This is a genomic window from Alistipes dispar, from assembly GCF_006542685.1.
In the GTDB taxonomy this organism is placed as follows: Bacteria; Bacteroidota; Bacteroidia; order Bacteroidales; family Rikenellaceae; genus Alistipes; species Alistipes dispar.
Map to the genome: position 1 here is coordinate 1,335,457 of NZ_AP019736.1, position 57,671 is coordinate 1,393,127.

A 57,671-nucleotide genomic window follows, 5' to 3' on the forward strand; every position below is an offset into this window, starting at 1 on the left:
TGGACAACGAACACCTGATGCGGACGATTTTCGACGGCATCCTGCACATCCAGGGCCTCGCCTCGACCGAAACCATGATCTCGCTGCAGGAGGTTTTCCAGCGCGAAATCAACATCGACTTCATCGAGGAGTGACGCCCCCGGGACCGCCGAACCCGGTCCGAAGCGTTTCCGAATACCACCCCGAACACTCCGGGGTGGTATTTTTTCGGCGGACGGAACCCTCAGCCCGCCGGACATTTCCCTAATATAAATAGGTATCCGCCCGAACCGCCCGCCCGTTTCTTCTCCGCCCGTTCAGCACGTTCCGCAGTCCTTTCACCCGTGCCGATACACCCTTTCAGCCGATCATTGCGCCCGTTCGGCCGATTCCTTCCGGCCGTTCCGACACCCTTCCGGCGGAATTTCCGCACCCGAACGAGCGGTCCCGCCGGACCGGACGGGTCTTTTCCGCCTTCCCGTTCTTCCCGGCGGTCCGGCGGTTTCCGGCCCCGGGGCCCGAAGAAATCCCCGCTACATTCCGCCCGGTCTTCCCTCCGGTCCCCCGGCCTACGTATCATAGAACACACGGAATCAGGCCGAATCCGGTCCTTCGGCGCCGGTCTCGGCAAAAAAACGAGAAAAATGCATTTTCCGTCCCGAAGTCGGCGCACCCCTCCGCACCGAAGAGTGTCCCTCGTGCGGACGCTCCCGGCGGCATACCCGGATAAACGACTAACACACAGCCCGGAACGACGGCCGGAAAACGGTCCGTAACGACCGGAAAACGGTTCGGAAAAGGACGGTATTTCCCAGTTTAGAAATTACATATTTAAGGGTAAATATTGATTTTCACAAACTTTTTGTCGAATTTTGCCCTGCAACAGCTCCGAAATGAAAGGCGGTCACTTGCATAATTCAAATCTGTTCCCTATATTTGGACGACATATTTGATGCGGAAGCGCAAGTTTATTCTCACAGTGGAATCTGGAAAATTCAATTGGAGAGAGAATGAGCTGACTCCTTTCTACGTTGTACCCGTCTCTTCGGATACAGGCGTGGGGCTGTTGCTTATTTTATCTCCAAGGTATTCCAGAACCTCACTGTTAAAATAAGTCTTCGGCACCACGCTTCCTTTTTTTTAAAACCCTTATTTCTGCTTTCGCGGTGCAGTGAGCATTTTCGCCCTGCGGCGGTTCCGGCCGCCGCGGGGCCGGACAAGGACAAACCCGGTCGGGATTCCCGGCCTTCATAAATCATCAGCTCTATGAAGAAATTCTATCCGTGGTGCCTGCTGTTCTCCGTATTGGGAATGTGCAGCTTTTTGTGGTCGTCGTGCTCGGACGACGGCGACGACGACACTCCGCCTCCGGGAGGAGGGGAAAACTCGTTCGTTTACGAAGGAACCGAGAGCAAAATCGGCTCTGTTGTCTATCAGGTCGATGAAACGGGCAAAACCTACACGTTCTACTTCTCGCCCACAGAGGGCCTGCTCGACCTCGACGCCATGCTGCTGGCCGACGACTACATCAAGATCGAAACCGACACCCCGACGGGCGACATCGACCTGCTCGCCGAAGGCAATTCGCTGCTTTACAAGAAGGTGGACATCTCCGCCGCCTCGGCCGACAACACGGCCAAAAGCACGCTGTCGTTGCAACTGACCTCGCTGACGACGGTCAAGATGACCCTCGACGCCGCCATGAAGTCCGGCGAGACGCTCACGGCCTCCTACAACGGCACATGCTCCCGCCACAGCGAGCAGAGCGGGCAGGGCGAAGGCATCGTCCTCGATACGCCGGTGTTCAGTTGGTGGCTGGGCAGCGAGAAACCCGCCTCGGGCGCCAACGACTACTACATCGCCGTAACCGACGCGCCCTACACGATCCAGAGCGGCGTTCAGGCCGCGCTCACCGAGCCGGGCTACATGCTGGTCATCGACTGCTACCTCGACAGCGGCGAGAAGTGGAAGACCTTCCCCACGGGCGTCTTCAACGAAAGCCCCGGGCTGGAGGACCACACCTATTCGTTCGACAACAGCTTCGTGCTCTACTTCGACGGAACGAACTACAACCAGATGCACCTCTCGGGCCCGATCACGATCTCGCGCGACGCGCAGAACATCGCCAAGATCTCCACGACGTTCCTCGACGAGGACGGCATCGTCGGCGAAGCGGGCACGGAGTATCCGATCTCGTTCGAGGGCGACCTGCGCGTGGGCAACGGCACGACGCTGCCCACCATGCCGCACCTGATGCACGACATCGAGTTCAAGGGCGTATATGCCCAGGGCGTGTACAGCGGCGACGTCTATGACACCGGCGGCGGCATGATCGAAATGACCTTCTACGACGAGAAGGGCGACGCCGGCGAGCCCTTCGGCTATGCGGTGAAGCTCACTGTCATCGGTCCGAAGTTCCTGGACCCGAAGAAGGAACGCAAGCTCACCCCCGGCACGTACACGGCCGCCACGACCTACAAGAAGGATACGTGGATGCCGGCCGCCGAAATGACCATCCTCGGCATGGTGATCCCCATGGGAACCTACGCCGCCTATGACGACCAGACGCAGAACGGCCAGTACTCGTACGGCTCGGAGGGCACGATCGAAATCGAGGAGCTGGCCAACAACCGTCACCGCGTCACGTTCGAAATCGAGGCGCAGACGGGCTACGTGTTCAAGGGCAGCTTCGAGGGCGACATTCCGCTCGAGGACCAGTCGGACGACAGCGAAGACGACGGCTCCTCGACGCTCACCGAGGATCTCGACATGGACCTGAGCTACCTGGAGAAAGCGCACTGCTTCCCGCAGACGCAGATCTTCGTCCCCGGACTGGGCACGATCGACGTGGCCGATCTCACCACCGTCACTCCGCCCGCTCCGGAAGCCTGCGGCTACCAGTTCATCGACCTCGGTCTCGCCACGGGAACCTACAAGCATGATCCGACCGGCGAATACAACGATCCGGGCAAACTCGTCGAGGGCGACATCGTCCGTCTCGACCTGCTCGTGGAGCCGGGCGACGAGGGCAAGATCACTCCGGGAACCTACACCCTCTCGCCGAACCGCTATCCGGCCCAGATGCGGCCCGGTGTCGCACTCCGCGGCTACCAGGGCGGCGAAGGCCATATCGGCACACGCTGGCTGGGCATCGGCAGCGCGATCGGCAACGGCTATCCCAAATACCACAGCGATCCGGATCACATCGTCATCGACGGCTGGCTCAACATCGCCTCAATGAAGGGATACGCCAGCATCTACGAAGGAACCGTGACGATCACGAAGGCCGAGGGCGGCGAAAACTGGTTCACCTTCGAGGTGGACGGCGAGGACGTGCTGCACCACAGCATCACGGGCACGTGGACCGGTCCGGTCGTGCTGGGCGACGGCGTCACCCCGGTAGTCTCCTCGGGCAAGGAGTTCAAACCCGCGGCCGCGGCCGCACCGGAGGCGAAACCCGCGTCCGAAAAGCAGCGCTTCCCGACGATGCGCGACGCCGCGGACTCGAAACCCGCACAGGCCCTCCCCGCACGCCGGCTCTCGCTCCGGTAGAGGAACCCCGAAACGGCGCGGGTGCGGCCCACCCGCGCCGTTACACCCAAAAACCTTTAAACCCTCTTGCTTATGAAAAAGAGCTATCTTTCGGGACTACGCGTCCTGACCTGGGCGATGCTGCTCGCCGCCGGAAGCTTCGTGTCGTGCTCCGACGATAACGAAGGCAAGGACGGCCCGACGCCCCCGCCCGATCCGGTCGAGCTGAACGACCAGTTCGAATACGACGGAGGCGATCCCGTGGACATCAAGTCGGCGATCTACGAGGTGGAGGACACCGACCTCTACACGTTCTACCTCTCGCCCTCGAACGGCGTGACCGGCATGGACGACATGACCGCGGTGAACGACTTCCTGCGCATTGCGGTCCGCAACCCCAAGGGAACCGTCAATACGGAGACCGACGAGTTCGAGATCGCCTACAAGGACATCGCGGTGAACAGGAACACGCTGAAGACCGACGTCGAGAAGGTGTCGCTGCAGGCCGACCTGGTCGCCGAGACCTCGACGCTCAACCTCCATGTCGAGGTGACGATGAAGTCGGGCAAGACGCTGCTGGCGCGGTACAACAACACCTGCACCGAGGCCGTTCCCGCCGAGCTGACGAACCAGTACGAGCTGGACAAGACGGTGACCGGCATCGGAAGCGCCGTCGAATGGCACGACGCCGCGGCCGCCGCGACGACCTACTGCTTCTATGCCGATCCCGACGTGACGGCCCCCTCCGAGGAGACGGCCGGCTTGCAGATCACGGTCGCCGACGGCGTGGAGACCGCCGAAGTCGATCTGGCGACGGCCGACGCCGAAAAGATCCGGATCGCATGCGGCGAGTTCGAGAGCGGCGAAGGCATGACCGGCACGCTCTCCCTGGCCAAGTCGGGCTCGAAGCTCACCCTGACGCTCGACGCCGAGAAGGGCGCGAGCCGTCTGCGTGCCGCCTATGCGGGCGATCCCGTCGTGGGCTACGCGAGCACGAACAGCCTGACGGTGACCGAGGGCGAAACGCACGAGACGAACGATCTGAAGAAGGTGTTCCTCTACCAGAGCGCCGCCACCAACGTCCTCACATTCGGACAGGTCGCCGATGCCGAGGCTCCCGCCGGACTGACGAAGGGCCATTACGCCGTCTCGTTCAACCTCTCGACCTCCCAATTACAGGGTGCGACGGTCGATTTCGGAAAGCAGGAGGCACAGGTGCGGATCTTCGACTACCGGGCCTACCGGACATGGGACAACGCCAAAGTCAAGGGCGCGACGGGTACGGTGACGACGATCCAGGCCGGCGAGCGGACCTACCTGCGCTTCTCGGTGGAATTCCCCGAGGGTCCGAAACTCGAAGGCGAATGGTTCGGAACGTTCACGACCGTCAAGGAGGAGACCGACATGACGCCCGTCGAGCCGTTCCGCCCCCGTGTCTCGATCAAGTCGGAGACGGGCGAAACGCTCCTGGACTGGGAAGTCACGGCGCTGGAACTGCGTCACGACACGAACTTCCGCGACTCGAATACGGGCGACATGATCGACGCGGCCTACATCTTCTATTTCCGGACCGACAAGACCGAAGACAACTTCGGCATCGACGGTCTCATCGGAACACCCATGTTCCGCCTGCCCGACGCGTACGTCGGAAGGGACAACTTCGATCTGACCGAAGACGCCGAATGCAAGTGGGCGTTCAATTTCAACAACTCGAACCTCAGCCGGTACAGCACGGGATACGGATGCAACAACTCCTGGATGAAACAATGTCCCAACGAGGCCACCCTGACGGTCAAGAAGAACGACAAGGAGTGGGAATTCACCTTCACCATGCTGGACTACGGAATGTTCGGTTACACGGAACAGGGAACCAAAAACGTTCTGACGATCGAATGGAAGGGTCCGGCCACCAAATACACCGGATCCCAAAAGAACGACATGACCGACGCGGACTATTGAAGCATTAAAGTAAACTGCCGCTGAAAACAGCCCCTCTCTCCGGATTCCGGCCCGGCGGCCGGACCGGGGGGGGGATTTTCAGGGCCTTTCCCGAAGGCGGCGGGTCCCGCGGCCGGCACTTTCGGGCGCAAACGCAATTTCCAAACTTTTCAATATGACAAGAAAACTCCTCATCACACTGACGGTCACTCTGGGCGTCTGCTTCGCGACTTTCGCGCAGCAGCTCCGGATAACCGGCACGGTCAAGGACCACACGGGCCTGCCCGTGGCGGGCGCGACCATTCTGGTCGGCGGCTCGGCATCCGGAACCACCTCCAACGCGGACGGCAGTTTCGTCATCGAAGCCCCCGAAGACGGGACGCTGCTCGTCTCGTTCATCGGCTACCAGTCGCAGCAGATCGCCGTGGCCGGGAAGACGCACATCGACATCGTCCTGAAAGAGGACGCGCAGGCCATCGACGACGTGATCGTGATGGCGTTCGGTACGGCCAAGAAAGAGGCCTTCACCGGTTCGGCCGCCGTCATCAAGTCGGACGACATCGCCAAGTCGCAGCAGTCCAACGTGGCGCAGGCTCTGGCCGGAAAGGTCGCCGGCGTGCAGATCGCCAACACCTCGGGACAGCCCGGCTCGAGCCCCTCGATCCGCATCCGCGGCTTCAGTTCGCTCAACGCCGGCAACGACCCGCTGTGGATCGTGGACGGCATGCCCTATTCGGGCGATCTGAACAACCTCAACCCGAACGACATCGAGTCGATGACCGTGCTGAAGGACGCCGCCTCGAACGCCCTGTACGGCGCCCGCGGCGCCAACGGCGTGGTGATGGTCACCACCAAGAAGGCCAGGTCGCGCGAAGCCGTGGTCACGGTGGACGCCAAATGGGGCGTCAATTCGCGCGCCGTCAAGGATTACGAGTACATCACCAACCCGGCGCAGTTCTACGAAACGCATTACGGCGCCCTGAAGAACTATTACCTCAGCTCGGACATGAGCGCCATGGAGGCCCACAACAAGGCCAACCAGAACCTCACGGGTGCGGCCGGCGACGGCGGTCTGGGCTACATGATCTACACGCTTCCCGAAGGGCAGCAGTTCATCGGCATCAACGGCAAGGTCAATCCGCTGGCCACGCTGGGCCGCCGCCTCGTTTACAAGGGCGAGGAGTACTACGTCCGTCCCGACGACTGGACCGACGCCGCTTACCGGACCTCGCTCCGCCAGGAGTACAACGTCAGCATCAGCGGATCGGGCGAGAAGACCTCGGCCTATGCCTCGTTCGGCTACCTCGACAACGAGGGCATCGTTTACAACTCGGACATGGAGCGCTTCACCAGCCGCCTGAAGATGGACTACCAGGCCAAGAAGTGGCTCAAGTTCGGCGCCAACGCCACCTATTCGCGCTACCGCTACAACCAGATCGACGACAGCGGCGCCAGCAACTCGTCGGGCAACGTCTTCGCCTACACGACGACCGTCGGCCCGATCTACCCGCTCTACATCCGCGACGGCGAGGGCCGCATCAGGTACAACGAGGACGGCATCAAGCTCTACGACTACGGCAACGGCGACAACGCCGGCATGGAACGTTCGCTCTTCACCAACAGCAACGCCCTCTCCGAGTCGCGCCTCAACAAGCAGGAGAGCGAAGGCAACGCCTTCAACGGCACGGCCTACTTCGACGTCACGTTCCTCAAGGACTTCAAGTTCACGTTCAACGCCGGCGTGACGCTCGACGAGGCGCGCTCGACGATCTACTACAACCCCTACTTCGGGCAGTTCGTCAGCGAGGAGGGCCTGCTCCAGAAGGGCCACCAGCGCCAACTGGAGTACAACACGCAGCAGATTCTGAACTACACCAAGCAGATCGGCCCGCACAACATCAACGTCATGGCCGGCCACGAATACTACAACTCCGTCGTCTCCGTCCTCTCGGCCGGCAAGAGCCACATGCTCACCGACGACAACGACGAGCTGGCCGGAGCGATCATCGACAAGCAGTCGGCCGCGTCCTACCGCACCGAGTACAACAACGAGGGTTACTTCGCCCGCGTCATGTACGACTACGAGAACAAGTACTTCTTCTCGGCCTCCTACCGCCGCGACGCCTCGTCGCGCTTCCACACCGACCACCGCTGGGGCAACTTCTGGTCGCTGGGCGGCGCGTGGATCATCAGCCGCGAAGGCTTCATGGCCGGAACCGAGAAGTGGCTCGACAACCTCAAGCTGAAGGCCTCGATCGGTTCGCAGGGCAACGACAACATCGGCGACTTCCGCTATACGGACACCTACTCGATCAACAACGCCAACGGCGAGGTATCGACCGTCTTCAAAGACAAGGGTTCCGAGAACATCACCTGGGAGACCAACTCCAACTTCAACGCCGGCGTGGAGTTCAGCTTCCGCCAGGGCCTCGTATCCGGCGGCATCGAGTACTTCCTCCGCAAGACGACCGACATGCTGCTGGCATTCCCCGTGCCGCCTTCGAAGGGCTACTCCTCCTACTATGCCAACGTGGGCGACATGCGCAACAGCGGTATCGAGATCGAGCTGAACTTTACGCCGATCCGCCGCGAAAACCTCGTCTGGGACATCAACCTTAACATGACGCACCTGCGCAACAAGATCACCATGCTGCCGCCCGAACGCCGCAACAAGCAGGTCGAGGGGTACTACGGCTACGTCAGCGGCACGAGCTTCTACGGCGAAGGACTTCCCATGTACACCTTCTACATGAAGAAGTATGCCGGCGTCTCGGAGGACGGCAAATCCATGTGGTACATGGACGAGACCGACGGCAAGGGCAACCCCACGGGCAAGCGCGTCACGACCACCGAGTTCGCCAAGGCGTCGGACTACCTCTGCGGCGACCCCATTCCCGACCTCTACGGCGGCTTCGGCACGAGCTTCAGCTACCGCGGCTTCGACCTGAGCGTGGCCTTCACCTACCAGATCGGCGGCCTGGCCTACGACTCGGGCTATGCGGCGGCCATGTACTCGCCGGCCAACAAATCGACGGGTATGAACTGGCACAAGGACATCCTCAAGGCATGGAGCCCGGAGAACCCCTCGTCGGACATCCCGCGCCTGCAATACGAGGATCAGGACCAGAACGCCACCTCCGACCGTTTCCTCATGGACGCCAGCTACCTGAACCTGCAGAACATCAACGTGGGCTATACGCTGCCGGCGAAGTTCACGCAGAAGTTCGGCGTGGACCGCCTGCGCATCTACCTCGCCTGCGAGAACGTCTGCTACTGGTCCAAGCGTCAGGGATTCGATCCCCGCTACTCCTACACGGGATCCACTTCCCAGGCCGCCTACTCGCCGGTACGCACGATTTCGGGCGGTATCAATATCCAATTCTAACGCTTTTCCGCATATGAAAAACATTCTCAAAATATCGGCCGCGGCGGCAGCCATGACCCTCGCGCTGAGCGGCTGTATCAAGGATGCCACGCCCACGCAGATCGCCACCGAGGACCAGGTGACGCTCGAGACGCTCGTCCGCGGCATCCCGGCGGCCCTCGTCATGTATAACTCGACCGGCTATGCGCAGGACGGCGCCGCATGGGACTTCTCGCTGCCGGCCATCCACCTGGCCACGGAGTCCATGACGGGCGATCTGGTCGTTACGGGCAACATCGGCTACGACTGGTTCACGCAGTGGGGAACCAACGTATCGCTCGGTTCGGATTACGCCGTGGGCGCGCTCACGTGGGACAACTACTACACGTGGATCATGATGGCCAACAACGTCATCAAGCAGATCGACGCCTCGGACTTCTCCTCGCTCGACGCCACGCAGCGCTCCTACCTGGGCTTCGCCTACACCTACCGGGCCATGTTCTACCTCGATCTGGTGCGTCTGTACGAATTCAAGGAGAACACGGTGACCGAAGCGCCCGAACTGCTGGGGCTGGGCGTGCCCGTCGTACTGCCCGAGACCACCGAGGCCGAGGCCAAGAACAACCCCCGCGCCAAGGTCGATGACATCTACGACAAGGTGATCTTCCCCGATCTGGACAACGCCGAGGAGCTGCTCGAGAACTACACCGCGCCCGACAAGTACACGATCAGCCTGGCGCTGGTTTACGGACTGAAGGCCCGGGCCTGGCTCGAGCGGGGCACGGCCAAGAACGACGCCGAGTCGTACCGCCAGGCCGCCGAGTACGCCCGGCAGGCCATCACCGCCAGCGGCTGCACGCCCCTGACGCAGGAGCAGTGGGAAGACCCCACGAACGGCTTCAACAGCGCCACGTCGAACGATGCCTGGATCTGGGGCCTCGCCCTGCCGAGCGAGAGCGTCGCCAACCTCTTCTGCTTCACCGTGCACATGAGCTGCGAAAACGACTGGGCTCCCTACCACGCCGGCCGCGGCATCAACCGGAACCTCTATTACAGCATCGACTCGCGCGACTTCCGCCGCCACTCGTGGCTCGACCCCGACCGCAGCTCCTACGCCTACAAGAGCTGCCGTCCCGACGCCGACACCTACTTCAAGGAGTCGCTGGCCGACTTCGCCAACATCAAGTTCCGCCCGGCGCAGGGCGCCTATGCCGACTACAAGGTGGGCGGCGCGGCCGACCATTGCTGCATGCGCGTCGAGGAGATGTACTTCATCGAGGCCGAGGCCACGGCGCAGGCCGGCGACCTGGCCGGCGGCATCCGCCTGCTCAACGAGTTCATGACCTCCTACCGCATGATGAACGGCGCGACCTACGACTGCACGAGCAAGTCGGGAACGCTCGAAGGGTTCATCAACGAGCTGATGCTCCAGAAGCGCATCGAGTTCTGGGGCGAAGGCATCGTCATGTTCGACATGAAGCGGCTCGACATGTCCAGCAAGCGCGGTTACGTCGGGACCAACGCGCCCTCGTCGTACCGCCTCAACGTCGAGGGACGCGCTCCCTACTGGAATTTCGTAATCATCCGCTCCGAGACGCAGAACAACCCCGTCATCGCCACGCAGAACAACCCCGACCCGTCGGGACTGGTCGAGCCGTGGAAGGGCTGACCTGCTGCGCAAAAATGCTTACTAACATTTAAATCAGCGAATTGTGAAGACACTCAAATACATCTTATGGGCATTCCTGGCGGCATTCGCGGCCGTCGGCTGCTCGGACGACCCGACCTACACGGCCGGCTCCGAGGAGGACCCGGATAACTACGGCGTCTATTTCCCGACCCAGACTTCGCCGACGGAGGTGGAGCTGGATCCCGCGGAAGAGCCCGAGATCACCTACAAGGTCCGCCGCACCCGGTATCTCGACGCCATCACGGTTCCGGTCGAGATCACGACCAGCGCGGAGGAGATTTTCGAAATCGAACCGATCGTCTTCGGTCCGGGCGAGGAGGAGACCGAATTCACCGTCTCCTTCCCCAACGCCAAGGAGGGCGAGACCTACACGTGCGACATCCGCATCGTAGATCCGCACTACATTTCGATCTACGGTCCCAGGGCGACGAGCCTTTCGTTCTCGGTGCTCCGCGCGGGCTGGGAGCTGGTGACCGAAGGGGAAGCGACCAAAGGCAAATGGCGCGACGAGGTGATCGGCGACATCTACTCGATGGACGTCTCGACGTTCAACCCCTACCCCGAAGTCGAGGTCGAAATCTACCAGCGCACGGACCTTCCGGGCTACTACCGCGTGAAGGTCTATAACAGCGCCCTCGTCACGGCGCTGGTCGGCCAGCAGATGAACGTCCAGAGCCGCGACGTGTGGACGATCATCGACGCCCGCGACCCGAACAGGGTATTCCTGCCCTACCAATCGACCGGACTGACGCTCAACTCCGGCGACGGCGAGCTCAAATTCGCCTCCAACGTGGCCGAGAACTTCGTCATGGAGGAGTCGGCCGGACAGTACGGCACGCTCAAGGACGGCGTCATCACCTTCCCGGCGCAAAGCATCCTGCTCGAACTGGAGAAGGAAGCGGGATCGTTCTTCTACGGCAACCGGAACGGAATGCACCGCATCCTGATGCCGGGCGTCGTGATTCCCGACTACACCGTGACGCTCGCCAAGAGCGAACCGAAGGAGGGCGTCGTGGAGATCGCGGCGACCTTCGCGGCGGACGCCCGGGAGATGAAATACGCGGTGTTCGAAGGCGTGCTCGACGACGGACAGGCCAGCCTGACGGCTCAGGACATGGACAAGAACAAGGACAATCCGGACACGTTCCAGGGTTCGATCACCGAATCCGGCACGATCCGCGTCGAGAACAGGCAGACGGGCAAATACACGCTCGTGGGCTGCATCTACGACGAGGAGGGCACGATGCGCTCCTACGCCTTCGTATCGTTCGGCTACGTGGCCGCAGACGACGAAAAGCCGGTGATCCTCACGGTGGGTCTCGAGGCCACCAACGAATATGCGGGCCAGGGGCTGACATCGGACAACTCGGCGAAGTTCTACGCCTACGGCGAGGGAATCGAATCGGCCGTCTATGGACTGTTCCGCAGCAGTCGGCTCGAAGGCATCGACAAGAACGCGCTGCTGGACAGCCAGGGCACGCCCTTCACCGAGGAGCAGCTCGCCCAGCTCAACGACAAACACTTCAGCGTCATGCTGACCGGCCTGAACGGCGACAGCGAGTACACGCTGCTGATGCGCGCCAGCAACGGCTACATCAGCGAGATCAAGGAGGCCGCCTACAAGACCACGGGCACGTACAACCCGGCCATGGAGGATTTCGTTTACGAAGACTTCCTCTCCGCCGAGGAGCAGCCTTCGGTCGAGAAGCTCAGATCGACGGCGTGGAACTACTACGCCATGGACCTGATGGATTACTCCTCGGAACAGCCGATGCGCCGGAAGATCGGCACCGTGACGATGACCGACAACCCCGAGATCACCGCACAGGCGGGAGGCACGGTGCTGAACGTGGACGGCCTCTCGGGCATCGACTTCGAGAGCGGCGGTTCCGTATTCGGCTTCTACATCCCGGGCAACCAGACCTTCGACGGCTACAACGGCGTCCTGGCGCTCTACACCGACAAGGACCTCACGCCGGCCACCTACAAGGGAAAAAGCACGATCCTCGGTTTCACGCCGCTGGAATCGCCCACCTCCATCTATTACGGTTACGGTCTGTTCGTGGGCGCCGTCGCCGACGGATACCTCTACTGCGTACCGTCGCCCGCAGGCGTGCAGCAGGGGCTTACGTTCAATTACTTCTTCACCGGAACGACCAGCGAGGTGTTCAGCATGATGACCGAGATGATGCTCGTCGATCCCGAAAAGGACCTCGGCGGAGAGCTCCCGAGCGCCGCATTGCAGCGCATCGCCGAACTGCGGCGACAGGCCGTGAAGGCTTTCGCCCCGCGGAACTGCGTCGAGCTGCCCGAGTTCAGCGGCGGCGCGGGCTGCACGGGCCCCGCGAAACCGGTTCTTCCGGGAAATCTCGCGGTGAACCCGATGCCGGCATCGGCTCCCTCCGTGAAGCGGGCCGACGCGGCGACGACCGCCGCAGGTCCGGCCGCCGGAGGCGCTTCGGCGCCGGGCGACTTCCGGAAAACGGGCGTGCGGGCCGAAAAAAGACTGAAATAACCGTCCGGGAAGCGGCCGGAGGTTCGGCATGATGCCGGCCGCTTCCCTTTTTCAGACGATAACGACATGCCGACCATTCTCAACAAAACAAGTATATGCAGAACACCAAGAAATTTCTGATCTTCGCATCCCTGCTGTTCGCGGCCTGTACGTCCGATCCGCTCCAGGAGCCGGCAGGCACGGCCGGCGACGCCGGGGAAACGGCCGTCTCCAAGATCTGCAACACCTCCGCCCATGCGGCCCGGGGAACGCTGATCGCCAAATTCGACGACGAGGCCGTCCCCACCCTCGAGCAGGCCGCCGCGCAATACGCCGCGACGCGCAGCGGCGGCGCCATGACGCGCTCGGGCATCGCCCCGGTCGACGAGATTCTCGCCGACCTGCACGTCACCTCGCTCGAACGCGTCTTCCCCGACGCCGGGGAGCACGAGGCGCGCACCCGCGCGGCCGGACTGCACAGGTGGTACGTCCTCGCATTCGACGAGGAGCAGGACCTCGACGAAGCGGCCCGCCGGCTCGCCGCCGTGGCCGAAATATCGAAGATCCAGTTCAGCGTCAAACGCCGGAAGGCCTTCGACGGCAAGGCCTATCCGTTCCGCGAGGAGCCTCGCGGCGCGACCCGCGGTCTGGTCCGGTCGGACTTCAACGACCCGAACCTCTTCTGGCAGTGGCACTACATCAACAACGCCGACCAGGCGGTGGCCACCACCGCGCTCGCCGGAGCCGACATCAATGCGGCCGACGCCTGGAAACTCACCGGAGGCGACCGCCGGGTCATCGTGGCGATCGTGGACGAAGGGGTGAAATACACCCACCCCGACCTGGCGGCCAACATGTGGACCAACCCGAACCCCTCGAAAGAATACGACTATCAGGACATCCACGGCTGGAATTTCGCCGCCGACGCTCCGATCTCGTGGGACCGGGTCGAGACGCTGCCCAACGGCCAGAAGGACGGCGATTCGGGACACGGCACGCACGTCGCGGGCACGGTCGCCGCGGTCAATAACAACGGGCTCGGCGTAGCGGGCGTGGCCGGAGGCACGGGCAACGGCGACGGCGTGCAGATCATGTCGTGCCAGATCTTCTCCGGCTCCACGGACGCCACCGACCTCATCGTGAGCCGCGCGATCAAGTACGCCGCCGACCACGGAGCCTCGATCCTCCAGTGCTCCTACGGCTACGAAGGCGCGGGCATCCGGTCGGACCGCGAATACGAGAAATCGGCCCCGCTGGAGGTCGAGGCGATCCGGTACTTCCTCGCCCAGAGCAACTGCAAGGCGATGGACGGCGGCCTGGCCGTTTACTCGGCGGGCAACGAATCGAAGCCCTACTCCGACTACCCGGGCGGCTACCGCGACTGCATCTCCGTCACGTCGTTCTCGGCCGACGGACTGCCGGCCTACTACACCTGCTACGGTCCCGGCTGCAACATCGCGGCCCCGGGCGGCGAGACGGGCGGCCTGAGCGGCGGCGAGAAGGCCGGCGTGCTCTCGACGCTCTGTTCGGAGATCAGCGGAACGGACTACGGCTACATGCAGGGAACCTCGATGGCCTGCCCGCACGTCTCGGGCGTCGCCGCGCTGGGCCTCTCCTATGCGCTGGCCAAAGGCAAGCACTACACGCGCGAGGAGTTCGTCTCGATGCTCCTCACCTCGGTGAACGACATCGACGCGCGGCTCGAGGGAACCAAGACCACGGGTGCGACGCTCAACCTGGAGGACTACCGCGGCAAGATGGGCACGGGAACCGTGGACGCCTACCAGTTGCTCATGCAGATCGAGGGAACGCCCTGCCTGAAGGTCTCGACCGGCAGGCTGGAGCTCATCACCCTCACGCAGCACTTCGGCGGATCGGCCCAGAACCTGACCTACCGGGGCGTGGAGATCGCCAAGGAGGACATGGAGAAGCTCGGCATGACGGCGGAGCCTGAAATGTACAACGGCCAGTTGATGATAAAATGCACGAAACCGGGTGTCGCACGCATCACCGTCAAGGCGGTCGGCGGCGGCAACCGCCCCGGCTCGGAGACGATCATGGGCGGCATCGAAATCTCCAAGGAATTCGCCGTCATCGCCCGGGAAACGGGAGCCGAAAACGGAGGTTGGTTATAAACGACAGTAGCACACTAAAGAATCCAATGAAAAAGCATATCTATTCCCTGTTTGCAGCCGCGCTGCTCGTATTCTGCGCCGGATGCTCGAACGACGACGACGGACCTGCCATCTCCGACAAAGGCGTGGTGGGCGAGTGGCATCTCACGTCGTGGAACCACGAAACGCCGGCCGATTTCGACGTCTATGTCCAATTCGGGGCCGACGGGAAATTCGACATCTTCCAGAAGGTGGAGACTTCGGCCTACGTCCGGTATTCCGGCCGTTTCGCCGCGTCGGATTCGCGCCTTTCGGGCCGTTACAGCGACGGCGTGGCGTGGAGCACGGACTACACCTTCGAACTGAGCGACAACGGCGACACCCTGACGATGACCAGCGCCACGGAGGGCGCCGAAGTGAGCGTCTATACCAGAACCCCCATTCCCGAGGAGGTGCTCGACGCTCCCCAGGTGCGTTCCGGCACGCTCCCCGACGGATTCCGGCGGATTCTGTAATCCGGAGCGATCCTCACTCAACCGAAAGACGGACTCTTAAAGAGTCCGTCTTTTTTTCGAAAAATGCGGCCGGAAACCCACCGGAGAACAGGTCCGGAAGAAGCGAACCCCGGAAAGCGGGGAAAACACTCTCCGGAAAGCCCCCAAGAAACAGGAAAAACAACCCCTCCGGGAAGCGCACTCCGCCCGAAAAGCAAGGAAACGCCCCCGGGGACGGGAAGCGGGTCCGGCTACTCGTCCTCCCCGTCGTCGTAAAATACTTCGTCCATGAGCGTATCCAGCTCGCGCCGCTCCTTCTTGGTGGGGCGGCCCGTACCGCGGTCGCGGAAGACGAAGATCGTCTCGCGCGGCACGTCGAGCTTCGCCAGCTCCTCCTGCGGCGTGACGTCGAGGCAGTAATCCGGAACGTTTCTGGCCCCCTGGCGGCTCGACACCAGCCCGAGCACCTTGTACGAATAGGTCACCTGCCGTTTGCGCACGGCGATCAGGTCGCCGATCTTCACTTCGCGCGAGGGCTTGGCGAAGGAGCCGTTCACCGTCACCTTGTTGGTGCGGATGGCGTCCGCCGCATCGCTGCGGGTCTTGAAAACCCGCACGGCCCAAAGGTATTTGTCCAAACGAATGTCGTCCATAACCGAAAACTATGCGATCTCAATTTCCGTTGTCTGCCGGGTTGCCGCCGTCCGCGGACCCGTTACCGCTCGTAGAGCGTCTCGGCGCGGGGTCTGTCGTGCGACTGCTCGTCGTTTTGACGGCTGACGCTCAGGATCATCCCCAGCGCGATGGTCGTGAAGAGGGTCGAGGAGCCGCCGCGCGAGATGAGCGGCAGGGTCTGGCCCGTCTCGGGAATCAGATTCACCGTCACCATGACGTGCAGCAGCGCCTGGCAGGTGATGAGCAGCGCCAGCCCCAGCACCAGCAGCCCCGGAAAGGCCGTGCCGCAGCGCCGGAAGATCTCGATGGCGCGGAAGAAAATCCACAGGTAGAGCATCAGCAGCACCACGGCCAGCAGCAGCCCGTACTCCTCGACGAAGAAGGCATAGGCGTAGTCGCTCTCGGGGTGGATCATCTCCACGCGCATGGCGCTCTGTCCGGCCCCTTCGCCCAAGATTCCGCCGTTGTGAATGGCGATCATCGAACGTTCGGTGTCCGTGAGGTGCTCGATCGGCTTATCGACCTGCGACGAGGTCCAGAGGTGAATCCACGTCGAGACGCGCCCTTCGGCCGTCTCGCTGCGTCCGAGGTTGAGCGTCATGACCACCGCGATGGCCGCGACGCCCCATCCCACGAGCTTCATCAGCTCGCCGAAACGCACCCGTCCGATGAGCATCATCACCCAAGAGGCCATGGCCACCAGCACGGCCGACGAGGTGTGCGCCGGGAAGATCACCAGACACGACACCGCGACGGGCATGAGAATCGGCCATGTCCCCTCGCGCCAGATTTTCCGCTGCGCGGGCGACGAGCGCCAGGTCCAGAACCGCCACGTGGGGACGATGCGGATCTTGTCGATCTTCGACTGCCTCCCGGCCAGCTGCTGCGCGAGGAACAGCACCGTGGCGACCTTCAGCGCCTCCGACGGCTGGAACTGGAAGGGCCCGAGCGGAATCCAGCGCGCTGCGCCGTTGGTCGTCGAGCCGATGAAATAGACGGCGACGGTCAGCAGCACCGAGAGGAAATAGACGGGGCGGGCGAAGTAGTTGTAGATGCGGCAGTTGATCTTCTGCACGGCGAACATCACCACGAGGCTCGCCGCGAGGATCATCAGCTGCTGGCGCAGGAAGTGCGCCGTCGTGCGGGCCGTGTGCGCGTCGTAGGCCATCTTGGCCGTCGAGGAATAGACCACCAGCACGGAGATCACCGCCAGCGCGGCGACGATGATCCACAGCACGCGGTCGCCCGTGAAGAGGTCGAGCCGCGCCGCACCTCCGCCGGCCGCACCGGTATCGTCCGCAGCGGGTCCGGAGTCGCCCGCAGCACCGCGGCGCCCTCCCGGCGGCGTCTCCGCCGGGGCGCCCCGGCGGCGCGGCGCGGCATCGCGGGCCGTTTCCGCCGCCGTCCGTTCGTCGTATCCGTATTCCTCCCGCTCCATGTCGTCAGGCATTTTCGTTCACCCAGCGCTTGAAACGTTCGCCGCGGTCCTCGTAGTTGCGGAACAGGTCGAAGCTCGCGCAGGCGGGCGACAGCAGCACCGCGTCGCCCTCCCGGGCCGCGGCCTTCGCCGCCGTCATCGCCCCGTCGAGCGAAGAGGTCGGAATCACCTCGGGAACCACCCCCGCAAATTCGCTCAGGAGCTTGGCGTTGTCCAGCCCCATGCAGACGAGCGTGTGCACCTTCTCGCGGGCGAACGCCTTCAGCGGCCCGTAATCGTTGCCCTTGTCCGTGCCTCCGGCGATCCACACCACGGGCCGCTTCATGCTCTCCAGCGCGTAGTAGACCGAATCGACGTTCGTGGCCTTCGAGTCGTTGATCCACAACACGCCGCCCTTCTCGGCCACCGGTTCGAGCCGGTGTTCGACCGGGGCGAATTCGTAGAGCGAGCGGCGGATCCGCGCCGGGGCGACGCCCGCCGCGAGGGTCGCCAGCGCCGCGGCCATGGCGTTGTAGGCGTTGTGCAGCCCCTTGATCCGCAGCTTCGCGGTGTCGATCTCCACGGAGCTTTTCCCGGCCGCGGCCGTGAAGCGTCCGTCGCAGAGGAAGGCGTCGCCCGCGCCGCTCGCCACGGCGTTCTTCGCGGCGAAGGGCAGTTGTTTCATGCGCAGGTCGTAGCGCGGCAACTGCCGCCAGATCACCTCGTCGTCGCCCGAATAGACGAACCAGTCGCGCGAGGTCATGTTCCGCACGATGCGCATCTTCGAGTCCGCATAGTTCTGAAAGCAATGGTCATAGCGGTCCAGGTGGTCGGGCGTGATGTTCATCAGCACCCCGATATGGGCGCGGAAGCGGTACATGCCGTCGAGCTGGAAGGAACTGAGCTCCAGCACATACCAGTCGTAATCGCCCGTGGCGACCGAATAGGCGAAGCTCTCGCCGATGTTGCCCCCGAGCGCCACGTTCAACCCTGCGTCGCGCATGATCTTGTAGATGAGCGACGTGGTGGTGGTCTTGCCGTTCGACCCCGTGATGCAGATGCAGCGCGCCCGGCCGATGTAGCGGCCCGCGAACTCCATCTCGGAAATCACCGGAATACCCGCCTCGCGGATACGCCGCACGATGGGCGCCGTCTCGGGAATCCCGGGCGACTTGACGACCTCCGACGCCGCGAGGATGCGCTCTTCGGTGTGGCCGCCCTGCTCGTAGGGAACCCCCCACTCGTCGAGCCGCTCGCGGTAGCGGTCGGCGATACGGCCCGAGTCCGACAGGAAGACCCCGAACCCCTTCTTCTTGGCGAGGATCGCGGAGCCGTAGCCGCTGATTCCGCCGCCCAAAACGACGATGAATTTCTTCTGCATGATTCCGTTCTTTATTTTCCGGCCGTCCCGGAAGCGCCCTGCGGCCCCGGCGGACGGCCCGATTGCTTATCGTATCTTCAGCGTCACCAGCGTTATGGCCGCCAGCAGCAGCGAAATGATCCAGAACCGCGTGACGATCTTCGTCTCGAAGATGCCCCGCTTCTGGTAGTGGTGGTGTACGGGCGACATGAGCAGGATGCGGCGCCCCTCGCCGTAGCGGCGCCTGGTGTACTTGAACCATCCCACCTGCATCATCACCGAGAAGCTCTCCACGAGGAAAACCCCGCACAGCAGCGGCAGCAGCAGCTCCTTGCGGATGCAGAGCGCGAAGACGGCGATCACGCCGCCGATCGAGAGCGAGCCCGTGTCGCCCATGAAGATCTGCGCCGGGAAGGAGTTGTACCAGAGGAAGCCGACCAGCGCCCCGACCAGCGCCGCGGCGAAGACCACCAGTTCGCCGCTCTGCGGGATATACATGATATTGAGGTAGTCGGCGTAAACGATGTGGCCCGAGAGGTAGGCCAGCACCCCCAGCACGGCAACGATCGGGACCGATACGCCCGTGGCCAGCCCGTCGAGGCCGTCCGTCAGGTTCGCGCCGTTCGACACGGCCGTCACCACGAAGATCGCCACCAGCACGTAGAGCAGCCACGTGGCCGTTCCGTTGCCTCCGGTGAGCCAGCCGTAGTCGAACTCGTTGTCCTTGATGAAGGGAATGGTCGTCTGCGTGGTCTTGACCGATTCGGAACTGAGCACCACCGTCTGCCGCACGCTCTGCACCGCACGCCCCTCCTCGTCGAGATAGACCGTCTCCACGGGCCGCGTGGACTTCTCGCGCACGACGATCTCGGGCGAGAGCCACATGGTCGTCCCGACGATGACGCCCAGCCCGACCTGTCCCACGATCTTGAAGCGCCCCTTGAGGCCCTCCTTGCGGTGGCGGAACACCTTGATGTAGTCGTCCAATCCGCCGATCAGCCCCAGCCAGACGGTCGAGACCAGCATCAGTTGCACGTAAACGTTGTCCAGCTTGCCCAGCAGCAGCGTCGGGACGAGGATGGCGACGAGGATGATCACGCCGCCCATCGTCGGCGTGCCCCGCTTCTGGAGCTGCCCCTCGAGCCCCAGGTCGCGGATCTCCTCGCCGATCTGCTTGCGGCGCAGAAAGTCGATGATCCGCCGCCCGAAGATGATGACGATGAGCAGCGAAAGGATCACCGCCGCCGCCGCGCGGAACGAAATGTACTGGAACATGCCCGATCCGGGCAGGTCGTAAACCTCGTCGAGGTATTTGAAAAGATGATACAGCATGGTGTCAGTTGCGTTTTTCCGGTTTCGAAAGGGCGGCGAAGGCGCGGCGGACCTCCTCGCGGTCGTCGAAATGCCGTTTCTCGTCGCCGACGATCTGGTAGGTCTCGTGCCCCTTGCCCGCGACGAGGAGGATGTCGCCGGGCCGCGAGAGCATCACGGCCGTGCGGATCGCCTCCGCCCGGTCGGCGATGCGCAGGTAGCGCACCGAGGGGTCGAGTCCGGCCGTCATCTCGTCGAGAATCGCCTCGGGCGACTCGTGGCGGGGATTGTCCGAAGTGAAGATGGCCGTCGAGGCGTATTTCACGGCGATCTGCGCCATCTCGGGCCGTTTCGTGCGGTCGCGGTCGCCGCCGCAGCCGCACACCGCGAACAACTGCTGCGCAGGGGTGCGCAGCTCGCCGATCGTCCGCAGCACGTTCTCCAGCGCATCGGGCGTATGGGCGTAGTCCACCACCGCGACGGTCCCGTTCTCCGCACGGATCACCTCGAACCGGCCGCTCACGGGGTGCAGCGCCGAAAGCGTGCGCAGCACCTCCCCGCGGTCGAGCCCCAGCAGCGACGCCGCACCGTAAACGGCCAGCAGGTTGTAGGCGTTGAACCGTCCGAGCAGTCCGACCCACACCTCCGCGCCGTCGATGCGCAGCAGCATCCCGTCGAGGTGCGTCTCGACGATCCGGCAGCGGAAATCGGCCATCGACCGCAGCGAATAGGTGCTCACCCTCGCCACGGTGTTCTGCACCATGACGCGGCCGTTGCGGTCGTCGGCGTTCGTCAGCGCGAAGGCCCCCGCGGGCAGGCCGTCGAAGAAGCGCTTCTTCGCCCGGATGTATTCGGCGAAGGTCTTGTGGTAGTCGAGGTGGTCGTGCGTCAGATTCGAGAAGATACCGCCCGCGAAGACGAGCCCCCGCGTGCGCTCCTGCACGATGGCGTGCGAGGAGCACTCCATGAAGCAGAATTCGCACCCGGCGTCGGCCATCTCGCGCATCATGGCGTTCAGGCGGATCGGGTCGGGCGTCGTGTGCGTCGCCCCGATTTCGCGGCCGTCGATCCGATAGACCACCGTCGAGATCAGCCCCGCGCGGTAGCCCAGCGCCCGCACCAGGTCGTAGAGCAGCGTGGCGGTCGTCGTCTTGCCGTTCGTGCCGGTGACGCCCACCAGCTTCAGCTCGCGGCTCGGATGGCCGTAGAATGCCGCGGCCATGTCGGCCAGCGCCCCGGCCGCATCGCCGACGCACACGTAGGTCACCCCGGCAGCCGGCTCGGAGGGCATCCGCTCGCAAACCACCGCCGCGGCGCCCCGTCCGACGGCCGCCGGAATGAAGTCGTGGCCGTCGGCCTGCGTTCCCGGCACGGCGAAGAAACAGTCGCCCGCTCGCACGGCGCGCGAATCGAACGCGAGTCCTCCCACGGCGATCTCCGGATCGCCGTACAACGCCCCGACGGGCGTCCCTTCCAAAATATCCTTCAGTCTTTTCATCTCAGTCCAACGTTATGACGACCGCCGCGCCCGGCCGGATGCGGGTCCCGGCGGCGATACTCTGCCGCACGACGGCTCCCTGCCCCGAGAAGCGGACCCTCAGCCCGCGGCTCTCGAGCACGAACAGCGCGTCCTTCAGCCCCATGCCGCGCACGTCGGGCATCACGCCCCGGTCGTCCGGCAGGCTCGTGATCGCCACGTTCGAGAGGCTGTCCACCGCGGCGCGGCCCCAGCCCGTGCGGCTGTCGAACGAGGCGCGGGGCGAGAGGCGGTCGGCCACGCGGCGGATCTGGGCGATGTCGCCGCCCTTCACCCGCTCGGGATAGCGGCGCGGACCGTCGCCGCCGACCCGGCCGTACCAGTCGTGGCCGCGGTTGTAAATGTAATCGACCATGCGCTTGACGACGGGGCCCGCCAGCGGCCCGCCGTAGTAGGCCTTGCCCGCCTGCGCCCGGGTCTCGATCGTGGTCAGCACCGTATAGCGCGGCGCATCGGCCGGGAAGAAAGCCACCATCGACCCCAGGTAGTAGCGCCCTTCGCGGCTGCGGGCGTCGGTAATCTGGGCCGTGCCGGTCTTGGCCGCCACCCTCACGCGCGTCGTATCGCGGAAGAAGGCGCTGGCCGTGCCCTCGGTGCAGACCGCCTGCAAACACTCGCGGACGATGCGCAGCGTCTGCCGCGAACAGACAGACGAGGAGATCGTCCGGCTCTCGAAACGCTCCTCCACGCGGTCGCCCCGGCGCAGCTCCCGCACCAGCACGGGCGAAATCATCCGCCCCTCGTTGGCCACGGCGTTGTAGAACGTGATCATCTGGATCGGAGTCAGGCGCACACGGTAGCCGTAAGCCATCTTCACCAGCATGACGCCCGGGTCGGGCACCTTCCAGTCGGAGGTGATCGACGGGGCGCGTTCGCCGAGCCGCTCCAGTCCGACGGTCTCGCCCAGATGCAGCTCGTCGCGCAGGTAGTCGCTGTACCGCTGCTTCCGCCCCGTGATGCCGTAACGGTCCCAGACCGCCTCGGCGAAATAGACGTTCGACGACGAGGCCACGGCGCGGCGGAAGTCGATTTCGCGGTCGCCGCGGTGCGAGTCGCGGATGTTGCGCGCCGGGCCGATCTTCACCGGATCGCCGTTGTGGGTGTCGTAAACGGTCGTCACGGGCATCCGCGCGTCGTCGAGCAGCGTGAGCATCGTCGCCAGCTTGAAGGTCGATCCCGGCTCCATGCTGCGGCTCAGGGCGTAGTTCTCCCGCTCGGCGAAGCTCCCGTCGGCATTGCGCCCGAGGTTGGCCAGCGCCAGGATCTCGCCCGTGCGGGTCTCCATCACGATGGTCGTGCCCCACAGAGCGTTCTGCCGCTCGAGCTGCCGCCGCAGCGCCTTGTCGGCCACGTCCTGCAAGTCGAGATCGAGGGTCGTCACCACGTCGTACCCGTCCTCCGGGTCCTCGTGCCCGGCTCCCGCCACACGGCCGTAGAATCCGCGCGCGATACGCTGCCGCACGGCCCGTCCGTCGCGGCCCGCCAGCTCGGCACGGTAGGCCTCCTCGATGCCGTAATTGCCCTTGTCGCCCGTCAGACCGATGGTCCGCCGCGCCAGCTCGCCCTGCGGATAGATGCGTTCGTCGCGTTCGACCAGGCGGTAAACCATGCCCATATTCCAGTTCAGCAGCGGATAGCGCCGCAGCACCTCCCACTCGGCGTAGTCCACCTCGCGGGGAAAGACAGCGACGGGCGTATGGTCGCGGATCGTGTCGTAAATCCGCCGCGTGACGTACTCCTCGCCGCGCAGGCGGTCGAGCATCCGCGACAGCCACCCCTCCGAACGGAGATACTGCGTGTCGCGCGGATTGACCAGCCGGTAGCGCCGGGCATGCTCCTCGCGGAACATCCGGGCGTACTCCGAGGCGGGACGGTCCCCGAAGAAGGCGGCGAGCAGCTTCGAGAGCGAATCGGCCTGCTCGCGGAAGGTCCTGAGCGAATCCAGCCCCGGCGAGGCGAAGTCGAAGGCGGCCTGGTAACGGAAGATCGAGGTGGCCAGCGGCTCGCCGTCGCGCGAGAGGATGCTGCCGCGCTGGGCGGGAATCACCTCCTCGGTGAAGATGCGGCTCGAAAGGCGGTCGGCGTTGTAGGCCACCTCCGCGCTGAAGAGCTGCACCCACACCAGACGGACGAGCACGACGCCCCCGGCGAGGATGAAGAGCACGTAGAGGAGCCTCACCCGCAGCAGAATGTCGCTTTTGATCTTCGATCGCTCCGGCTTCATTCTCGGTGTCAGTTTTCGATGATTTCACCCGGGGCGAGCGGGTCGTAGAGGTCGATGCCCCGGCGGTGCAGCTCCTCGAGGATCGCCGAATGGGTGGTGCGGCGGTAGCGCTGCTCCTGCAGCCGGATCGACCGTTCGCGCAGGATCTGCACCTCGCGTTCGAGGCGCGAATAGCGCATGTCGAGGTGCAGCGACCAGAACATCACCACGATACTCAGGAAAAACATGCCGGCGATGGTCAGCATGTAGGGGTAGTATTTCGAGATACCCTCGCGCAGGAGGATCGTGCCCGAAAAGAGCTGCCAGAAGGTGCTGCTCCGGAGGCGGCGCTCCCTGCGCGCGCGTTCCTCCTCCTCGGCCCGCTCCTCGGCTTCGCGCTCCTCGTCGGCACGGATGTCCTCGTCGGCCTCGCCGCGCTCCATGCGGCGCACCTCGCGCCGCACGCGGCGGGCGAACTCCTCCTCCTCGGCACGGCGCGCCTCCTCCTCGGGAGTCACGGGATCGAATTCGTGATCGCGGTACATGGCTGCATCAACGTTTTGCGGCGGCGCGGAGCTTCGCCGAACGGGACCGGGGATTGCGCTCCAGCTCCGCGGCCGAAGGGGTCACGGCCTTGCGCGTGACCGGTTCGAAGGGGACCTGCGGCCGGCCGTAGAAATCCTTGGCGACCCGCCCCGAGAAGTCGCCGCTGCGCAGGAAGTTCTTCACCAGCCGGTCTTCGAGCGAGTGGTAGGAGATCACCACCAGCCGCCCGCCGGGACGCAGCACCCGAAGGCTCTGCTCCAGGGCCATGCGCAGGGCCTCCATTTCTCCGTTCACCTCGATCCGCAGGGCCTGGAAGAGTTTGGTGAGGAACTTCGTCCCGTCCTTGCGGGGCGTGCAGGGCGCGACGGCCGCCACGAGCTGCGCGGTCGTGCGTACCGGCTCCGCCTCACGCGCCCGGACGAGGCACGAGGCCACCTTCCACGGCGTCTCCAGCTCGCCCCAGTCGCCCAGCAGACGCGTCAGCTCCTCCGCGGAGTAGCCGTTCACCACGTCCGCCGCCGTGAGCCGCCCCCGCTGGTTCATGCGCATGTCGAGCGGCGCGTCCCCGCGGAACGAGAAACCGCGCTCCACGGCGTCGAAATGGTGCGACGAGACGCCCAGATCGGCCAGAATGCCGTCCACCTCCCGGACCCCGCGGCAGCGCAACGCTCCGCGCAGAAAGCGGAAGTTGCTCTCCACGTAGCAGAACCGCCCGTCGTCGGGACGGTTGGCCAGCGTGTCGCGGTCCTGATCGAAGGCGTAGAGCCGCCCCGCAGGCCCCAGCCGCTCGAGAATGCGGCGCGAATGGCCGCCTCCGCCGAACGTCAGGTCGGCGTAGGTCCCGTCGGGACGTATATCGAGCAGGTCCACAGACTCTTCCAGCAGGACCGGCGTATGGTATTGCGGCATAATCTTCGTTCTCGAAAGTCTATTTGGGTGTAAAGTTAGGGATTTTTCGAAAAAGAATGCCTATATTTGTGGATATAATTTTCCGAACATACCCATGCCCGAAATAGACATCGGAGCCGTACTCGCCGAGAAAGCCCCGGCGGCGGCCCGCTGGATACCCCGTTTCGCCGTGAACTGGCTGCGCCGCACGATCCACGAGCGGGAGATCAACCACATTCTCGAACACTACTGGTCGCTGCCGCCGCAGGAGTTCATCCGCGCCTGCTTCCGCCAGTGGCAGGTCACCTATTCGATCGAGGGGCTCGAACGCATCGACCCCGCGGGGCGCTACCTGTTCGTCTCGAACCATCCGTTCGGCGGCATGGACGGCATGATGCTGGCCGACAAGCTCATCGACCGCTTCGGCGACGTGCGCGTGGTGGTGAACGACCTGCTGATGCACGTCGAACCGCTGCGTCCGCTCTGGATTCCGGTGAACAAGCACGGCGCGCAGAATGCGGCCTGCGCCCGGCGTTTCGACGAGGCCCTGTTCGGCGAGCTGCCGATCCTCACCTTCCCCGCAGGACTCTGCTCGCGCCGCATCGACGGCCGCATCGCCGATCCCGAATGGAAGACCAGCTTCCTGAAAAAGGCCTACGCCTCGCAGCGGCAGATCGTTCCGGTCTTCGTCGAGGGGCGGCTGTCGGACTTCTTCTACAACGTGGACCGCTTCCGCAAGGCGCTGGGCATCCGGTTCAACATCGAAATGCTCTGGCTTCCCGACGAAATGTTCTCCCAAAAGGGGAAACACTTCCGCATCGCGGTAGGCGACCCGATCCCCGTGGCCGAACTGCAACACTGCGGCTCCCTGCGCGAACAGACGGAAGAAGTACGCAAAAAGACGTATTTTCTGGAAAACAAGCTCGCCGGGGGCGCGAAAACCCGCTAAAATTGGTACTTTTGTTCCCGTTATGCGACTGAAAGAGCCCGAACCGATCCTGCCGCCCGTAAACCGGGACCTGCTGCGTGCCGAGCTGACGCCCGACAGGAAGGTGCGCGACACGCACAAGGCCGGCAACGAAATCTACATCTTCGCCGCCGGGGAGTGCCCCGCGCTGATGCGCGAGGTGGGGCGTCTGCGCGAAATGGCGTTCCGGGGCGCAGGCGGCGGCACGGGCCGCGAGGTGGACATCGACGAAGAGGACCTGGCCGGCGACGGCTACTACCAGTTGATCGTCTGGGATCCCGCGGCCGAAGAGATCGTCGGCGGCTACCGCTTCATCATCTGCACCTCGGAACGGCCCCGCCACCTCTCCACCGAGCACTATTTCCGCTTCAGCGACCGGTTCCGCCGCAAATACCTGCCGCGGACCATCGAGCTGGGCCGCTCGTTCGTCCAGCCCTCCTACCAGGCGCGCGGCAATTCGAAGAGCATCTACGCGCTGGACAACCTCTGGGACGGACTGGGGGCGCTGATCGTCCTCAACCCGCGGGCGAAGTACCTCTTCGGCAAGGTCACCATGTACACCTCCTACAAGTCCGTGGCGCGCAACGCGCTCATCTGGTTCCTCCGCCGCTACTTCCCCGACCGCGAAGGACTGGTCGAGGGCATCCATCCGCTGACGCTCGACCTGGACGACCCCTATTACGAGGAGCTGTTCTGCGGCGAGACCTACATGGAAAACTACCGCATCCTGCTCCAGAAAATCCGGGAGTTCGACGAGAACATCCCGCCGCTCATCAATGCCTACATGAACCTCTCGCCCACGATGCGGGTTTTCGACACGGTGCAAAATCCCGACTTCGGCGGTGTGGAGGAGACCGGCATTCTGGTCACGATCCGCGACATCTACCCCGAGAAACGGATGCGTTACACCCGCTGGCAGGGGTGGCGCGCCAACCTCAAGCACCGCCGCGAGGAGTTCAGCGAACAACTCCGGGAACACCTCGGGCGGATCACGAAAAAGAAAAACGGCTGATCCCCGCGGAACGGGGTTCTCCGGCAAAGGGCATGTCCGATACATCCGCTCCGCATTCCGGATCCGGCAACCCGGCTGTCGTCTTCCGCAGTTCCGAATCGCATACGCGGACCATTCCGGTCCGATTGCTCCGGAGTATGTCTCTCATTATCAACAGACCGCACATGCACGGGCCGGCCGAACCGAAAGTCCCGGCAAACGCACCGTGAATAGATTTTGCTACGATTTGAACGATTCGTGTCATTCGGAGGGGTGTGGCGAACCTAATTTTGTTTTCGCTAACAACTCTAACCCGAATGCTTATGAAAAACCATTCTCTTCTGTTGCGCGTATGCGCATACGCCTGGGCTTTCCTATCTCTCACGGCCTGCGGGGACGACGATACGGAAGGTCCCGGAGGGACGAAAATCGAAGTCACGACCGCTGCGGTGACCGAAATCAGCGGAACGAAAGCCGTGAGCGGCGGCACGGTCTCCGGCGACGAAGGCGCCGTCGTGACGCGCCGCGGCGTCTGCTGGTCGCAGTCGGAGAATCCGACCGTCTCCGACGCATCGACTTCCGACGGCGAAGGTCTGGGTTCGTTCCGTTCGGAACTGACCGGACTGCAGGAAGGCGCCGTTTATCATGTACGCGCCTACGCCGTATCCGGGAACGAAACGATCTACGGCGATGCGGTATCGTTCAAGGCCGAAAGCCTCGTTCCGACCGTCACGACGTCCGTCATCGACGACATCTCCTACCGGTCGGCCACGGGCGGCGGCACGGTCGAGTCTCCGGGAGCTTCGGAGGTCACCGCCGTCGGCATCTGCTGGTCTACGGAGGAGAACCCGACGATCGAAAACGACAACACCGAGGGAGATCCTTCGGAAACCGAATTTTCGCTGCCGCTGGAGAACCTCCGTTCGGGAACGCTCTATTATGTCCGGGCCTTCGCCGCAAACGAATCCGGAGTGGCCTACGGACAGCAGGTTTCGTTCACCACGCTGGCCGAGGAGCTGGTCGTGCTGCCCGATCCCGCCTTCATGCAGTACGCCCTCGACAATTTCGACGAGAACTGGGACGGTCAATTGCAGACGGGCGAAATAGCCGCCGTGACGAGTATCGACTGTTCGGGGCTCGGCATCGTATCGCTGGAAGGCATCGGCCGGTTCGCGAAACTACAAACGCTCGTGGCCAACGATAACCCGATTTCGGCGATCGACCTCTCGCAAAATACGGATCTGACACGCGTGGAACTGATCCGCACCTCTTTCGAGGAACTTGCCGTAGAGGGACTGCCCCGGCTTGAAGCACTGCTGTGCGACGGACTGAAGGAAAACCTTCCCGGACCGTTGCGCAGACTGAGCGTGAAGGAGTGTCCGAAACTGCAGTCGGTCTATTGTCAGGAAAATTCGCTCGAAACGCTCGAAATCTCCGGCTGCCCCGAGCTGTCACTGTTGTGGTGCTACACCAACGCGCTGACCTCGCTGAACCTAACGGAGTGTCCCGGGCTGACCGAGCTCAAGGCGTGGGACAATGATCTGGCGTCGCTCGACCTGTCGGCCAACAAGGCGCTCTCGCAGCTCGAAATACAGCGCAACCCTCTCACCGAACTCTCCGTGGCCGACTGCCCCGAACTGATCCATATCTGGTGCGACGGTCTGACGAAGACCGGCGAGGAGGAGATCCTCGGATCGCTGCGCAGCGTCTCCTTGACGAACTGCCCGAAACTCGAAGAGCTGAACTTCCAGGAAAACTCCGTCGAAACGCTTTCCGTCTCCGGATGTCCGGCCCTGAAAAAGGTGTACGGCTGGCGTAACCGGCGCGCATCGCTCGACCTGTCCGGCTGTACGTCGCTGACCGAATGCAAGGTGGCGGCCAACCGGCTCGCCCGCGCCTCGTTCCGCGGATGCGCGGCGCTCGACCTGCTCGACATTCCGGACAACGCGCTGGCGGAACTCGACCTGTCGGGATGCGGCGCCTTGCGCGAAATCTGGCTTCAGAACAACAGGACCCTGACATCGCTCGACCTGAGCGACAATACGAACCTACAGATATTCCGGGGACCGGGCTGCGGCATCCGGTCGCTCGATCTGAGCGGCCATCCCCGCCTGACGTCGGTGTGGTGCGACAACAACGGCATGGAATCGCTCCGAGTGGACGGCTGCACGGCCCTCGCCGAACTGAAATGCCAGGCGAACTCCCTGACGACGCTCGACGTCGAGGGCTGCACAAGCCTCGGCATCCTCTGGTGCGACACGAACAACCTGAGCGAAATCGACCTCCGCGGATGCGCAGCCCTCACCGAATGCAATGTCCAGGCGAACCGCACGCTCGATGCGCTCGACCTCACGGGTTGCACGAAACTCGCCATGCTGAACGCCTACGACTGCGCGCTGACGTCGCTCGACCTGTCCTCGTGCGACAATCTCGAACTGGTGCAGGTGAACGACAACCGGCTCACGACACTCGCCGTACACGGAAAAAAGCTCCACGACGTACACTGCGTCCGGAATCAACTCGCCTCGTTCTCCGCGACCGACACGCCGGCACTCATCGTCCTCTGGCTCCACGACAACCTGCTGACGACGCTCGACGTGAGCGAATGCGCCGACAGAATGGAGATTCTGGGCGTATATACGCCGGACGATCCCGTGAACCACACCAATCCGCTTCAGACGCTTTACATGCGTCAGAATCAGGAATTCGCAAACCGTTACGTGCCCGAATCGGCCGAAATCCGGTTCAAATAGAGATCCGCGTCCTCCGCGACGGCGGCGAGGCTCCTCCGGGAGCCTCGTCCTACCGTCGTGCGGACCGGCCAAAATCCAATCGCCTATGAATCTTTTCAACGTTTTCCTGCAACGCGCCAAAAGAGCGTTGCCGGGATTCCTGCTGGCCGTATGCTGTCTGTCGGCGGCCCGGGCCCAGCAGACACAGGGAATATCGGGTCTGATACTCGACATAGAGGGCCGGCCGATGGTCGGCGTAACCGTCGTCGTGAAGGATACAACCCGGGGAACCACCTCCGGATTCGACGGACACTACGAAATGGACGGACTGACGCCCGGTGCAACGATCGTGTTCAGTTTCCTGGGATACCAGACCGAAGAGGTCGTCTATCAAGGACAAACGGTACAGAATATCGTGATGCGCCAGGCTTCGACCGAAATGGAGGACGTCGTGGTCGTGGGATACGGCACGCAGAAAAAAGAGTCGGTGACCGGCGCCCTGTCCGGCGTGAAACCCCAGGTACTCGAAAGGACGGCGACCGTGTCGCTGTCGAACTCCATCGGCGGCGCGATGCCGGGCATCATCACGCGTCAGAGCACGAGCGAGCCGGGCAACGACTCGGCAGCGATCTTCATCCGGGGCATGGGTACGTGGCAGAACCGCAATCCGCTGATCCTCGTGGACGGTGTGGAGCGCGACATGAACCTGATCAACGTGGCCGAGATCGAGTCGGTGACAGTGCTCAAGGACGCCTCCGCAACGGCGGTATACGGCGTCCGCGGCGCCAACGGCGTCATTCTCATCAACACCAAGAAAGGCAGGATGGGGAAACCGCAAGTCGTATTCCGGACGGAATTCGCCTCGCTGCACGGACTGCGTTTCCCGCAGTATATCTCCGGTTACGAATTCGCTTCGCTCATGAACGAGGCGACGCGCAACGGGGGCGGCCCGGCGGCCTCCCTGCCGTGGACGGAGGAGGAGCTGCTGAAGTTCCGCGACGGTTCCGACCCTTATCTCTATCCCGATACGGATTGGGTGGGCGACGTACTAAAGAAGAATAGCTTTCAGACGATCAACAACCTGAGTATCAGCGGAGGAAACGAAATCGTGCGTTACTTCGTCAATGTGGGCTACACCAGCCAGAGCGGACTGTTCCGCGAAGATCCCGGCTACGACTACCGCACCAATTCGCGCTCCGACCGTTACAATTTCCGTTCGAACGTCGATGTCAATGTGTCGAAAAACCTCGTTCTGAGCCTCGGGCTGGGCGGAATCATCCAGGACAAGACCTATCCGGGAACCGCATCCGACGAAATATTCGCGCAGATGCGTCAGGTGTCGCCGATCCAGATGCCCCGCCAGAATCCCGACGGCACGCCCGGCAGCGCAGGATCGGCCGTATACCTCAACCCGTGGGCGCTCGCTACGCAAAGCGGCTATTCCAAACAGTTCATCAACACGCTGCAGGGAACGTTCAATTTGTCGTGGGATCTCTCCTCGCTGGTGACCGAAGGTCTTTCGCTCTCGGCCAAATTCTCCTACGACTTCTATTACTTCAACAACGTGAACCGCCATATCACCTACGGCATGAAGCGTTACATGGGCAAGGATGACGAGGACAACGACATATACATGAATGTCCGCAACGCCGAGAGCATGGCCTACGGCGTGACGAACACCTCGAACCGGGCCTATTACTACGACTTCGGGCTGAACTACGACCGGACCTTCGGGCGGCATCACGTGATGGCGATGCTGCTCTTCAACCGGCGCGACTACAAGGACCTCACGGCCGGGAACAGCATGCTGAACCTTCCCTACCGCAGGCAGGGACTCGCAGGACGTCTGACATACGATTACGCGGGCAGGTATCTGGCGGAGTTCAATTTCGGATACAACGGCTCCGAGAATTTCCGGAAAGGAAGCCGCTACGGCTTCTTCCCCTCCGCATCGCTGGGCTGGGTCGTATCGGGCGAAGAGTTCTGGCAGCGTTCGGGATTTCTGAAAGACATCTATTTCAAACTGCGCGGCTCCTACGGCGTGGTGGGCAACGACCAGATCAGCAACGACCGCTTCCTCTACCTCTCGACAGTCAATACCAATGCCAACGGGGGTCTGTTCGGATCGTCGCAGACCGGGATCGTCGGTTACAGCGAGTACAAGATCGGTGCCGACGTGACCTGGGAGAAGGCCTACAAGGCCGACATCGGCATCGAGCTTCGCTTCCTGAAGGACCGGCTGTCGCTGCAAGGCGACTTCTTCGACGAAGACCGCCGGGACATTCTTCTGGAGCGCAAGTCCATTCCCAACGTGACGGGCATTTCGACGGCCGTCTACGCCAACATGGGACACGTCCGAAACCGGGGTGTGGATGCCGTACTGGAGTGGCGGGACACCTCTCCGGGAGGATTCTACTACTCGTTCTACGGGAACTTCACCTATGCGCACAACCACATCGTCGAGGACGATACGCCGCATCCGCGTTACGACTGGCTCGAAACCCGCGGCCGCCGGATCGACCAGCCATTCGGCTACATCGCGCTCGGCTTCTTCACCTGCGAAGAGGAGATCGCCGACAGCCCCACGCAGACCTTCATGACCGAGGTGCGGCCGGGCGACGTCAAATACCTCGACCTGAACGGCGACGGCAAGATCACGCCCGACGACCGGGCGCCCATCGGATTCGCCCGGACCCCGGAGATCATGTTCGGATTCGGAGGTTCGATGGCCTACAAGGGAGTGGATTTCTCCTTCAGCTTCACCGGTGCGACCCGCGTTTCGACATTCCTCATGTCGGAGGACATGCTCCCCTATTCGTTGGAATACCCCCGCTACAACATCTCGCGCGAGTATTACGACAACCGCTGGATCCCGGGCGCGGCCGACAACTCGAAAGCCAAATATCCGGCCGTCATCAACGGCAACAACCCCAATAACTACCAGAAAAGCACGCTCTATCTGCGCGATGCGAGCTACCTCCGCCTGAAGAGCGCCGAGATAGGCTACACGCTGCCCGAACGGTGGAGCCGGAAGCTGCGCATCGAAAAAATCCGCGTCTTCGTGAACGGAACGAACCTCTTCTGCCTCGACGGCCTGAAGATCGTCGATCCGGAGGCCGATACGGGAACGGGCAACTATCCCCAGCAGCGCACGATCAACGGCGGCGTGCAGATAAATTTCTAAAACCATCGCGATATGAAACTGAAAAAACTGCTTCTCGCACTCGGAGGCGCCTGTCTGCTCGCATCGTGCGATTACCTCGACAAGACGCCCGACGAGGATATGACCATTCCCGACGTATTCACGAATCCCGACTGGACGCGGGCTTTTTTGTCGAATATTTACAGTTGGCTTCCCAACGAAGCGAATTTCGCCGACGACGGAGGATTCCGCAGCCCTTTCACAGGCGGTTGCGACGAAATGGAGATCGCCTACGGCGGAGCCTATTCGCACATGATCAACGCCGGATCGTGGAATTCCGACAATGTCAGCCGCATTCCGATCTGGAAGGAGGGTTACGCCGCTATCCGCAGCATCAACATCTTCCTTTCGTACATCGACCGGGCCAATGCCACGGCCGAACAGATCCGCAACTGGAAAGGCGAGGCGCTCTTTCTGCGGGCCTTCTTCCATTTCGAGGTGATGCGGGCCTACGGACCGATCGTCGCGATGGACTTCGTGGCCGATCCCGGAGTGACGGCCGACCGGTTCCGGCGGGTTTCGATCGAGCGCTCGGCCGCATTCATCGCCCAGGACTGCATGGACGCCTACGAACTGCTGCCTCCCGTGCAGAACTCCACCGACCTGGGACGCCCCACACAGGCCTCCGCGCTGGCACTGCGCTCCCGCGTGCTGCTCTACCTCGCCTCCCCGCTCTACAACGGCAATCCCGATCTGGCCATGATGAAGGATCCCGCCACAGGCGAACAGTTGATTCCCCAGACCGAGGATCCCGAAAAGTGGAAGGATGCCGCCGAAGCGGCCGCCCGCTGTATCCGGGAGGCCGAAGCGGCCGGATTCGGACTTTATCACAGCGAAGACGACGACCCCGTGAAGAACTACGAGGAGATTTTCACCGAAAACTGGAACTGCGAAATACTCTTCGGAAAGAACCTGGGCGATTACTGGCATCACATGTGGTGCAGCGACCCGATCAGCTACGGCACGCCGTCGATCTTCAACCCGACACAGGAGATGGTGGACGCCTATGAGATGGAGGACGGCACGACTCCCATCACCGGATACACCGACAACGGGCTGAACCCCATCGTCAATACGGAATCCGGCTACACGGAGACCGGATATGCGACCGAGGCCGAGACCGGCCGCTGGCCCGCCGGCGTGCGCAACATGTACACACACCGCGAACCGCGGTTCTACGCCAGTATCAATTTCCCCGGTCAGGTCTGGAAGCACGATCACGAACTGGCCTTCTGGTACGAAGGAGTGGACGGCAAGAAATACGCCGGATCGGACTACTGCAAGACGGGGTACCTGATGCGCAAGATCAACAACATAGACATCACCTCCAATCCGCTGAAGACCGAAAAGACTTTCTGGATCTACTTCCGCCTGGGAGAGATTTACCTCAACTGCGCCGAGGCGCTCAACGAATACGCCGGTCCTTCGACCGCGAATGCCGACGGCCACGACGCCTATTACTACATCAATGAAATCCGGAACCGGTCGGGGCTGCCCGGTCTGCCCGACGGGCTGTCCAAGGAGCAGATGCGCGAACGCATCAAGCATGAACGCCGTATCGAACTGGCGTTCGAGACCCACCGGTTCTTCGACGTCCGCCGCTGGAAGGACGCCGAGCTGAGCGAGGCCAAACCGGTGCACAGCCTGAACATCTACGCCGGGACCTCGAAACAGGACGACGCCTTCTACGTACGGACGCTCTGCGAACAGCGCGTCTTCGTGGCGCCGCAACACTATTTCTTCCCGATCGAGCAGAGCGAGATCGACAAGAACCGCGACGGGCTGCTGCAGAATCCCGGATGGTAAACCCCCGAATCATGAAAATGCAATGAATAAAAATCCGATCATGTTTTACAAGCGAACCGTTCTGGTGGGAGCCCTGCTCTTCACCACCCTGCTGGGTTACTCCTGCACCAACGAATTCACATGGACCGAACCTCCCAAATGGGAGCCGAAGCCCAAACCCGACCCTTCGAGCTACGACGTGACGATGGAGACACTGCTCGACGAGATGATCTCCTTCGACGAGGCGACCCGTTTCCCGGAACTGTCCTACGTCTGCCGCGAAGAGAGCAGCCGCGACCGCCGTTCCGTGACACCCGGCACACCCGAGTGGTTCGCCAACGACGACGGCTGGGGATACGTCCGCGACGAAGTAAACGGCGGCCGGGCGGAGCGGGTCCTCTTCGACGAGGACGGCCCCGGCGTCATCACCCGCATCTGGCTTACCTCTTTCCAATCCCCGACAGCCGTGATCCGGTTCTATTTCGACGGGTCCGAAACACCGAACTGGGAGATTTCCTCGTTCGACGTACAGGAGATATGCGCCTCGCTGGGCGACGAGTGGAAGAACTCACTGCTCCGCAAGGGACTGATGCAACCCGGCGACAAATGGGTGCGCGGCAGTTCGCTCTACCTGCCGATCCCGTACGGCAACGGATGCAAGATCACCCTCGAGGAGCAGGACAACTCGCTCGTGAATCCCTCGCGTTATTACCAGATCAACTTTCGCCGTTACGATCCGTCGGTGAGTGTGGAGACCTTCTCTGAGGAGGTACTCGAACGCGCACGCGACCGGATCGCCGAAACCAACCGAACGCTGCTGAATCCCCGTGTGAGGATGTCGGGCCGGCTGGTCTCCGCAAACCGCATCCTGGCTCCCGGGGAATCACTCGTGCTGAGCCTGCCCGAAGGCACGAAGGCCGTCACGGAGGCCAAATTCTCGGTGACGTGCGACGGGACGCCCTATGCGGATGCGATGAACGATCTGCTGCTGACGGCCTCGTTCGACGGTACGCAGACCGTCTCGGCTCCGCTGGCCGATTTCAGCGGAGCCGGTCCCGGAGCCGAAGCTGTCAAAAGCTGGTTCCTGACCGCCGACGGCAAGGGCGGAGTGGAGAGCCGTTGGACGATGCCCTACCGGCGCGAAGGGGAGTTCGTGCTCCGGAACCGCTCGGCGGAACACACTGTAAAGGCGGAGGTGTCGGCACGGGTCAATACCTACGAATGGGACGACCGTTCGCTCTACTTCCACGCGGCCCGCAAAGAGAGCCGGGACGTACGGATCATACTCTGGAACGACTACGCCAACGGATACGACTGGAATTTCGCCACGATCGAAGGCGGCCGCGGCGTGCTGCGCGGCGACGTCTTCTCCATCGACAACCGCACGAACAACTGGCCGGGCGAAGGCGACGAAAAGATCTGGGTGGATGACGAGGATTTCCCGTCGCATTTCGGTACGGGCGTCGAAGACTACTACTCCTTCTGCGGCTATTTCCGTTACCTGTCGCCATTCGGCGGCGAACCCCGGCTGGATTCCGGAGACTTCAACGGATTCAACAACCACTACCGGCAGCGCAGTCTCGACGGCATTCCGTTCAACCGGAAGTTGAAATTCGACCTGGAGATGGAGGGACACGAAGCCGGCCGCGCCGACATCGTGAACACGGTCTTCTGGTACGGCGACCTGCAAACCCGCGCCGAAGGCTTCGAATGAACCGCTCGACTAAATACCGTATCGCCATGAAATCTGTTTTGGAAATCGCGGCGGCGCTGTGGGCGCTCTGCTGCATCGGCTGTTCCGCCGAGCCTCCGCAGACCGTGACGCTCGGGACGCTGCTCCGCGAGATGACTTCTGCGGACGAAACGACCCGCTGGCCGGAACCCTCCTACACCTGCCGCCTTATGAGCAGCTACGACCGCCGGGCCGTCGAAGCGGATACACCCGGGTGGTTCGCCAACGACGACGGATTCGGATTCATCCGCCGGGACACCCTGCAGGGGCGCCCCATGAAAATTCTCTTCGACGCCGAAGGTCCCGGAGCCATCACCCGCATCTGGCTGACCACCACCAATCCCGCCGGAACGCTGCGATTCTATGTGGACGGAGCCGAAGAGCCCGTCTGGGTCGTTCCGGCCTACGATCTGATGCGTTTCGGAATCACCGGGCTCGGCCGCGGACTGCTGCAACCCCACACCAGCTACACGGCCGGGGTCCGGGGCGGCAGTACGCTCTACCTGCCGATTCCCTACGCCCGCCGCTGCGTGGTCGCGCTGGAGGAACCGGCCGGCGTATCGGACGTACCCCGTTACTACCAATTCAACTACCGCACCTACGCCCCCGGAATCGAAGTCGAGAGCTTTTCGCTTCCGGTCGTACAAAAATACACGGAGCAGATCCTCGGAACGGACCGCCTGCTACTCGAACCCGACGCTGCGACGGAGCGGGGCCGCGAACGCTCGGCCGAAGCCCTGCTGCAACCCGGTGACACACTCCGCCTTCGTCTGCCCGAGGGAACACGGACGGTGACACAGGCCCGGATAACCGTTTCGTGCGATTCGGCACGTTACGGGCAGTTGATGGAGAAACTGATTCTCACCGCCTCGTTCGACGGCAACCGGACCGTGTGGGCCCCCTTGTCCGGATTCTCGGGCGGCGGCACGGGAGCTCCCGCCGTCGAGAGCTGGTTCCTCCGCTCCGACGGACGCGGAAAAATCCTGAGCCGCTGGCCGATGCCTTACCGGCAGAGAGGTGAAATCGCCCTGCTCAACGTTTCGGACGAACCTTGCAGCGTGAGCCTCTCCGTCGGCACTGCCCGTTACGAATGGAACGGGCGCTCGCTCTACTTCCACGCCTCCTGGCGGCGTGAGGACGGCCTGCCGTTCTCTCGGACGGCGGAGGGATGCTACGACTGGAATTTCGTCACCCTTTCCGGCCGGGGCGTGTACCGGGGCGATCTGCTCGCGCTGTTCAACCATTCGCGGACCTGGTACGGCGAAGGCGACGAGAAAATCTGGGTGGACGGCGAGAGTTTCCCGTCGCATTTCGGTACGGGCGTCGAGGACTACTACAACGGTTCGTGGGCTCCGGTCGTCCCGTTCCACACGCCTTTCGGCGGGGCGCCGCGGGCGGATCTTGCCAACTCCCAGGGATACAACTCTTTTTTCCGCACACGCAATCTCGACGGCATTCCCTTCGGACGGGAACTGAGATTCGACATGGAGATGCTGGGGTGGCGCGACGGCCGCGTGGATTATGCCACGACGGTCTTCTGGTACGGAGACGCCTCCTCGAACGCGGCCGCCGCATCGGGAATCGCCGAGGCCCGCAGGGCATGGCCGCCCCGGCCCGAAGATCCGGCGGACTTCCGCGTGGCGGGAGCCGTCGAATTCGAAAGCCTCGCCGTTTCGCGCAAAAGCGACCGTCTGATGACGGACCGACAGAACATGGCCGGATTCCCCGACGGTCTGTGGAGCGGCCAGAAACAGCTCGTTGTCTTCGGCGGCGATACGGGCGATTTCGTGGAATTTGTCCTGAACGACATTCCCGACGGCCGTTATACGGTGAACCTGTACCTGACCCGGGCCGCCGATTACGGCCGGATGCGGCTGACGGCCAACGGCCGCGGCACGTCGTTCGACGCCTATGCCGACACGGTGACCGTCGCCGGGCCGGTGGCTCTCCGCCATGTTACCGTCCGCGACGGAAGGCTGCTGCTCCGCGCCGAACTCACCGGACGGAATCCCCGTTCGCTCGGAATGATGGCGGGTTTCGATTGTATGACACTAATCCCTGAAAAACCATGAAACCGGAATACCTGACCGGCCCGCTGGCCGGATTTTCGGCTCTGCTCCTCTGCATGGCCTGCGAGCCGTCCGTAACGGTGCATCACCTGAACAACAACGAAGCCCGCCTGCACTTTGCGGCAAACCGTGATTACCTGTTGCTGCCCGTGGAGGACGGAGCGCCCAACGCTACGCTGAGATTCTTCACGGAAGACGGCGGATCGCGGAGCATACGGGTCGCCTTGGCACGTGAGGCGTGCGACTGCACCTTTCCGTTCGACCTGCGCCCCTACGACGGCCGAAAAGTAGTTTGCGAAGTGACGGATTGTCCCTACGACGCCGTTTGCTGGGAGGCGATGCGCCTCTCCGACCGGATTCCCGCATTCGCGGAGGAGCCTTTCCGTCCGGCCTACCATCACACGCCTCCCTACGGATGGATGAACGATCCGAACGGAATGGTCCGGGAGGGAGACGTTTATCATCTTTTCTACCAGCACAACCCCTACGGATCGCGCTGGGAAAACATGTCGTGGGGACACGCCGTGAGCCGGAATCTGCTCGACTGGGAGGAGCTGGGCGTCGTGCTGGAGCCCGACTCGCTGGGAGCCGTCTTCTCGGGCTGCTGCGTCATGGACCCCCAGAATACGGCAGGATTCGGCAGGAACGCCATGATCGCCCTGTATACGGCGTCCGGAGCACGCCAGACCCAATGCCTTGCGTACAGCACGGACCGGGGCCGAACCTTCACCCGGTACGACGGCAACCCCGTGCTGACCTCCGACCGTCCCGATTTCCGCGATCCCAAAGTGTTTTACCACGACCGAACCGGCCGTTGGATCATGGTGATCGCCGCAGGGCAGGCCATGGAGATCCATTCATCGGCGAATCTGCGTTCGTGGCGCTTCGAAAGCCGTTTCGGCGAGGAGTACGGCGCACACGGCGGAGCCTGGGAGTGCCCCGACCTGTTCGAACTCCCGGTCGAAGGCGAACCCGGACAGACCCGCTGGGTGATGCTGTGCAGCCTCGGAGTCGAAGACGGCTCGCGCGTACAGTATTTCGTCGGTGATTTCGACGGGAGGAACTTCACTCCGGAGGACGATCCTGACGAGGTGAAATGGATGGACTTCGGCCGGGATCACTACGCGACCGTCACATGGAGCGGAGCTCCCGACGGCCGCCGCATCGCATTGGGATGGATGAGCAACTGGGCCTATGCCAACGAGGTCCCCTCCGTGACTTTCCGGGGCAGCAACACGCTGCCGCGCGAACTCGGACTGCGCCGGGTCGGCGGGGAGCTGCTGCTGACGTCGGTCCCCGCTCGTGAAGCGGAGAAACTCCTCGACGAACCTTTCGCCGTACCGGCCTTCGCCGTCGAGACCGAGCACAATGTATCCCCGCTGCCGTCCGGACCGGCCCCGGCCGGCCGTATCGAGCTGGAACTGGAGGGCGGCGACGCCGAGGTGTTCGGATGCAAACTCTTCAACTGCCGCGGAGAGTACGTGGACATCTGTTTCAACCGCATCGAAGGCACGATGCTCGTAGACCGCTCGCATAGCGGCCGGACCGACTTCTCCCCGGCTTTTGCCGCGACCCGCCCCGTACCGTTCGCATCCGGCGGGCGAAGCCGCCTGACGTTCTGGATAGACCGGTCGTCGATCGAACTGTTCGTGGACGGAGGCGAACGGGTGGCAACCAACCTGATCTATCCTTCCGAGCCCTACGACCGGATGAATTTCTACGCCAAAGGTGGAACGCTGCATGTGAAAAAACTCGAAATAAGCCCTCTGCACCCATACAAACAAAAAGACAGCCATGAATAACGCCCCTATTTACCGCATCGTCTTCATCGCGGTGCTCGGAGGATTCCTTTTCGGCCTGAACATGGCCGGAATTTCGGGAGCCGTGAACTCCATAAAAGAACTCTTTTCTCTTACCGACAACGGAATCGGACTGATGGTCAGCGCACTGACCGCGGGCTGCCTGGTCGGGGCGCTCTTCACCGGCAGTTTCGCGGACCGGTTCGGGCGCCGCCGGATTTTTCTGGCCGTCGCCCTGCTGTTCGTGATCTCTTCGGCGGGATGCGCCCTGTCGTACAATCCGCCGATGCTCACCCTGTTCCGGTTCCTCTCGGGGTTGGCCGTCGGAGCCGACTCGGTCATCGGACCGATGTATATCTCGGAAATCGCTCCGGCCGGAAAGCGGGGCCGCCTCGTATCGTTTCAGCAGTTCGCCATCACGATCGGCATTCTGGCAGCCTATTTGTTCGACTACCTGTTGCTGGGACGTCCCGACGACTGGCGGTGGATGCTGGCGGTTCCGGCATTGTTCGGAACGGTGTTTCTCGTCGCTTCGTTCTTTTCACTGCCCGAAAGTCCGCGATGGCAGCGGGGGGCCGTACGGAACGATGCCGGAAAAGTCGCCTTCCGGGAGCTGTTCAGCGGCAGGACGGGCCGGGTGGTTGCGCTGGGAACGCTACTGGCCGCCTTCCAGCAGATCACGGGCATCAATGCCGTAATCAACTACGCGCCGATCATATTCGAACATACGGGCGTGGGCGGCGGAACGGCTCTCCTGCAGTCGTGTCTGGTGGGATTCATCAATTTCCTCTCGACGATCGTGGCGCTCTGGCTGGTCGATACGAAAGGACGCAGAACACTGCTGCTGTGGGGAGCGGCCGGCATGATCCTGTCGCTGGGCTATCTGACCGCGTCATTCCTCCTCGGCGGGCCGGAGTTGGGCGTACTGGCGGCGCTGCTCGTCTATATCGCTTTCTTCGCAGCCAGCTTCGCTCCCGTCATGTGGGTCGTCACCAGCGAGATATTCCCCGACCGGATACGGGCCCGGGCGCTTTCGTTCTCGACCTGTGTCAGTTGGATATGCACGTTTCTCACCGTGCAGTTCTCGCCCGCGATACTGAATGCGCTGGGAGGTGCAGCACTGTTCGGAATCTTCGGCGTATTTGCCCTGCTGGCCCTTCTTTTCGTGAAATACCGGATTCCCGAAACCCGCGGGAAATCGTTGGAACAAATCGAACGTGAATTGAATTTGTAGTATGGACAGACTGTTTGTAGGAATGGGCGAGGCGTTGTGGGACATGCTCCCCGAAGGCCCGCAGATCGGCGGTGCTCCCGCCAACTTCGCCTGGCATGCCGGACAACTCGGATTCGGAGCGGTGGCCGTCAGCGCAGTCGGGGCCGATGACCTCGGAGACCGTCTCGTGCGGACGTTCGACGGAATGGGGCTGCGCCATCGTCTCGAAAGGGTCGGATTCCCGACGGGAACGGTGCAGGTCACACTCGATCCCGCAGGAGTTCCGACCTATGAAATCCGGGAAAACGTGGCCTGGGACAATATCCCCTGGACCCCGGCACTCGACGGACTGGCCGCCCGGACGGACGTGTTCTGCTTCGGAACGCTGGCCCAGCGGTGCGGGGTGTCGAGAAATTCGATCCGCCGCTTCCTGCATCGGATGCCGGAGAGCGAAACGTGCCTCAGGGTCTTCGACATCAACCTGCGCCAGCACTTCTACGGCCGGAATATAGTCGAGGAGTCGCTTTCGGCATGCAACGTTCTAAAGATAAACGAGGAGGAGTTCGGGCTGTTCGGTTCCATGTTCGGGCTTGCCGGTCCGTTCGTCGAACGGGCCCGGGAGACGCTCCGCCGTTTCGGACTGCATTATCTAATCATAACCTGCGGAGCCTCAGAGAGCCACGTTTTCGCGGCGGAGGGACATTCCGTCCTCGCAACGCCCCGGGTCGCCGTCCGGGACACCGTAGGAGCAGGGGATTCCTTTACGGCCGCCTTCTGCGCGGCACTCTGCGCCGGACAGGGAATGCGTGAAGCCCATCGGCTGGCCGTCGATGTGTCAGCCTATGTCTGCACGCAGCCGGGCGCCATGCCCGCACTGCCCGAAAGTCTTATTTCACGAATCCGCTGACCGATTGCGCCATGAAACGACTTCTGCTGTTCTCCGCTCTCCTGCTGACGGCCTGTCACGCCTCCCGACCGCATTTCACGGTCGGCGTCTCCCAATGCAGCGACGATGCCTGGCGGCAGAAGATGAACAACGAAATGCAGACCGAGGCTCTGCTGTACGACAATCTGGAACTCGAAATCCGGTCGGCCGGAGGCGACAGCGAACGGCAGATCGCCGACATACGCCACTTTATCGAACAAGGCGTCGATCTGCTGATCGTCGCACCGAACGAAGCGATTCCGGTGACTCCCGTAGTCGAAGAGGCCTATGCTCGGGGGATTCCGGTAATCGTCGTGGACCGCAAGATTCTCTCCGACCACTACACGGCCTATATCGGGGCGGACAACTACCGGATCGGAAAGATCATCGGAGAATACGTCGCCTCCCAGCTCGGCGGCCGGGGCGAGGTGATCGAGCTGACCGGACTGAGCGGATCGACGCCGGCCATCGACCGTCATCAGGGTTTCGTCAATGCGTTGAAAAACCATCCCGGTATCCGGGTGCTTTGCAGCGAGGATGCCCATTGGCTGCGTTCCGACGCCGAAGTGCGCGCCGATTCGCTCTACCGGATCTATCCGGAGGTCGATCTGGTGTTCGCCCACAACGACCAGATGGCCCTGGGAGCCTGGCAGGCCGCCGGACACACTCCCGGCGGTCGGACCGTGGACGTGGTCGGGATCGACGGACTGCCCGGACCGGGCAACGGAATCGAAATGGTCCGTTCGGGCGTATTCAAGGCGTCGTTCATCTATCCGACCGGCGGAGAGCGCATTATCGCCACGGCGGCGGCCATCCTCCGCGGCGAACCGTTCGAACGGGAAACGCTGCTCTCGACAGCGATCGTGGACCGGACGAACGCCACGGTGCTCGACATGCAGTCGTCCGAGATCATCGCGCAGCAACAACAGATCAGTCGTCTCAAATCACTGGCCGACAGCTATCTGCTGCGATACTCCACACAGCGGGCCATTTCGTGGTTCAGCCTGGTGAGCCTGCTCCTGATCGCCGTCATCTCCGCGCTGCTCGGCCGGTCGCTGCGGATCAAGAGCCGCCTCAACCGGATTCTGGTCAGCCGCAACGACGAAATCAACAGCCAGAAGGACCGGCTCGAACAACAGCGCGACCAACTGGTGGCTCTCTCGCGGCAACTCGAAGAGGCGACCCAGGCCAAGCTGATCTTCTTCACGAACATTTCCCACGACCTGCGCACGCCTCTGACGCTTATCGCCGATCCGGTCGAACGGCTGTCCGCCTGCGAAGGGCTGACGGAAGAGCAGCGGTTCTATCTGGAGATGATCCGCCGCAACGCCCGGATTCTGCTGCGGATGACCGAACAGATTCTCGATTTCCGCAAATACGAAAACGGCAAGCTCGAACTGCACCCCGGGTGGATCGACCTGGCCGCCTGCTGCCGGGAGTGGAGCAAGTCGTTCGAAGTGGCGGCCGCAGGACGTGCCGTCGAGTTCCGTTTCGATGCCGACGCCGGAGCCGATTTCCGTATCTATGCCGACGAGGAGAAACTGGAACGTGTCTATTACAACCTGCTTTCGAATGCCTTCAAGTTCACACCTCGGGGCGGACGGGTAACCGTCGCGCTCGAACGCGGGGAAGAGGACGGGCTACCGCACATCCGGCTGAGCGTCACGAACAGCGGAAGCCATATCGCCCCGGAGGAGTGCGGCCGGATTTTCGACCGGTTCTACCAGACCGGATATCGGCGGGGCGGAGCGGGCATCGGGCTGGCCCTCTCCAAAACCTTCGTCGAAATGCACGGCGGCCGGATCGGCGTGGAGAGCGACCGGGAACGGGGAACCTGTTTCCGGATCACGCTGCCCGTCGGCAGCCGGGAGACGCCGCCCGGAATCATACCCGCTGCCTGCGGCGAGCCCCGGATTCCCGTTCCGGCCCCGGAAAGCCCCGTAACGGACGGAGAAACCGGACCGGAGGAGGCGGCCGTACAAATTCTGATCGTCGACGACAACCCCGACATCAGGAATTATCTGCACCGGATGCTCGGCGGCGAATACCATGTCCGAATGGCCGCCGACGGTTCGGAAGGACTGGAAAAAGCCGTGAAATACATCCCCGATCTGATTATTTCCGACGTGATGATGCCCCGCATCGACGGGGTGGAATATTGCCGGCGGCTCAAACAAGGGGTCGAGACCTGCCACATTCCGGTCATACTGCTCACGGCGTGTGCACTCGACGAACAATGCGTGGACGGGCTTCAGAGCGGTGCGGATGCCTATGTGACCAAACCGTTCAGCTCGGTGGTGCTGCTGGCCACGGTGCGGAGCCTGCTGGAGAACCGGGCCAAACTGCGGCAGTATTATGCCGGACAGGAGATTCCGGACAACGACACAACTCCTGCCGGCCGGCAAAACGGAATCTCCCGCCTCGACCGGAAGTTCCTCGACCGGGTGCACACGTTCGTGGAGAGCCGTCTCGACGACTCCGGAATCGGAGTGGACGAAATCGCCCGCGAGATCGGGATGAGCCGGGCGCAGTTCTACCGGAAACTCAAGGCGCTGACCGACTGCTCGCCGAACGAATACGTCCGCGTGATCCGTCTGCGCCGCGCAGCCGGCCTGCTGACGGAGGAGGGGCTGACCGTCGCCGAAGTGGCCTATCGGGTCGGATTCGGCACGCCGTCTTACTTCACCAAGTGTTTCAAAGCCTTCTTCGGAGAGCTTCCCACGGATTATCAACGGCGATTCCGCGGTACGGAAGAAAACCCGTAATCCCGGACACGCCGAACACATCCCCGGCAATCGGACTCTCCGAGGCAGGTCCGACAGCTCCGAATGCGACGGATCGCAAACGGTCTTCGGAGCCGGCGGCCAATGACCCTCACACACGAGAGTGGGGCGACGATCTTCGGATCGTCGCCCCACTCTTTTCCCGAAAGGTTCCCTACCAAATGATCACGCGCTCCTCCTCGGGCATGAACATCGGGCCGTCGGTGATGCCGAACGTGTCGTAGAAGGTCTGCAAGTTGCGCAGCGTGGCGTTCACGCGCCACTTGCCCAGCGAGTGTACGTCGAGCTTCGTGAGGCGTGCGGCCTCCTCGTCGCGGATGTTCTGCGCCCAGAGGGTAGCGTAGCCCAGATAGAAGCGCTGCTCGGGCGTGAAGCCGTCGATCGGCGCGGGCTTCTCCTTGCCCTCGAGCGAGTTGTGGTAGGCCGTCCAGGCCACGCGCAGACCGCCCTGGTCGGCGATGTTCTCGCCCAGGCAGAGCGCGCCGTTGGCGTGCAGCGCCGGCTGGCCGTCCTTTGCGGGCAGGACCTCGATGGCGTCGAACTGCTTGACCAGCACGTCCGTCTTGGCCTTGAACGCGGCGGCATCCTCCTCGGTCCACCAGTTGTTCATGTTGCCGTCCTTGTCGAACTGGCGGCCCTGGTCGTCGAATCCGTGGGTCATCTCGTGGCCGATCACCACGCCGATCGCGCCGTAGTTCACCGCGTCGTCGGCATCGGGATTGTAGAACGGCGGCTGGAGAATGGCGGCCGGGAAGCAGATTTCGTTCGTCGTGGGGTTATAGTAGGCATTCACCGTCTGCGGCGACATGTGCCACTCGTCCTTGTCCACGGGCTTGCCCAGCTTGGCGATATTGTCGGCCGTGTACCACTCGTTGGCGCCCACGATATTCTCCCAATAGCTCTTCGCGGGGTCGATCTCCAGCGTCGAGTAGTCCTTCCACTTGTCGGGATAGCCGATCTTCACGGTGAAGGCCGAGAGTTTCTCCTGCGCGCGGGCCTTCGTGGCGTCGGACATCCAGTCCAGCGCGGCGATATGCTGCGAGAGGGCCTTCTGGAGGTTCTTCACCAGCTCCGTCATGCGGGCCTTGTCCTCGGCCGGGAAGTACTTGGCCACGTACATTTCGCCCACGGCCTCGCCCAGCGTGCCGTTGGGAACCGACATGGCGCGCTTCCAGCGGGGTTTCTGCTCCTGCTGGCCCGACATCACCTTGCCGTAGAAGTCGAACGAAGCCTGCTGGAACTCGTCGCTCAGGTAGGAGGCCGCCGCATTGATATACTGCGCCGCGAGGTAGTAGCGGAGTTCCTCTATCGGGGCGTTCTTCATGAGGTCGTTGGCGGCGGCGATGGCCGAAGGGGTCGTCACGATGATCGTCTCGAAATCGCCGATGCCCATGGCCTTATAGTAGGCCGCCCAGTCCACGGCGTCGTAGGTCTTCTCGAAATCGGCCCGCTTCGTGGGGTTGTACTGCGCCGGAATGTTGCGCAGCTCGACGTTCGACCACGACTTCTCGGCCAGCTTGGTCTCGATGTCCATTACGCCGGCCACGGCCTTGTCCAGCTCGGCCTCGGGCAGTCCTGCGAGGCGGAAAATTTTCTTCAGATACTCCTTGTAGGCCGTGCGGATGTTCTCGTTTTCGGGTTCGAGGTAATAGTCGCGGTCGCCCATCGTGAGCCCGCTCTGCGAAATGTAGAGGGCGTTCACGTCGCTGTTCATCAGGTCCGCCTGCACGCCCACGCCGAAGAAGGGATTGGCCACCGTGTGGTGGAGCCGTGCGACGGCCTCCGTCAGCCGGTCGCGGTCGGTCAGGGAGAGCAGCTCCCTGACGCCCGCCTCGATCGGGGCGGCGCCCTCGGCGTTCAGGCGCGCCGAGTCGAGACCCATCTTGTAGAGATCCGAAATCTTCTGCTCCACGCTGCCCTTGGCGGCGTCGAGTTTGGTCATCTCCTGAAAGAGGTCGTTGATGCGCTTCTGGTTGTTCTCGGCGATCACGTCGAACGATCCGAAGCGGGAGTATTCGGGTTTGAGCGGGTTCCGGGCCTGCCAGCCGCCCGTGGCGTACTGGTAGAAATCGACGTTCGGAGCGACCGAAAGGTCGAAGTTCGCCGGGTCGATGGCCGGAGTCTTGGAGGTCTGGTTCTGACAACTTGCCATACAAGCCATGGTTGCTGCGAAAAGCACAATCTTTTTCATTTTCGTCGGGTTTTTATTGAGAAGCGGGAACCCCGTCTCCGGAAATTCCCGCTTCTCGATGATCTCTTCTCGTAGGATGGAATCCGGATTAGTCGCGGATGGCCGCCACACCGGGCAGGTCGCCGAACTCGATGTATTCGAGCAGCGCGCCGCCGCCCGTCGAAATGTACGACACCTGGTCGGCCAGTCCGAACTTGTTGATGCAGGCCACCGAATCGCCGCCGCCGATGAGCGAGTAGGCGCCCTTCTTCGTGGCTTCGGCGATGGCCAGCGCCACCTCCTTCGAACCGGTGGCGAACTTGTCGATCTCGAAGACGCCCACCGGACCGTTCCAGAGGATCGTCTTGCAGCCGAGGATATGCTCGCGGAAGGCCTTCTTGCCTTCGTCGGCGATATCGACGCCCTCCCATCCGTCGGGGATGTTGTCCGCCGGAGCCACGTCCGTATTGGCGTCGGCCGAGAAGGCGTCGGCGATCAGCGCATCGGGCGACATGACGAGCTGCACGCCCTTCTGCTTGGCCAGCTCCAGAATCTCGAGGGCCACGGGGAACATGTCGGGCTCGCAGATCGAATCGCCGACCTTACCGCCCTGCGCGGCCGCGAAGGTGTAGGTCATGCCGCCGCCGATGATGATGGAATCGACCTTCTCGATGAGGGCCTTGATGACGCCGATCTTCGACGACACCTTCGAACCGCCGATGATGGCGCAGAACGGGTGCGCCGGCTTCTCCATCACGGCGGCGATGGCCTTCACCTCCTTCTCCATGAGGTAGCCGAACATCTTGTCCTGGGGGAAATACTTGGCGATCAGGTAGGTCGAGGCATGCTTGCGGTGCGCCGTGCCGAAGGCGTCGTTCACGTAGCAGTCGGCATACGAAGCCAGCCGCTTGACGAACTCCTTCTGCGGGCCCTCCTTGAGGGCCTTCTTGGCGGCATCCTTCTCCTCCTTGGTGGCGTCCTCGGCCAGCCCGCGGGGTTTGCCCTCCTCCTCGGCGTAGAAACGCAGGTTTTCGAGCAGCACCACCTCGCCGGGTTTCACGTCCCTGCACATTTGGGCGGCCTTCTCGCCCATGCAGTCGCCGGCGAAGGCGACCTTCACGCCGAGATTCTTCTCGATGGCCGGAACGATCTGTTCGAGCGAGTATTTGGGATCGGGATTCTTCTTGGGACGGCCCATGTGCGACATGAGGATCACGGCTCCGCCCTTCTCGAGCACTTTCTTGATGGTGGGCACTGCGGCGCGGATGCGGGTGTCGTCCGTCACTTCGCCCTTCTCGTTGAGGGGCACGTTGAAGTCCACGCGGATAATCGCGCGTTTGCCTTTGAAATCGTAGTTGTCGATCGAATTCATAACACGTTGATTTTTAGTTATTCGTTAAAACATTCGCTTCGTCGGGTCATATCTGCCGCAAATTTATGAAAATATTTCGCTTTCCTGTTATTTTCCTAACAGAAAAAACGGCGGTAAACCTCCGCGGCCGCGGCCCGGAGCGGTCCCGGCCGGATTTCCCGTACCCGCGGCGGTCAGTATTTGTACCGCACCCACTTGAACAGCTCCCCGAGCGTCGGTTTCTTGCCGTACATGAAGATGCCCACGCGGTAGATCTTCGCGGCGAACCACACCATCCCCACGAACGAGGCGTAGAGCACCGCGAGCGAAAGGGCGATCTCCCAGAGCGGAATGTCGTAGGGGATGCGGACGATCATGACGATGGGCGACGTGAAGGGAATCACCGAGAACCAGAAGGCCATCTGCGAGTTGGGGTCCCGGATGACGGCGAACATCATCAGCAGCGCGAGGATGATCGGCAGCGTGATGGGCGTCTGTAGTTGCGAAGCGTCCTGCACGTTGTCCACGGCCGAACCCACGGCGGCGAACATGGCCGAATAGAAGAGGTAGCCGCCGAAGACGAAGAGCAGCAGGCAGACGAAGATCCTGACGATATAGCCCAGGTCCGTGATCGCGGCCACGGCCTGCAACATCTCGGGGTCCATGCCCGAGGCGGCCGCGGCGTCGGGCATCCCCTGCTGCATGGCCTGGGCGCTCGCCATGACGTCGGACGGCATGAGGTGGGGCATCACCGCGGCGCCGATGCCGCAGATCAGCACGCCCCAGATGGCCACCTGTACGACGGCCACCGAGGCGATGCCGAGAATCTTGCCCATCATCAGATCGAAGGGCCGCACCGAGGAGACCATGACCTCCAGCACGCGGTTGTTCTTCTCCTCGATCACCGACTGCATGACCATCTGCCCGTAGATCAGAAGGAACATGTAGAGGATGAATCCCAGGACGTAGCCCGTCACGGTGGCCACGGTGGAGGACTGCGCATGGGTCTCCTCCTCCTGCGACTTGTCGTTGCGGAAGGTCTGGAGCGTCACGGTGGTCTTCACCTCGTCGAGGATCTGCTGGAGATTGTCGATATTGTACCGCTTGAGCTTCTCGGCCTCGAGGATGCGTTCGATCTGGTCCGTGATGCTGCTCTCGACCGAGAGCGACGACGACGAGTTGGCGTAGAGCTTCACGTCGGAGGGGTTTTCCAGGATGTCGCCGCCGATCCGGAGCACGCCGAAACGGTCGGTCAGCGTCCGGCGGGCCTCTTCGGTCGTCAGGTCCGTCGGCTCGAAGCGCAGCTCCTCGTCGCTTTCGAGGCGCGGGGCGACGAGACCGCTCTCGTCGATCACGGCGATCCGCTTTTCGTCGCCGCGCGAGAACTGCATGATGAGCGCCGGGGCGGCCATCAGGGCCACCATCAGCAGGGGCATCAGCAGCGTGGTGATGATGAAGGACTTTTTGCGCACGCGTTCGTTGAACTCGCGCTGGATGATGATGGAGATATTGGACATGGTGTTGTGGTTTTCATCGGTTCTCTTTCTCTGCCGTTTTCCGGATGCGGAGCAGCAGCAGGATGCCGCAGCACAGCGCGATGGACGAAAGAACGAGCCGCAACGTGCTCTCCTCCGTCCTCAGCGCGCGGACCGCTCCGTACATGCCGAGTCCCAGACACAGGCCGGCAAACGTCCGTGCGGCGGCTTTTCCGAAGCGGCGGGGCGCCTGTTGTTCGCGGCTTTTCATCGGGTTCAAAGTTGTCCGTTCACGGCCCGGATGAAGATGTCGTTCATCGAGGGGATGATCTCGCGGAACTGCCGCAGCTCGACGGCCCCGTTCGCGGCGGCGATCACCTGCCGCACCTCCGCGTCGTGTCCGACGCGGAGCCGGAGGGTGTCGTAGCCGTCCGCTCCGGCAAACGCGGCGGACTCCGTTCCGCCCTCCCCGTCCCCGGCGGCCGCATCGGCGGCTCCGGCGAGGATTTCGCAGCGGCCCGCGAGCGCTGAGCGCAGCGCCTCCCCGTCGCCGCGGTAGGAAATCTCGAAGATGTTCGACCCGTGGCGGCGGCGGATGTCGTCCACCTTGCCCGAGAGGATGTTGCGCGACTTGTTTATCAGCGTGATGTGGTCGCAGATCTCCTCCACCGACGACATATTGTGCGTCGAGAAGATGATCGTCGCGCCCTTGTCGCGCAGGGCGAGAATCTCCTCCTTGAGCAGGTTGGCGTTGATCGGGTCGAAGCCCGAGAAGGGTTCGTCGAAGATCAGCAGTTCGGGTTCGTGGAGCACCGTGACGATGAACTGCACCTTCTGGGCCATGCCCTTCGAAAGCTCCTCCACCTTCTTGTCCCACCACGTCTCGATGCCGAACTTCCCGAACCACCGCTTCAGCCGCACGACGGCCTCGCGGCGCGAAAGCCCCTTCAGACGAGCGAAGAAGACGGCCTGTTCGCCCACCTTCATCTTCTTGTAGAGCCCGCGCTCCTCCGGGAGGTAGCCGATGCGGTAGATGTCGGCCGGGGCGATCTCACGCCCGCCGAGCAGCACGCGGCCCGAGTCGGGCGCGGTGATGCGGTTGATGATGCGGATGAGGGTCGTCTTGCCCGCGCCGTTGGGGCCGAGCAGGCCGTAAACCGATCCCTTCGGAATGGCGAGCGATACGTCGTCCAGCGCCGTATGCGCCGCATAGCGTTTGGTGACGTGTTCCGCCGTTAGCAGATCCATAGTCGTAACGTGTTTGTTCTCTCGGAAATTTACAACGGCAAATGTAGAAATAAATTTTGAATATCAAAAAATATTTATCGTTTTTCGATAATAAAAAGCCGTCGTCCCCGTCAGAGTTCCGACAGTCCGGCCCCGGGCGCCGGAGCGGCCCCCTGCCGGGAAGGCGCCGGAGAGGAGGAGACGACGCTGTCCACGACGAATTTCGTGAAGCCGCGCCAGGGCAGGGCGCCGAAATACTCCTTGTAGTGCAGTTCGACCGAGCGGCCGCCCTCCAGCATCAGCCGCCGGGCCAGCTCCGGGTCGCGCACCGAAAATTCGAATTCGTAGGACTGGATCGTCCCGGCCGTCTTCGAGCGGATGCCCGACTGGATGAGCTTGCCTTCGTAGGTTTTGAAAATCACGCCTTTGTAAACGACATAATTCAGTTCGCCGCTCTTCACGCCCTCGCCGAAGACGAAGTAGAAGCGGAAGTAGATGAACAGCGCGAGGGCGGCGAGGACGACGGCCGGCGCGATGATCCGGAATTTTTTCATGGCTTTGCGGTTCGGTATCGGCCGTAAAGATAGCGAAATCCCGCCGATTCGGAGCCTGCGGCGGCCGAAAACCGCCTCCCCGTACCGAAATTCGCGCGAATCTTCCTATATTTGAGGTCGTGAAAGAGTCGAAGTTCGTCAAAGCGAAGATCGCCGCGGGATACGTCATCCTCATCGCGGCCTGCATCCTCTCGGTGGGATACGTCTATCGGGAGGCGGTGCGCCTCTCCGCGCCCGACGGCAGCTACGCGCTGCTGCGCAACAAGCGCAGCGCGGTCAATCAGGTGCTCTACCACCTCTACCAGGCCGAGAGCTACGGCCAGTTGATGATCGCCGGATACCAGTCCTTCGAGGGGCGCTACCGGCGCGAGCTGCGGACCGTGCGGGCCCGCATCGACTCGCTGCGCAGCATCGCCGGAAGCGGGGATTCGTTGCAGACGATGCGTCTGGACAGCATCGTGCGGCTGCTCGCGGACAAGGAGCGGCGGACGATGAGCCTGCGGCGGTCGATCCGCGCCGGAGCCACGTCGAGCCTGCTGGAGAAGAACATCCGCGCGCTCATCGAAGGGTCGCGCGACAGCCTCGCGCGCCCCGACACGCTTTCCCTCCCGGCCGGCGGCCTTCTTTCCCCGGACTCGCTCCCCCGGACCGACACGCTGCGCCCCCTGCTGCCCGACACCCTCGCGCCCGTACTGCCGCCCCCTTCCGACACGCTGCCGCCGCCCAGCCTCGTGCGTTCCGACACAGTGGCCGTGCCGCGCCCCAAACGGCGGTTCTTCCGCCGGCTGGCCGACCTGTTCAGCCCGCCCCGGAACGACTCGAACGTGGTGATCTCGCGGCGCGAAATCGTCGTCGATACGCTCCGGCGGCCCGGGGAGACGCTGCCGCCCGAGGCGATCCGGGACACGATCACGCTGGTCCTGCGCGCCCTGCAGGACAGCGTGACCAGCGAACGGCTGGGCATCTACGACGAGGCGTGGCGCGAGGGGCTGCGCCTGCGGTACAGCAACGACCTGGTGAACGCCAAGATCTACCGCCTGATCCTCGATTTCGAGGAGGAGGAGACGGCCTTCCTCATGCGGCGCATCGACACGAACGAGGCGATCCGGCAGCGCTCCTCGCAGATACTGGGCATCGTCGCCGCGGGAGCCGTGGTGCTGATGCTGCTGTTCGTGGCCGTGCTGTGGCGCGACATCAACCGCAGCGTCCGCTACCGCCGGGCGCTGGAGCGGGCCAACCGCGACAATGAGGCGCTGCTGGCGGCCCGCGAGCAGCTGATGCTGGCCATCACGCACGACATCAAGGCCCCGCTGGGGTCGGTCATGGGATATATCGACCTGCTGTCGCGCCTCACCTCCGACAAGCGGCAGGAGCTCTACCTACAGAACATGAAATCCTCGTCGGAGCACCTGCTCGCGCTGGTGAACAGCCTGCTGGACTTCTACCGCCTCGACGCCAACAAAATGGAGGTCGATGCCGTGGCCTTCAACCCGGCGCAGCTCTTCGAGACGATCCGTGCGGGATTCGCCGCGGCAGCGGCCGCCAAAGGACTGGAACTGCGGCTGGAGCTCGCCCCGAGCACGGACCGCGAAGTGGCGGGCGATGCCTTCCGGATCCGGCAGATCGCCGACAACCTGCTTTCCAACGCCTTGAAATTCACCGACGAAGGGTTCGTGACGCTGCGGGCCCGCCTCTCCGACGGGCAACTGGTCTTCTCGGTCCGCGACACGGGCCGGGGAATCGGCCCCGAGGAACGGGAGCGGATTTTCGCCGAGTTCGTGCGGCTCCGCTCGGCGCAGGGCGTGGACGGCTTCGGACTGGGGCTGTCGATCGTGGACCGTCTCGTGAAGCTGCTCGGCGGAGCGATCTCGCTCGACAGCGCGCCCGGCCAGGGAAGCAAGTTCATCGTCACGGTTCCCGTGGGCGACGCGGCCGAAGGCGCGGCGGGCCGGACGGCGGCGCCGGAACCGGGAGCCGCCGAACCGCTGCCGCCGCTGCGTGCGCTGCTGGTGGACGACGACCCCCTGCAACTCGAAATGGTCGCCGCCATGTGCCGCCGCGCGGGGGTTTCGGCCGAGTGCTGCCAATATCCCGAATACGCCGCACGGCTCGTCGAGGGCGGCCGCTTCGATCTGGTCGTCACCGACATCCAGATGCCCTCGTACGACGGATTCGGCGTGCTGGAGGCCGTGCGCGGCGTCGCGCCCGGGATCCCCGTGGTGGCCGTCTCGGCACGCGGGGAGATGCGTCCCGAGGACTTCGCGGCCCGGGGATTCGCCGCCTGCCTGCGCAAACCCTTCACCTACGGCGAGCTGGTCGGGGCGATCCGTGCGGCCTGCTGCGGCGGAACGTCGCCGCAGGTTCCGGACGCCGGAACGAAGGCATCCGCCCCGGAGCCGGACGGCGGCGAGCTGCGCTTCGACGCCCTGACGGCCTATGCGGGCGACGACGCGGAGGCGGCGCAGTCGATCCTGGCCTCCTTCGCCGAGCAGACCGCGGCGAACTGCACGGCATTGTGCGAGGCCCTCGACGCGGACGATGCGGCCGGCGTGAAGGCGCTGGCGCACAAGATGCTGCCGATCTTCACGATGCTCGGAGCCGGAACCGTGGCCGACACGCTGCGCCGCGCCGAGACCCACGAAGGGGCGCTGACCGATACGCTGCACCGCGAGCTGGCGGCCGTCGCGGAGCGCATCCGCGGAATCGCCGCGGAGGCCGGGAAACGGGCCTTTCCCGGAAAAGCGGCCTCCGGAGGTCCGGAATCCGAATAAAATCGTATCTTTGTAGGGAATATGGAACGCATCCTCATCGTAGACGACGACATCACCTTCGCGCTGATGCTCCGCACGTGGCTGGCCAAACGGGGCTTCGAGGTGGAGACGGCCGGTTCGGCGGCAGCGGCCCGCACGGCGCTCGGGAAAGGCGACTACGCCCTCGTGCTGAGCGATATGCGCCTGCCGGACGAAGACGGGATCGCCCTGCTGCAATGGATGGCCGGCGAGGGCATCGCGGCCCCGGTGATCGTGATGACGAGCTACGCCGAGATACGGAACGCCGTGCGGTGCATGAAACTCGGCGCGCGCGACTACGTGGCCAAACCCGTGAACCCCGACGAACTGCTGAAGAAGATCCGCGAGGCGCTCGACGCCCCGGCAGCCGGGGAGGAATCCGCTGGGTCCGGCCGGAACGCCCCGCGCGCGTCCCGGAGCGCGGCGGCCGAACCGCTCAACTACATCGAGGGGCGCAGCGACGCGGCGCGGCAGCTCTACGAATACGTGCGGCTGGTGGCCCCCACCGACATGTCGGTGCTGGTGAACGGCGCGAGCGGAACGGGCAAGGAGCACGTGGCGCAACTGATCCACCGCGGCAGCCGGCGCGCCGGAAAACCTTTCGTGGCGGTCGATTGCGGAGCCATCCCGCGCGAGCTGGCCGCATCGGAGTTCTTCGGCCACGTCAAAGGGTCGTTCACCGGAGCGCTGGCCGACAAGGCGGGAGCCTTCGAGGCGGCCAACGGCGGCACGCTCTTTCTCGACGAGGTGGGCAACCTCACCTACGAGACGCAGGTGCAGCTGTTGCGCGCCCTGCAGGAACGCCGCATCCGCCGCGTGGGCAGTACGCGCGAAATCCCCGTGGACATCCGCCTCGTGGCGGCGACCAACGAGAACCTCGAGGCGGCCATCGCCCGGGGAACGTTCCGCGCCGACCTCTACCACCGGATCAACGAATTCACGCTCCGCATGCCCGAGCTGCGGCAGATGAGCGGCGACATTCCGCTCTTCGCCGACTTCTTCCTCGACCAGGCCAACCGCGAGCTGGGCAAACGCATCGTCGGATTCGACGCCGCGGCGCTGGCCGCGCTGACGCGCTACGACTGGCCGGGAAATCTCCGGCAGCTGAAGAACACCGTGAAGTCGGCGACGCTGCTCGCAGCGGGCGACTACGTCACCTGCCGCGAACTGCCGGCCGAAGTGACCGCCCCCTCCACCGGCGCCGCGGCGGGAAACCCGACCGTCCCGAGCTTCTCGCTGCGCGATCCCGCCTCGGAGGAGGAGCAGATACGCCGCGCCCTCGCAGCCGCGGGAGGCAACAAGTCGCAGGCCGCGAAACTGCTCGGCGTCGATCGCAAGACGCTCTACAACAAACTGCACCACTACGGCATCGAGTGACCCCTCCCCGGCAGCGGGCACGTACCGGCCCGGGGGAGGGTGTGGAATTTTTCCACAACATTGTGGAGCGGATTCCACACCGTTCCACACTTCGCCGGGCCGCCGCTCCCCGGCGGAATCCGCTCCGCAGCACTCCGCCGGATCCCATTCCGAAACGCTTCCGAATCCGTCCAGGGCCCGTCCCGCACCTTTTCACGCCCCTCTTTCCGCTCCCGCCTCCCCGGCGAACGGCAGGTTTCCGCACCGTTTGGCACACCGCTTGAACATTTTTTCTGCGAAACCGGCACCGAACCGGTTCATACAACAAATAAGAATTGAAGTCGAACCTTTAAATTGGACCGCATGAGGAAGGAGTTTGTGATGACGGCGACTTTCTGACGAAGCGGGCGGTTCGCCGACGGAAACGGTCGATCGAGCGGCTCTTCGGAGCGCTCCGGACCGGATGCCGTCGCCGCAGCCGCCGGGCCGAGAGCAGTGAGGTTGTCTCGATTATTTAGTTAACAATTGTTTGCCTGGTACTCCGCCCCGTGCGGAGTTTTTTTGTGCCCGGGAATCGGCCCCTTCCGCGCGGAACATCCGGACAAGCCGGCCGCACCGGACCCGTCCGAACCCACTCCGGCTACCGGAAACAGTCCGGACAAGGCCGCGACGCAAGCTCCAACCGCAGCACTCCGCCCCGCACGATCTGCTCATGCGTGAGGAACGGCCGTTCGAGGGGCTTCCCGTCGAGCCGCGCCGCACGGATGTATTTATTGACCTTCGACGCTCCGGGAGCCTCTATCACGAAACTCCGACCGCCGGGCAGCGCGATCTCCACCCGCTCGAAAATCGGCGTGCTCAGGGCGTATTCGCCCGAGGCGGGATTGACCGGATAGAATCCCATGGCGGCGAAAACATACCATGCCGTGAGCGCCCCGCCGTCGTCGTCGCCGCTCAATCCCGTGGGACGGTCGTCGAACCAGATGTCGGCAATCTGCCGCACGCGGTGC

Annotated in this window: 36 protein-coding genes (2 of these 36 only partly in view); 21 read left to right on the top strand and 15 right to left on the bottom strand. The window is 63.1% G+C overall.

The window, feature by feature from the left end; all coding sequences use genetic code 11:
• The 8 genes from FME97_RS05810 to FME97_RS05845 form a co-directional block, all read left to right on the top strand.
• Positions 1 to 134, top strand: partial view of an Lrp/AsnC family transcriptional regulator gene (locus tag FME97_RS05810; RefSeq protein ID WP_141428308.1) — the end only. It extends 340 nt beyond the left edge of the window; the window shows 134 of its 474 coding nt (coding positions 341–474); its start codon lies beyond the left edge, outside the window; it ends in the stop codon at positions 132 to 134.
• Between the two features lie 1,111 nt (positions 135 to 1,245).
• Positions 1,246 to 3,531, top strand: coding sequence for a hypothetical protein (locus tag FME97_RS05815; RefSeq protein ID WP_141428309.1), 2,286 nt, complete (start codon positions 1,246 to 1,248; stop codon positions 3,529 to 3,531).
• Between the two features lie 72 nt (positions 3,532 to 3,603).
• On the top strand, positions 3,604 to 5,469 hold the full coding sequence (locus tag FME97_RS05820) for a hypothetical protein (protein WP_141428310.1): 1,866 nt from the start codon (positions 3,604 to 3,606) through the stop codon (positions 5,467 to 5,469).
• A 154-nt stretch (positions 5,470 to 5,623) separates the two neighbouring features.
• The gene (locus tag FME97_RS05825) at positions 5,624 to 8,833 is read left to right on the top strand and encodes a SusC/RagA family TonB-linked outer membrane protein (protein WP_141428311.1); all 3,210 of its coding nucleotides are present in this window, start codon (positions 5,624 to 5,626) and stop codon (positions 8,831 to 8,833) included.
• A 13-nt stretch (positions 8,834 to 8,846) separates the two neighbouring features.
• Positions 8,847 to 10,481, top strand: a complete 1,635-nt coding sequence (locus FME97_RS05830) for a RagB/SusD family nutrient uptake outer membrane protein (RefSeq protein ID WP_141428312.1) — start codon at positions 8,847 to 8,849, stop codon at positions 10,479 to 10,481.
• Between the two features lie 43 nt (positions 10,482 to 10,524).
• The gene (locus tag FME97_RS05835) at positions 10,525 to 13,017 is read left to right on the top strand and encodes a hypothetical protein (RefSeq protein WP_141428313.1); all 2,493 of its coding nucleotides are present in this window, start codon (positions 10,525 to 10,527) and stop codon (positions 13,015 to 13,017) included.
• A 95-nt stretch (positions 13,018 to 13,112) separates the two neighbouring features.
• Positions 13,113 to 15,131 carry a S8 family peptidase gene (locus tag FME97_RS05840; protein ID WP_141428314.1) on the top strand — a complete coding sequence of 673 codons (2,019 nt, stop codon included), beginning with the start codon at positions 13,113 to 13,115 and terminating at the stop codon, positions 15,129 to 15,131.
• Between the two features lie 26 nt (positions 15,132 to 15,157).
• Positions 15,158 to 15,625, top strand: coding sequence for a lipocalin-like domain-containing protein (locus tag FME97_RS05845; protein ID WP_141428315.1), 468 nt, complete (start codon positions 15,158 to 15,160; stop codon positions 15,623 to 15,625).
• A gap of 230 nt (positions 15,626 to 15,855) precedes the next feature.
• Here FME97_RS05845 and FME97_RS05850 read toward each other — a convergent pair whose 3' ends face one another.
• From FME97_RS05850 to rsmH, 8 genes are all read right to left on the bottom strand, one after another.
• Positions 15,856 to 16,257 (bottom strand): RNA-binding S4 domain-containing protein, encoded by a 402-nt coding sequence (locus tag FME97_RS05850; RefSeq protein WP_141428316.1) that lies wholly within the window; start codon positions 16,255 to 16,257, stop codon positions 15,856 to 15,858.
• Between the two features lie 62 nt (positions 16,258 to 16,319).
• Positions 16,320 to 17,717 (bottom strand): FtsW/RodA/SpoVE family cell cycle protein, encoded by a 1,398-nt coding sequence (locus tag FME97_RS05855; RefSeq protein ID WP_141428317.1) that lies wholly within the window; start codon positions 17,715 to 17,717, stop codon positions 16,320 to 16,322.
• Between the two features lie 4 nt (positions 17,718 to 17,721).
• Positions 17,722 to 19,077, bottom strand: a complete 1,356-nt coding sequence (murD, locus tag FME97_RS05860; protein ID WP_141428318.1) for a UDP-N-acetylmuramoyl-L-alanine--D-glutamate ligase — start codon at positions 19,075 to 19,077, stop codon at positions 17,722 to 17,724.
• 66 nt (positions 19,078 to 19,143) lie between these two features.
• Complete coding sequence (gene mraY / locus FME97_RS05865) at positions 19,144 to 20,388, bottom strand: phospho-N-acetylmuramoyl-pentapeptide-transferase (RefSeq protein ID WP_141428319.1); 1,245 nt, start codon at positions 20,386 to 20,388, stop codon at positions 19,144 to 19,146.
• A gap of 4 nt (positions 20,389 to 20,392) precedes the next feature.
• Positions 20,393 to 21,865, bottom strand: coding sequence for a UDP-N-acetylmuramoyl-L-alanyl-D-glutamate--2,6-diaminopimelate ligase (locus FME97_RS05870; protein WP_141428320.1), 1,473 nt, complete (start codon positions 21,863 to 21,865; stop codon positions 20,393 to 20,395).
• 1 nt (position 21,866) lies between these two features.
• Complete coding sequence (locus FME97_RS05875; protein WP_141428321.1) at positions 21,867 to 24,128, bottom strand: penicillin-binding protein; 2,262 nt, start codon at positions 24,126 to 24,128, stop codon at positions 21,867 to 21,869.
• An 8-nt stretch (positions 24,129 to 24,136) separates the two neighbouring features.
• A complete protein-coding gene (locus FME97_RS05880; protein ID WP_141428322.1) occupies positions 24,137 to 24,652 on the bottom strand; it encodes a hypothetical protein in 516 nt (171 codons plus the stop codon).
• A 7-nt stretch (positions 24,653 to 24,659) separates the two neighbouring features.
• On the bottom strand, positions 24,660 to 25,562 hold the full coding sequence (gene rsmH / locus FME97_RS05885; protein WP_141428323.1) for a 16S rRNA (cytosine(1402)-N(4))-methyltransferase RsmH: 903 nt from the start codon (positions 25,560 to 25,562) through the stop codon (positions 24,660 to 24,662).
• Positions 25,563 to 25,656: 94 nt separating this feature from the next.
• Here rsmH and FME97_RS05890 point away from each other — a divergent pair, with 94 nt between their 5' ends.
• The 11 genes from FME97_RS05890 (at position 25,657) to FME97_RS05940 (ending at position 45,721) form a co-directional block, all read left to right on the top strand.
• Positions 25,657 to 26,490 (top strand): acyltransferase, encoded by an 834-nt coding sequence (locus FME97_RS05890; protein ID WP_141428324.1) that lies wholly within the window; start codon positions 25,657 to 25,659, stop codon positions 26,488 to 26,490.
• A 22-nt stretch (positions 26,491 to 26,512) separates the two neighbouring features.
• Entirely contained in the window at positions 26,513 to 27,520 is a 1,008-nt protein-coding gene (locus tag FME97_RS05895; protein ID WP_141428325.1) for a GNAT family N-acetyltransferase, read from the top strand.
• A gap of 302 nt (positions 27,521 to 27,822) precedes the next feature.
• Positions 27,823 to 30,252, top strand: a complete 2,430-nt coding sequence (locus FME97_RS05900) for a leucine-rich repeat domain-containing protein (RefSeq protein WP_141428326.1) — start codon at positions 27,823 to 27,825, stop codon at positions 30,250 to 30,252.
• Between the two features lie 85 nt (positions 30,253 to 30,337).
• Positions 30,338 to 33,415, top strand: coding sequence for a SusC/RagA family TonB-linked outer membrane protein (locus tag FME97_RS05905; protein WP_141428327.1), 3,078 nt, complete (start codon positions 30,338 to 30,340; stop codon positions 33,413 to 33,415).
• A gap of 12 nt (positions 33,416 to 33,427) precedes the next feature.
• Positions 33,428 to 35,239 (top strand): RagB/SusD family nutrient uptake outer membrane protein, encoded by a 1,812-nt coding sequence (locus tag FME97_RS05910; protein WP_141428328.1) that lies wholly within the window; start codon positions 33,428 to 33,430, stop codon positions 35,237 to 35,239.
• 40 nt (positions 35,240 to 35,279) lie between these two features.
• The gene (locus tag FME97_RS05915; RefSeq protein WP_162502057.1) at positions 35,280 to 36,932 is read left to right on the top strand and encodes a glycoside hydrolase family 172 protein; all 1,653 of its coding nucleotides are present in this window, start codon (positions 35,280 to 35,282) and stop codon (positions 36,930 to 36,932) included.
• Positions 36,933 to 36,958: 26 nt separating this feature from the next.
• A complete protein-coding gene (locus FME97_RS05920; protein WP_162502058.1) occupies positions 36,959 to 39,022 on the top strand; it encodes a glycoside hydrolase family 172 protein in 2,064 nt (687 codons plus the stop codon).
• Positions 39,019 to 40,821, top strand: coding sequence for a GH32 C-terminal domain-containing protein (locus FME97_RS05925; protein ID WP_232522947.1), 1,803 nt, complete (start codon positions 39,019 to 39,021; stop codon positions 40,819 to 40,821). Before FME97_RS05920 ends, FME97_RS05925 begins: the two co-directional genes overlap by 4 nt.
• Positions 40,814 to 42,052: an MFS transporter gene (locus FME97_RS05930; protein WP_141428331.1), complete on the top strand. Its 1,239-nt coding sequence runs from the start codon at positions 40,814 to 40,816 to the stop codon at positions 42,050 to 42,052. The genes FME97_RS05925 and FME97_RS05930 overlap by 8 nt, the downstream gene beginning before the upstream one ends.
• Position 42,053: 1 nt before the next feature.
• Positions 42,054 to 42,938: a carbohydrate kinase family protein gene (locus FME97_RS05935; protein ID WP_141428332.1), complete on the top strand. Its 885-nt coding sequence runs from the start codon at positions 42,054 to 42,056 to the stop codon at positions 42,936 to 42,938.
• 11 nt (positions 42,939 to 42,949) lie between these two features.
• Positions 42,950 to 45,721, top strand: coding sequence for a substrate-binding domain-containing protein (locus FME97_RS05940; RefSeq protein WP_141428333.1), 2,772 nt, complete (start codon positions 42,950 to 42,952; stop codon positions 45,719 to 45,721).
• Between the two features lie 172 nt (positions 45,722 to 45,893).
• Here FME97_RS05940 and FME97_RS05945 read toward each other — a convergent pair whose 3' ends face one another.
• The 6 genes from FME97_RS05945 to FME97_RS05970 form a co-directional block, all read right to left on the bottom strand.
• Positions 45,894 to 47,891 carry a M13 family metallopeptidase gene (locus FME97_RS05945; protein ID WP_141428334.1) on the bottom strand — a complete coding sequence of 666 codons (1,998 nt, stop codon included), beginning with the start codon at positions 47,889 to 47,891 and terminating at the stop codon, positions 45,894 to 45,896.
• 127 nt (positions 47,892 to 48,018) lie between these two features.
• On the bottom strand, positions 48,019 to 49,281 hold the full coding sequence (locus tag FME97_RS05950; protein ID WP_141428335.1) for a phosphoglycerate kinase: 1,263 nt from the start codon (positions 49,279 to 49,281) through the stop codon (positions 48,019 to 48,021).
• A gap of 173 nt (positions 49,282 to 49,454) precedes the next feature.
• On the bottom strand, positions 49,455 to 50,777 hold the full coding sequence (locus FME97_RS05955) for an ABC transporter permease (protein WP_141428336.1): 1,323 nt from the start codon (positions 50,775 to 50,777) through the stop codon (positions 49,455 to 49,457).
• Positions 50,778 to 50,790: 13 nt separating this feature from the next.
• Positions 50,791 to 51,006 (bottom strand): hypothetical protein, encoded by a 216-nt coding sequence (locus FME97_RS05960; protein ID WP_141428337.1) that lies wholly within the window; start codon positions 51,004 to 51,006, stop codon positions 50,791 to 50,793.
• A gap of 5 nt (positions 51,007 to 51,011) precedes the next feature.
• Entirely contained in the window at positions 51,012 to 51,983 is a 972-nt protein-coding gene (locus FME97_RS05965; RefSeq protein ID WP_141428338.1) for an ABC transporter ATP-binding protein, read from the bottom strand.
• 110 nt (positions 51,984 to 52,093) lie between these two features.
• The gene (locus FME97_RS05970; protein WP_141428339.1) at positions 52,094 to 52,516 is read right to left on the bottom strand and encodes a hypothetical protein; all 423 of its coding nucleotides are present in this window, start codon (positions 52,514 to 52,516) and stop codon (positions 52,094 to 52,096) included.
• A gap of 119 nt (positions 52,517 to 52,635) precedes the next feature.
• Between FME97_RS05970 and FME97_RS05975 the strand changes: the two genes are divergently transcribed.
• Positions 52,636 to 55,287 carry an ATP-binding protein gene (locus FME97_RS05975; RefSeq protein ID WP_141428340.1) on the top strand — a complete coding sequence of 884 codons (2,652 nt, stop codon included), beginning with the start codon at positions 52,636 to 52,638 and terminating at the stop codon, positions 55,285 to 55,287.
• A gap of 21 nt (positions 55,288 to 55,308) precedes the next feature.
• Positions 55,309 to 56,682 carry a sigma-54-dependent transcriptional regulator gene (locus FME97_RS05980; protein ID WP_141428341.1) on the top strand — a complete coding sequence of 458 codons (1,374 nt, stop codon included), beginning with the start codon at positions 55,309 to 55,311 and terminating at the stop codon, positions 56,680 to 56,682.
• Positions 56,683 to 57,301: 619 nt separating this feature from the next.
• On the opposite strand, the gene FME97_RS05985 is transcribed toward FME97_RS05980, so the two are convergent.
• On the bottom strand, positions 57,302 to 57,671 hold the 3' end of the coding sequence (locus tag FME97_RS05985) for a GH92 family glycosyl hydrolase (RefSeq protein ID WP_162502059.1). The gene runs 1,898 nt beyond the window's last position; only the last 370 of its 2,268 coding nucleotides appear in the window; the start codon falls outside the window, past its right edge — the gene reads right to left on this strand; its stop codon occupies positions 57,302 to 57,304.

What these genes read in the sequence shown, in the direction of transcription:
- FME97_RS05880 (WP_141428322.1), bottom strand. Translation starts at nt 24,652, where the DNA reads ATGTACCGCGATCACGAATTCGATCCCGTGACTCCCGAGGAGGAGGCG.
- FME97_RS05875 (WP_141428321.1), bottom strand. Translation starts at nt 24,128, where the DNA reads ATGAAGCCGGAGCGATCGAAGATCAAAAGCGACATTCTGCTGCGGGTG.
- FME97_RS05850 (WP_141428316.1), bottom strand. Translation starts at nt 16,257, where the DNA reads ATGGACGACATTCGTTTGGACAAATACCTTTGGGCCGTGCGGGTTTTC.
- FME97_RS05940 (WP_141428333.1), top strand. Translation starts at nt 42,950, where the DNA reads ATGAAACGACTTCTGCTGTTCTCCGCTCTCCTGCTGACGGCCTGTCAC.
- FME97_RS05945 (WP_141428334.1), bottom strand. Translation starts at nt 47,891, where the DNA reads ATGGCAAGTTGTCAGAACCAGACCTCCAAGACTCCGGCCATCGACCCG.
- FME97_RS05915 (WP_162502057.1), top strand. Translation starts at nt 35,280, where the DNA reads ATGTTTTACAAGCGAACCGTTCTGGTGGGAGCCCTGCTCTTCACCACC.
- FME97_RS05920 (WP_162502058.1), top strand. Translation starts at nt 36,959, where the DNA reads ATGAAATCTGTTTTGGAAATCGCGGCGGCGCTGTGGGCGCTCTGCTGC.
- FME97_RS05935 (WP_141428332.1), top strand. Translation starts at nt 42,054, where the DNA reads ATGGACAGACTGTTTGTAGGAATGGGCGAGGCGTTGTGGGACATGCTC.
- murD (WP_141428318.1), bottom strand. Translation starts at nt 19,077, where the DNA reads ATGCAGAAGAAATTCATCGTCGTTTTGGGCGGCGGAATCAGCGGCTAC.
- FME97_RS05900 (WP_141428326.1), top strand. Translation starts at nt 27,823, where the DNA reads ATGAAAAACCATTCTCTTCTGTTGCGCGTATGCGCATACGCCTGGGCT.
- FME97_RS05845 (WP_141428315.1), top strand. Translation starts at nt 15,158, where the DNA reads ATGAAAAAGCATATCTATTCCCTGTTTGCAGCCGCGCTGCTCGTATTC.
- FME97_RS05870 (WP_141428320.1), bottom strand. Translation starts at nt 21,865, where the DNA reads ATGAAAAGACTGAAGGATATTTTGGAAGGGACGCCCGTCGGGGCGTTG.
- FME97_RS05820 (WP_141428310.1), top strand. Translation starts at nt 3,604, where the DNA reads ATGAAAAAGAGCTATCTTTCGGGACTACGCGTCCTGACCTGGGCGATG.
- FME97_RS05955 (WP_141428336.1), bottom strand. Translation starts at nt 50,777, where the DNA reads ATGTCCAATATCTCCATCATCATCCAGCGCGAGTTCAACGAACGCGTG.
- FME97_RS05815 (WP_141428309.1), top strand. Translation starts at nt 1,246, where the DNA reads ATGAAGAAATTCTATCCGTGGTGCCTGCTGTTCTCCGTATTGGGAATG.
- mraY (WP_141428319.1), bottom strand. Translation starts at nt 20,388, where the DNA reads ATGCTGTATCATCTTTTCAAATACCTCGACGAGGTTTACGACCTGCCC.
- FME97_RS05960 (WP_141428337.1), bottom strand. Translation starts at nt 51,006, where the DNA reads ATGAAAAGCCGCGAACAACAGGCGCCCCGCCGCTTCGGAAAAGCCGCC.
- FME97_RS05855 (WP_141428317.1), bottom strand. Translation starts at nt 17,717, where the DNA reads ATGGAGCGGGAGGAATACGGATACGACGAACGGACGGCGGCGGAAACG.
- rsmH (WP_141428323.1), bottom strand. Translation starts at nt 25,562, where the DNA reads ATGCCGCAATACCATACGCCGGTCCTGCTGGAAGAGTCTGTGGACCTG.
- FME97_RS05950 (WP_141428335.1), bottom strand. Translation starts at nt 49,281, where the DNA reads ATGAATTCGATCGACAACTACGATTTCAAAGGCAAACGCGCGATTATC.
- FME97_RS05970 (WP_141428339.1), bottom strand. Translation starts at nt 52,516, where the DNA reads ATGAAAAAATTCCGGATCATCGCGCCGGCCGTCGTCCTCGCCGCCCTC.
- FME97_RS05980 (WP_141428341.1), top strand. Translation starts at nt 55,309, where the DNA reads ATGGAACGCATCCTCATCGTAGACGACGACATCACCTTCGCGCTGATG.
- FME97_RS05905 (WP_141428327.1), top strand. Translation starts at nt 30,338, where the DNA reads ATGAATCTTTTCAACGTTTTCCTGCAACGCGCCAAAAGAGCGTTGCCG.
- FME97_RS05925 (WP_232522947.1), top strand. Translation starts at nt 39,019, where the DNA reads ATGAAACCGGAATACCTGACCGGCCCGCTGGCCGGATTTTCGGCTCTG.
- FME97_RS05965 (WP_141428338.1), bottom strand. Translation starts at nt 51,983, where the DNA reads ATGGATCTGCTAACGGCGGAACACGTCACCAAACGCTATGCGGCGCAT.
- FME97_RS05895 (WP_141428325.1), top strand. Translation starts at nt 26,513, where the DNA reads ATGCGACTGAAAGAGCCCGAACCGATCCTGCCGCCCGTAAACCGGGAC.
- FME97_RS05840 (WP_141428314.1), top strand. Translation starts at nt 13,113, where the DNA reads ATGCAGAACACCAAGAAATTTCTGATCTTCGCATCCCTGCTGTTCGCG.
- FME97_RS05910 (WP_141428328.1), top strand. Translation starts at nt 33,428, where the DNA reads ATGAAACTGAAAAAACTGCTTCTCGCACTCGGAGGCGCCTGTCTGCTC.
- FME97_RS05830 (WP_141428312.1), top strand. Translation starts at nt 8,847, where the DNA reads ATGAAAAACATTCTCAAAATATCGGCCGCGGCGGCAGCCATGACCCTC.
- FME97_RS05890 (WP_141428324.1), top strand. Translation starts at nt 25,657, where the DNA reads ATGCCCGAAATAGACATCGGAGCCGTACTCGCCGAGAAAGCCCCGGCG.
- FME97_RS05930 (WP_141428331.1), top strand. Translation starts at nt 40,814, where the DNA reads ATGAATAACGCCCCTATTTACCGCATCGTCTTCATCGCGGTGCTCGGA.
- FME97_RS05825 (WP_141428311.1), top strand. Translation starts at nt 5,624, where the DNA reads ATGACAAGAAAACTCCTCATCACACTGACGGTCACTCTGGGCGTCTGC.